We start from the raw sequence: 57,671 nt of genomic DNA, 5'->3' as shown, positions 1-57,671 counted from the left end.
GAAAATATCCTACAGGACCGTGATAAACACCAAAACAGCCGCACTGAAAAAGCTGAAAAAACAACTTCAGAAATAATACAAAAAATCTTGGAAGATTTTATACAGCCATAAAATCTTCCAAGCTACATATAAACAAATAACTCATTATTGTATCAGCTTACAAATAAATAAAACTTAATATGGACGAGTGAAGCGTCCATTTTCAAACTCTGGAATCCTCTCATCCACGTCTCAATCTTCCTGATATTCACTCATAGCATCCGTATCAATGTCTTTGATTTCAAATGTTTTGCGAACAGAAACGCAAAAATTATATTCAATCATAAGATTTACCAGCCTTTCTCCATCAATTAAAATAATGTGGTGCATTTGTGCGTAGTCTTTTGCCTTTTGCGAAAATTTCGCTGTAGTGACAAATAAACCATCTCCATGTTTACCCGCAATTGCTCCCACAAAGTTCTGAATTTCCGGCTGTCCGACAACTCTATCCTGTGCCCATTTCTTTGCCTGCATATATATAAGTGAAAAACCGAGCTTGTCTTCCATAATCACTCCGTCGATTCCATTATCTCCCGAAACAGTAGTAGCATGACTGCCATAAGCTACTGTGCCGTAACCCATTTTTGAGAGAAGATCAACGACTAGTTTTTCAAAAGTATAAGGAGATATTTTCATAACCTCGCTTAATAAATCCGAAGCAAGACTTGAATTGATTTGCTTATAAGCTTCTTCCAACTGGTCATCCGGTGTAAGATCCGTAACTTTGTCAGTGCTTAATTTCTTAATAATGGTTTCATCCGATGAAGATGCAGACTCGAAATCTCTAAATGACGAAAACTTTTCTAAATACTTTGAATCAATCTTTTCAGGATTCTCTTGAAGAACTTTCTTGCCAGTTTCAGTAATCTCAATAGATGCTCTTACTGGACTATCAATTAATCCAGCCTTCTTCAAATATGTTTTAGCCCATCCAATTCGATTGCGAAAAACAGTTTGTCTGCCACTTGGTAACATTTCAAAAAGATCATCCGGACCCAATTTCAGCTGCCGTGCCAAAATATCACAAACATCTTTGATTTTATATATTTTCCCATCTTTCACTGTTTCCAGCAGTGGTTTCATTAACTCATCATATTTTGGTACAGCCATTTTCCATCCTCCTGTTTCATTGAAATATTTTATCACTTCCGAGAAAATATATCCTATTTACCTCAAACAATCTTATTTATTCCATATATCCTGTTTTAAATGTTATATACAAACTCAATAGAAATTTCTTTTGAATATAATTGGCTATTGCCATTTCATTTCCTTCAGATTTACAATTTAGAAATGTATAAAAATTCTCATTTATAATCTTCCAACATCAATTTTCATAAATTATCTAATATCTTATTATAAATTCTACACTGTTCCGGATATTCCTCCTTTATTTTCATAAATACTATAAATTCTTCTCTAAAAGTCGCAATAGTAAAATCTCCTTTTATCTTCTATATATAAGAAGTAGAAGAAGATGAAAAAATGAGTTTAAAATAATATAAGTATAAATCTAAGATGAAACCTGAGTTTGCAGGACTTCAGTCTCTTCCCCTGCTTAAAGTGAAAAAATCGAAGAAATCGAATTGGAGGAAGAATAGTAATTAAAATATATATAATACAAGGATCCGTCTGCTTATTCTCTTATCTCCTTTAGAATATTCTAATTCTGCCTCTAACATCTCTTGAAGAGCATCTTTAAACATATCTTTTAGATATGAATGAAGATCCCTCGCTGTTTTTAGATTTCCCTCTGCTATCATTTCCCTTAATATTTCTTTTGATAGTGTTGACATAAAAATGCTCCTTTCTGGCTTTCGTATTATTTTATTCTTGCCAGAAAAGAGCATTTATTTTCACAAAAGCACAGATTATTTTACATTACCAAGTAAATAGCCCATTAGTATATCAAACTTCAATAAATAAAAACTCCCCACATCTTACGTTTTATAGCAAACGAAACATCTAATTATCATATTCTAATAAATGCATCCAGTAGAACCGTTCGAGACCACTGAAAAAGTACCCCTAAAAAACTTTTTTATGGTAAAATTATCGTTTCCCTATAAATTTTCAATTTTAATATGAGATTATCTAAAATATAATAATTTAAAGAGGATAGTATCTTTGCTATCCTCTTTAAATTAACTGCTATTACTGTTAATTTTGCTTGTATTGACATGCTTCTTAATCCGTACCCTCGGGCTCGGCTTAACCCATGATGATTTTTCATTTCTCCATTTTCCCATTCTTGACATGCTCTCTCTTTATATTTCTCTTTAAATTCTTCTGTCTTTTGTTCTTGACTATACAAATAAAATTCTGGGGTATTTATTCCTACTGAGAGTATTTTCCTTACCTGTTTCCCTGCATTACATTCTTTCCTCTTTGAACAATTCCTGCACTTCTCTTTCTCAAAATAATATTTATATGATTGTTTACCGCTTTTTTCTATCTTGTGTTTTTTATCTATTGTCATATTCCCTTCACTACAGAACCATTCGTCTGAATCCTTGTTGTAACTAAATATCGTTTCATCTATTTTATATGCCATTTCACTTACTGGTATATATGCTTTTGCTTCTATTTCCTTTATTTTATCTAAAATTGGTTTCCTAAAATATGCTTTATCTCTATATACTTCTTTTATCTTTAATCCACTTCTCTTTGTCAATTCTATTAGTTCTTCAAATTTTGTTCCATCTACATACGCTCCATTATCTACTCTTACAGCTATTATTATCCTGTTTTTTGTCGTTATTACATATTCTGTTTTATATCCAAAGAATTTATCTGCTTTACTTTTATGCCCTACTCTTGCATCTTGGTCTACTATTGAACGTACTCCCCTTTATTCTATAAATTTTGGATCTTTTAAAATTTCCTTCGCATTTTCTACAACCTTATACGTCTTTGGATTTTCTTCTTTGTTTATTATATTTTCTACTTTATTTATTTCCTCTTGAAGATATGTCTTCATAACTTCCTTTGCCTCTTTATGGTCTGTTATTTCTTTATAATCAGGTATGCTTTGATCTATTTGCTCCGGAAGTTTGCCTGATTCTTGTTCGTAAGTTTTAAAAATTTTCTTTGCTAGACGTTTCATTACCCGTTCAGGTGTAGCTTTAAAGGTATTAGCTTCTGTATGAGTGGTATCTATACTTATTCCTGCATCTTTTATTATTCCTCTTTGTAAACATTGTCTTACTATTTCACTTATTATTTCATCTAAAGTTATATCTTTTAATTTATGTACTCTGAATTTTGCCAATAGACTGGAATCAGGTAAATTCTCATCAGGGTTAATTCCAAGGAAATACATATATGCTAAGTTTAATGAAGCTTCTTCAATAACTTTTTCATCTGATAAATTATATAGATGCTGTAAAATGAGAAGTTTTATGATAAGTTCAGGATCTTTAGCCGGTCTTCCGTAATACTTATTGTAGGATTTTTCAAGTAATTTTGTTACAAAACTTAAGTCTATGGAATTATTTATTAATTTTAGTATATGATTTTGAGGTATTTTATTATATAATATTGAGTAGATGCTTAACTGATTATTTTTGTCTTTAAGCATAACAAATCCTCCTTTTTGGTGTGGTTTCTTATCAATTCCATTATACCAAATTAAGGAGGATTTTGCTTTTCATATTTAATTGATTTTAACTATCTTACATATTATTACATCGTTTTTCAGTGGTCTCGGACCGTCCCCTTGGTTTTCTTTATACTTTGAAAACCTCAATGTTAGTATCATCTATATCCATTACTGATGAAAATTCTATTATTTTTTTCAAGCCATCTATACTATGCCAGCTAATGTGCCATTTCATCTTACTTCTATCTTCATTACGATTTATTATTTTTTTAAAATAATGATAATCTACTTCTGATAGTGAATGGCCAATTACCACTATATCTTTAATATTCCCAAGCGATTTAAAATACTCCTGATTCCTGGCTAAAACCTCTTCAGTTTTCTTAGCAGAGTCATCATAATAACCTTCAATTATGCCTACTGTGTTATCAATTGCATCATATCTCATTTGACTCTTCCAATTTCCCTTACTTTCATCTTCTAAAAAATAACCCAAGTAGACTGGATTATCATTTCTATAAAATCGTCCTTTTCTACCTCGTAGCATTGGTTGAAATTCCTTCCGCTTTTTATTGGATTGATACCATTCTTCAAATACCTCTTCAGTATTATGCCCATGTCCTAGTACAAGTTGTGCTTTTTTATCTCTTCTATCTCCATGGATATATAATATATTGTTCATAGATATACTATAGATTGTTTCTAAAAACTCTGTATAATTAAAGTTAATGTACCTCGAATCCATTCTCAACAAATCTTTCAGCGGTTTTAACTGACTATTAGGTTTTAAAGTGTTTACCCATCTCCTAAACTTTTTGGGAAGTTTTTGGGTTAAAATATATACAGGAGATGTCGATATATCTTAAGCAGCAAAAAAATCAGTAGCTGAAAAATCATCTTCTTTTTCATCAAGAACATCAAAATTATCTAACCAATCATCTATTGTAATAAGCATCATTTCACGATCTAAATATGCTAAACTACTTTCAAAATTTCCCCATATGTCATCTTTCCTAATATAAGTTTCTAATGTAAACCTTAATATATTATTTTCGCCTATGAAATTCCGAAAATTATAATAACTTGATGGAACACCATGCATTAAATCAAATCCGTTACCAATAATAAAAAGCGTAGAACTAGGATCTGTCAAATTTACTTGAGATTTCTTTATCTGTCCAAAAGGAAAGGTTATTAAAAATACCTCTAATTCTTTTTGTTTCTCCAATTTTTCTTCTGTTCTTCGTTTTTGTTCATACCTATCTTTCTTTTTAATACGGCATGCTTTACATCGTTTAGGCATATTAAGATCTTTACTCTTGTAAAAATTTCTTTCCCCTTCTGTAAAAAAATCTGCTCCACATTCAATACATTTTAATAAATAAATCTTTTTCTTAGACATGACTACCCCTCTATCCAATATTTATATATACTTGCAAATATTACTTTACTAAACCCATTCATCTTACCTGATTCCAATATATCTTTTCTTTTTGTTATGCTTATGTTGCTATGATTCAATAATTACATTACATATACCACTGATTCAAACTTCTTTTCTTTATTCAATTTATTAAAGAATCCAAATTCTTATTACATTTTAAAATATAATCATCTATTAGATATTCACCTGCAATACTAAGAACTTCTAGTAACCATTCATAGACTAAACCTTATTACCACCAATAATTTCTAGATTTCCTCAAAGCCTTCTCATCCTCACTCTTTTCATGTTCTCGCCTTCCAAACAGTTCATCTTCTCTTCCTATTATCGGATCAAACCAATCAGCCTTTCTTTTTGCCCAATCAATCCATTCAGCAGTTTTTTCATCACTTAAATCTGTTTTTAGTTCTAATGCATCTATATAATTTCTAATTTTACAAGCCATATCATAATCCTGTGCAATATTTGTCAATGCAATAGTCTTATCAACTTCTTCACTGTACCGCATCTCACGTTCCTCACGCAGTCTTTTCTCTTCATCTCTTTTTCTTTGAGTTTCTTCATCAGCCTCACGTTTTTTTCTAACAACTTCAGATTCTTCATATAGCTCTATCAGCATATCACCAAGCCGGGATTCTACTTTTGCCTTTTCAGAATCCCTAAAATATTTATTTTTAAGAATAGAAATTCTTAACTTTCCATTAAAAATATAATCATGTTTTCGAATATTAGGTTTACTGGCCCACTCGCTATGTCGTAGTGCATCCTCATAGACAACTAATTCTTGTGCTTCTTGTCTGGTTAGTTCATGCTTAACTTCATCTTGTACCTCAAATATTTTAAGAGTTACTCTTTCATTTCTAATTATAAGTGAAAGATCATCATTAACAGAGCCACCTAGCATCTCAATTTGGCGATATAGTGCATCAAGAATACGATAAACACGCGGAAGTGCCTCATTTGAAATAACACCTGCTAGGAATGGAGGAACATTTGTATAGTTTCTAAAGCTTCTTTGAGCACCTTTATCTTTTCTATCATTTTTATTCCACTCTCTTACTATAGGATGATATTTCCTAATCTTTTTGTGCAATTTTTCTTTTTCACCTGATAGCCGAATTTGTTTAGATGCAAGAAGAACCTCTTGACGCTCATATTCTGATAAAAAAGCAAGTGTTTGCTGCGAAACTTCACTAACCTCTTCAATAGTTTTATACCCAATTATTTCATTAACACCTTCCCTTATGGGAAGAAGCGGTTTTTCTATTTTTTCTCCTGCACGGAGCCTTGTCCAGTATCCTCTCGGCGGAACAGGTATATCAAGTGATTTGCAAATTTTATGTATCATAACATCAGACACTCCATATTTAACTGCAACTTGAATTACTGGTTTCGCCCACACCTCTTCATATAGTTTTTCTCTATTATATACATTCGACTTATCTGATAAAGTACGATAAGTAAGAGGAGTGTTTTCATTTTCATCAGAAAATTCACTTGCTGATTTTTCCTCATTACTGTCTGATTGAATTATATTTCCAGCTTTCTTGTCTTTTATATCTGTTTTATTATGCTTTTCGTTACTAGAAGCAATATATTCTGACTTAGCTAAACCATCAGAACATTTTAAAATATCGTTAATAGGAAGTATAACTTCACTTTCCGGATATCCTGGCAGCTGGATTTTTTCAACCGGTTTTCCAAAGCTTAATTTTGTCCAATATCCAGAAGGTGGAATAGGAATTTCTACCTCTTTGCACAGCCTAAGAAGTTCAGCATAGGGAATATTATATTTTCTCGCAGTACCAGCTACTGAAATTTTCCATATTTCATTATATAAAAATTCTCTGCTTACTTTAATGAATTGTCCGTCAGCCATAGTATCACTCCTTTCATTAATTTCTTAGCTCCGACATAGAACGTTATAAATTCAGATACCTTTGTCTTTAGAATCAAGCGAAAACGCATACTCAAATAATTCTAAATCTCTTGTTCCTCGTTTCCGCTTAATATAAAAGCAAGTCTTTTTTCATTTCTTCAAATTGAGATATAATCGTGTTAAGACTTTTTTCTATATTTTGAACTTGAACTCCCGATATTCTTCCATATTTATAGGCAATCAGTCTCTCCGCAATAATATGGTAACTCCAGCTATCAGAATACCTCTCTTCATTATGAACAGCAAATCCAATTGGAAGTAGATTATTTCTCATTCCTATACTAACTGCCATTGGTGATATTTCAAGATAGTCAGCAACTATCTTACAAGTTATCTTAGAAAATTTTCTTATTTCTTCATCTGTATATTTTCCCATATGTTTTACCTCCTATCTATTAAGTTTATAATTCAATTACATTATATAAAAACTACCCTCTTATATTTTAGTAAATTAATATTTAAACAATGTAATTACATTTTTTTATAAAAAGCCTTTCTTAAATAACTTTTTTATGACTAACTCTCTTTCTATTATGTTTGTTTTTAAATATTAAACACATTATAGTTACTTACTTGTTTTAAGTCGTTGTCCTTCTTTTTACCCTTCAACAACTTTATAATTTTCAATATCTAAATTACAAATTCTATTTTCATATACCAATATTACCTTTTCTTTTTTTATAACACTTTTTAATCGTTAGTAATTTAAACGATCTTAGTATAGATATTATCAAGTCTTCAACTACCAGACATTAATTTCTATAAATTATCCAACATTTTACTATATAAATTCTACAATATTTTGGATATTCCTTCTTATATTCCACAAATATTACATATATTTTTTTAAAATCGCAATAATAAAATCTTTTTTATTTTCTATATAAGAAGTAGAAGGAGGTGAAAAAAATGGTTATAAAAGAATATAAATATGAGTCAAAGATGAAACTTGAGCTTGACGGAGGAATGGACGGAAACAAACAAATAACCAAATCTAAGACTTATGGCAATATAAAGCTGGATGCTGATAACGAAAAGTTCTATCAAGTTGCCAATTCTATATCAGGGCTTCAGTCTCTTTCGGTGCTTAAGGTGAAAAGAATCTAAGAAATTGAATTAGAGGAAGAATAACAATTCAAATATAAAAAATCAAGAAAAGAAATATCCTGTATATTGAATATATCCTACAGAATAGTGCTAAACACCAAAACAACAGCATTGAAAAAACTGAGAAAACAATTGCAAAAATGATACAAATAAGCCGGAAAGATTTTATGCCTGCATAAAACCTTTTCGGCTACATCAAGCAAATAACTCATTAGTGTGTCAAACTACAAATAAGTAAGAACGCAAAAAAGACGAATAAAAACGTCCCCACATCTTATGTCCTATGGCAAATGAAATATCTTATTGCCATATTCTATAAAGGTGACCGTGAGAACTGTCCCCGCAGTTTATGAGTCTCCCAATCCGAGACTAAGTGGGACTTTAACCCACCTGATAAGTACGCTGCCACGCGCACGCTATGATATCTGCTGAATTCTCATCATAAATCTTGTTTCAGCCAATAAATCAATTAATAACACCAACAATTTTTACTTTTAGCATCAAAAAATTTTATATCAATATTTTCTCTTTCTTTTTTCAAACAATTTATTATTCGATCTTGTTCTTCATGGCAATTATTTCTATTTTTGATATATATAGAAATATATACTTCCTTTATATTGCCTTCATTAAATATTTTTTTAACAAGATGTTGATCCTGCTTTGCCATTTTCCATCCATAAATAATAACTTTTTCTCCCAAGTTAGGTAAAATATTTTCATAAACAAATTTCAAATATGTACTTCCTCTTATAGATTTTAACTTTTGCTCCGAATCTCCTGCGCTCACAAACCGAGGAACATAATTTTGCTCCCATTTACTATTTATTTCGTAGAGTAGATTGTTATGTTTATTCACTTTTATTTTAACATCGTTATTATTTTCATTGCTGGCTAAAATTAAATTCCCATGGGGATAAAAAACCAACGTTGGTTTTATTCCTTCATTATTTGGTTTACTAAGCTCATTAATATCATATCTAAATTCTAAATCCCCATTATCAGCAGTATCATTACAAAAACAATCTTTCATTTTACAATGCTTCTCCTTGTTACTTTCAATTATAGCCCAATAAACCAGTAAATCATAGTTCAAACTTATTACAGTACTAAATTTTCCCAAAAAATTAGATATGTTTTTTATTTGTTCCTTAACATCATTGTAATTTACATGAGTCTCTTCTACTGCTTCGATTAGTGAACTTCTTATATTATCATAAGTTTTCATAGCAACTTTTTCACTGTCCAAGTTCAAGACTTTGTTTACAATGCAAGCTTGCCTTAGTTTGTTCATTACCAGTTCAAAATCGTTTGTTTTAAGTGCCTTAAATAAACTTTTTGAAGTTTGGTTTAAAATGGAATCCTTGCATGCCTGTTCGAACAAATTGTTGTATTTAAAGCAATCATCGACAGCAATACTAGCTCCATTTCCCAAAATAACTGAAGCATCTCTTAAATTATTTTGATCTTTAAAAAGATCATCGAAATTAAAAATTTGATACATAGTATCACTCCCTAGAATTTAGAATAATACACTTTATTTTTAAAAACTTTTGTTGCCTTATTCCTTTCATTCACAAGAAAAACATTCAAAACATCTACCATATACACTTATTAGCAACATTCCCCCAGCTATCTTATTCCCACACATAAAAAAATCACATTTCGAACAGACAACTTGGAAATCCAAAAATCACAGAAATGGTTTAAATACTAAATTTATTTACCAATCTATGTCTCCAAATATCTTTAATCTATTAACATCAATCTTCATAAATTATCCAACGATCTATTATAATAATTCTACAATATTCTTAATACTCCTTCTTATTTCCCATAAATATTACAATATATTTTTTAAAAATCACAATAGTAAAATCCTCATTTATCTTCTATATAAGAAGTAGAAGGGGGTGAAAAAATTGAGTTTAAAAGAATATAAGTACGAATCCAAGATGAAACTTGAGCTTGACGGCGGAATGGACGGAGATAAACAAATAACCAAATCCAAGACTTACGGCAATATAAAACCGGCAACCTGATAACGAAAAATTTTATCAGGTTGCCGGTTCTATATCTGGGCTTCAGTCTCTTCCTCTGCTTAAAGTAAAAAGAATTGAAGAAATTGAATTAGAGGAAGAATAACAATTAAAAAATATATAAATTCAAGAAAGGAGGAGTAAATTCAAATGGCAGAATCAAAAATTCAGATGAATTTTAAAACGAGCGGAAACAAAAAAGTCAGCATATCCGTCGATAACCCGAAAGAAAGCCTTACTTCTACAGATATCAAAAACGTGATGGACGGAATAGTCACAGCGAATATATTCGACTATAAGGGAGAAAGCTTAGCGGAAGTGGTTAACGCAAAGACAATAACTACGGAAACAGAAGAAATAACATTCTAAAAAAAATAAAATAATTTCTATGCCGGCAGTTGTGATAACTGCCGGTGTAGAAATATACTTAAAGGAAAAATATACCGTCCGGAGCCTATTCCTTCATTTCTCATCATCATGTATTCCGGAACGGATACCTATATCATTTAATATATAAATAAGGGAATATTCCTTACTCCTATTTTAAAATGGAGGATAGATATATGACAAAATCATTTAAAAAAATCCTCACAAAAGAGAAGAACTTCTGAGAAAGCTAAAGCCCTTAATCATAAAAAGTATCAGAAAATATTACAATGACTTTTCTCAATATGAAGATCTGCTTCAACAAGGATATGAAGTAATCCTCAACGGAATAGACGAATTTGACGAAGAAAAAGATGTTAACTTTTTATGGTTTATAAAAATGAAACTTAAATTTTATTATCTTGATAAACATAAATACAAAAAAGAAAAACCTTCCTCATTAAACAACCCCATCGGAGAAGACGGAGATGAAATTTTGGATTTGATTCCCGACAATGACAAATCTCCTTTGGATAAAGTTTTGGAAAAAGAAAGAAATGCACGTCTAAGAAAAGCGATGAAAGTATTAACCCAAAGACAAAGGAAAGTAGTCATTTACTACTATATGAAAAACAAAAGCATAAAAGAAATATCCCATATATTGAAGATATCGTACAGAACCGTTATAAACACCAAAACAACCGCATTGAAAAAACTGAGAAAACAAATGGAAAATTAATATAAATAAGCCGGGAAGATTTTATGCTCACACATAAAACCCTTCCGGCTGTATATACATATAAGCTAAAAAAGCATTAGTATATCAACTTACAAATAAATAAAACTTATGGACAATAAAGCATCCATTTTCGCACTCTAATATCATTTCACCACATCAAAATCTGGCAAACAAAACGTCCCTGTGCCTGTGGGGATTTGTTAAGCACTGTATCTTTTAAATCCTCCAGCATTTCATCGGTAAATGTGCTTATAGAACCGCCGCGATTATCGACCAAGGCATCTAAGCCGTATTTATTCCACTTGTTTATATATTCAGTAATGGTCGGTCGAGATTTACCAAGTATATGTTGTATTTCTTCTGTATGAATGCCTTGATATCTCATTATTACAGTTCGAATCAAGGATTTTATAGACTTCTTTTGATGACTTTCTTCAAGTTTAATAAGGTCATCTATCGTGAATCCATGTAAAGTAGTTACTTCTAATAGTTTTCTTCCCATTTTGATATCTCCTTTTCTAATTTTAATTCATTATTAGTCTTTGAAAATATCAAAATGAAATACATTTAATTTTTTTAATTATTCACATTGTTTATCTATAGTAAAATTTCATTCCATTTTCTATATAAAAAGTGAAAGACGGCAAATAAAACGTCACCTTGCCCTTCTCTTGCCATATTCTACTCAAGATGACCGTGAGAATCGCCCCTATGGTTTCTCACATCCTGGCATTCCCATGTCTTTTGAAACCTAGTGGTCCATTGGTGGACAATTCTATTTTAACCAAATAGATATTTCTAAATTTTTAAATACTCAGATTGCATATTGAATACTTTACTGCGATTATTACTCTGCTCATATTTTTTACTAATTAGTTTTAGCTTATCATCTTCATGTGTTGAAAGCAATATTTGTGTATCATTAAAATTCTCTGATAGCAAATCAATAAATGATATTGCACTAATATCATCAATTGATTGTAAAGGATCATCAATTAATAATATTTTAATGCTTTCTTCTGAAGTAAATACTTCATTAATAGATAGTAACAACGATATTATTACACCATTGAGTTGTCCAGTACTCAAACTGTTAAAAATATCAGTTTTTTTTCCGCCTGATTTAAACACTACGGCATTGTTTTGTACATCCATTGATACGCCAAGTCCCAGCGGATAATTTTGAATGATTTTTCCACTAAAAATAAACATAGGAATGGCTATGTTTTGAACAATACTCGATTGGTATTCTTTATAAGCATCACTATATTTATCAATTAATTTTGAAAGAACTCTAATCTTATTATTATATAAATCTTTTTGTTGTCTATAAGCTTTATCTAGATTGCCAAATAACCCAGTTATAGATTGTAATTCAGCATTCAAACTATTTGAAAAAATCGAAGCAATGTAAAACTTTTTTGCTAGTAGATCTTTTTCATTATAAGGGGTTCTTTGATTATAATACTCCAAGGAAATTTGCTGAAATTTTATATACATTTCATCAGAAATAACTGCTTTTTCAGGCTTGATAAAATTTTTAAATATTTCAATTAAATCGATGTATTTTTGTTCAAAAACTGTGAAATCAACTGGTTCAGAACTATTACAAAATTTTATATTATTTTTAGTCAAATATTCATTAAGCTCATTACTATCTATACTAAGATATGCATTTAGCAGAGTATACTTTTCAAGCAAATCTTTATTTTGGAATACTAACTCCTCTATTTTATTTATAATATGGCTCTTAAAAATGTTACTCAATTCGTTCAAGACTTCTTTCAACCTATCTACTACTAATCCAAGATTAGATTTTAAACTTTCTTCAGTTGAAACAAAAAGACTCTCTAAATCTTCATAAATCCTTCCACATAATGGACAGCTATTGCTTGCTATTGCTCCTTTTTCTACTGATGAATCAAATAACTTTATTAATTCATTACGTTTGTTTAAAAGATTAGTAATAAGGGTTTGTGTATCACTCATGTTTTTTTCAATATTACTTTTATTTAATAGTAGTTCCTTGATTTTATTAATAATCGTAGTATCCAAACCTAAAATGTTAGCTATTTCATCACTAAAACTAAATTTTTTTTGATCATATTCTTGTTTAGTTTTTTGTACAATTTTTATTTGCTTTATTAAGTCTAAATTGTCATTGCATGATTGGATTTCATTAGAATAATATTCGGTTAAATATATTTTCTTATCTAAATCTAGATATTTTCCTATCTCTAAGTTTCTCTGCTTAACCAAAAAATCTTCATAATACTTAGTATACTCAATTAGTTCATTCAGCGGAGAAATTACTACATCAAAACTATCTTCTTTATCAAAAACCTCTTTATCAAAGATAAATTTCTTATTAGGAAAAAGTCTTACATATGGAATTTTTTCCTCTGATAGTTGAATTCCTTTTATTTTTTCCCTTAGCACTTTTTCCGTTTCTTTGAGAGAATTTAGGTTTGATATCACTTCTTCTTCATATGCTTTGAATTTACTCTCTAAACCGACTTTTATCTCTTTATATTGTTCAAGTGTTTTTTCAATTTGTTGATTATCTAAAATATCAGTAATAAACTCTTTTCTTGTTTTGTACTTCTGCTGCAAAAAATTTAGCGAATCCATTTGTGAAACATAAATGCCTAAATCAAAAAAACTTTTATTTATCCCTAAAAATAAGTACAATTCGTCATTTGTAATGATATCATCATTTTTATATATCAATGACTCAAAATTATTTTTACTTTCAAATACACGTTGTATCACAAAAACATTATCTAACACCGAAAATTGGCCGATTATTGTTATATCCTGTTTTGGATTATTTGCTAAAACTGAAATATTTTCTTTCCCTCTATTAGGCAAATCAGAATTAAAATGCTTTATATTTCCCGTTATAAGTAATTCAATCGCATCAAAAATTGTTGTTTTTCCATATCCGTTTGGACCTCCCATTATTATTAAGTTGAAATCATCAAAACTCATATCAATTTGTTTATTATTAGGGACATACTTAAAATTATTAAAGCTTATGGATTTTAGTTTCATCTTGTCCCTCCTCAATTATTTTTTTTAGAAGACTATCACTGATTTCTTCAGAATTAAAATGTTCAAGGCTTTTCAATAGATATTTATAGATTTCGTTAACTTCAAATTTATCTGATGTAAGACGTTGCAATTTTTTGTCTAAAAGATCGTCAAAGTTTGCCATTTTTGCCTTTGGAAATTCTAAATGAATAAAAGGAGTCTTAATAAGTAACCGAAATAAAAAATGAATATGATTGTCAGGAATATTAGGATCTAAATCTTCATCCATCAAAAGCTCAAGCAATGCTTTTTTGTCAATTTGATTCCACCAATTCATAAAGTCAGTAAATTCATTATCTGTATAGTACAAGACATATTTTTTATAAAAAAATTCATTTTCTTCTAGCTTTATAACCTTTTTATAAACATCGTTGGATATGGATTTGACATTATAGAGAAGTATTAGGTATGAGTTGTTTGGTTGACGACTAGAAAATGTTTTTACAATTTCATTTTCAAAAATTTCTTTTTCTATCTCAGCTAAACTTTCTTTAAGCTCTGAAATGAAATAGTATTTGTTATTCGCAAAATATAGCCTCAAATTATCTAGACCTAGTTTAATTTCACTTTTATTTTCCTTATCATCAAAAACAACACTTCCACCATTTAATATACTAACTATATCTAAATATTGGGCTAATCTCATTTAGTCACCTTCCTTAATTTCTCAATAAATTCTCGACTATCAACAATTCTAATAGAATCTTTGAGGTTTCGAATATCATTTTCCTTTGAATCTTCTGAATCCCTAAAAAATAAAATACTATCGCTTTCGGTATTATATGTAAGTCCACAAGTGTCCGCGGTAATAATATTACCTGACACGCCTGAAAAAACAAAGCTATTATATTTTATTTTTTTCAATTTGTCTTGAGCAGCAGTTTCAGAAGGTATTAAGCCAGAATAAAATGTTAGTAGGGTAGGTATCACTTTTGAGTCTTCTGAATCATAAATATTTGTATTACAATAGATAATATTATTATTGCTGTCCACATTTTCTGCCATTATAGTGTTAAACACAGGTATTAATAGCTTGCTAAAAGAATCTTCACTCATATTGCTTATATAATTTAAAGGTTTATCCCACCCATCATCTACATGAGGATTGATGTATCTACAGTACTCCCAAATATTTATATTGGCAATAAATTCGTAGCTCTTATATAGAGAACAAATTCCGTATATATCATTATAACATACACCCATTTTCTTATGTATGCAGTGGTTGTTGCAATACCTATCTACAGCATTTTTAAATTCAACAATTATATGCTCATAAACTTTTTCCTTTTGCTTTGCTTCATCACTCGCTTGAATATTCAAGTGTTTATCTAAAATAAAGTTAAAAACATCATTCATAAAAATCTTATAGTCTCTCTTTTCTTTACCTTGAATATGCATATTACTAATTTTGTTATCAAGGTAATTACATAACTCCAAATATATGTCCTCTTTGTTAGTAGCTGGTAACCCTTGTGAGAATAATACTTTTTCGATTTCCTGCTTAATTAAATTTGGGGCTTCTTCTAGCTCTACACATGTACCATAAGGTTTATATATTTTGATAATGTTAGAATAAGTATTGATACTATTCCCCCAGTCTTCTACATCAAGAGGAATACAGAGAAAACAAGTAGCCCCTATAGCGCTAATATCATTCCTATGGTTAATTAATTTTTCCATAGCAGAATTATAGCTAGAAATCTTTGTTGTAGCCAAATATGCTTTTACTTGATATAAAGATTTAGCTACATCATCTTCATAGATAATAAAGTCCTCATTTTTTTCAATTTCTATATACATGCCCTGATTCAAATCCTTGTTTTTAGCTAATAGTTCATTGATTTTAATTAGAGTTGCTAATAAAGTGATTTTACCTTGATAGTTATATCCACTCCATGAAGGAATCGCATCATTTCCTCTTGACATTTTTTCCTCCTTATATGTTGTTAATTAATACTTTCATACTCTATATATGATTCAATTTAGGCAATACTGCTTCTAAATACTCTTACCAATAATTATCCTCATCTCCGACCATGTCTTGTAACCAATAATACATAAATAGAATCTCAAATTTTTGCTTTCTACCCTTAATAAATGATTTTTTAGACATTTTCCTGTAAAGTGAGTCGAAATTGAAAAGATTACTTTTCCGTTTATAATCGTAATCATACTTTTCCCAACTATTAGTAGCATTCTTCCTATTCTTCTACTATTTCAATTTCTACAATCATTTTAACTGAAGAAGGCATAATAATAAAAATAGTTTCTGCTCCGCGATACAAGTCAAATATTGTCTTATCTCTTAAATCTCCTACAAATTTTCTTGCTGTTGTATAAAGCCCTTTTGCTCCAAAAGTATTGGCCTGGAAGAAGAAATCAGAAACATTGTTATTAGCCGTATGAAAAATCTCGCTATAAGGTCATCTAAAATTGTGATTTCCTTTGTTTCATTATTGCAACAATAACATTTACATTTTTATTTAAACCTAAATCAATCATTTCAAAATTTTATAATTCTCAATATGTAGATTACAAATTCTGTTTTCACATATTAATATCAATTCTTTATTTTAGTTGATTTCAATTTTCATAAATTACCCAATAATACATTATATTAATTCTACACCATTCCAAATATTCCTTTTTATTTTCCATAAATATTACAAAATATTTTCTAAAAACCACAATAGTAAAATCCCCCTATAATCTTCTATATAAGAAATAGAAGAAGGTTAAAAAAATGGCAGTAAAAGAATATAAATATGAATCAAAGATGAAACTTGAACTTGACGGCGGAATGGACGGAAACAAACAAATAACAAAATCCAAGACTTACGGCAATGTAAAGCCTAACACTGACAACGAAAAGTTTTATCAGGTTGCCAGCTCTATATCAAGACTTTAGTCTCTTCCACTGCTTAAGGTGAAAAGAATCGAAGAAATTGAATTAGAGGAAGAATAGTAATTAAAATATAAAAAATCAAGAAAGAAGGAGTGAATTCAAATAGAGGAATCGAAAATTTAGATGAATTTCAAAACGAGTGGAAATAAAAAAATCAGCATATCCGTGGATAACCCGAGAGAAAACTTGACTTCTACAGATATCAAAAATGTAATGGACGGAATAGTCGCAGCCGATATATTCGACTATAAGGGAGAAAGTTTAGCAGAAGTGGTTAATGCAAAAATAATAACTACGGAAACAGAAGAAATAACATTCTAAAAAAATAAAATAAATTCTACACCGGCGGTTGTGATAACTGCCGGTGTAGAAATATACTTAAAGGAAAAATATACCGTACGGAGCCTATTCCAGAACGGATGCCAATACCGATTAATGTATAATAATATAAAGCCTACCAAAATTTATTTAGGAGTCTAAAATGGCCTTAACCAAAAATTTATACAAAGAAATCAAAGATGGCAATGTACACAAAAGAGAAGAACTTCTGAGAAAGCTAAAGCCCTTAATCATAAAAAGCATCAGAAAATATTACAATGACTTTTCTCAATATGAAGATCTGCTTCAGCAGGGATATGAAGTAATCCTCAACGGAATAGACGAATTTGACGAAGAAAAAGATGTTAATTTTTTATGGTTTATAAAAATGAAACTTAAATTTTATTATCTTGATAAACATAAATACAAAAAAGAAAAACCTTCCTCATTAAATAAACCTATCGGAGAAGACGGAGATGAAATTTTGGATTTGATTCCCGACAATGACAAATCTCCTTTGGATAAAGTTTTGGAAAAAGAAAGAAATGCACGTCTAAGAAAAGCGATGAGAGTATTAACCCAAAGACAAAGGAAAGTAGTCATTTACTACTGTATGAAAAACAAAAGCATAAAAGAAATATCCCATATATTGAAGATATCGTACAGAACCGTTATAAACACCAAAACAACCGCATTGAAAAAACTGAGAAAACAAATGGAAAATTAATATAAATAAGCCGGGAAGATTTTATGCTCACACATAAAACCCTTCCGGCTGTATATACATATAAGCTAAAAAAGCATTAGTATATCAACTTACAAATAAATAAAACTTATGGACAATAAAGCATCCATTTTCGCACTCTGATATCATTTCACCACATCAAAATCTGGCAAACAAAACGTCCCTGTGCCTGCGAATGAAACGGCAAGATGCGTAAAAAGTCATTAATGAAAAATTTAATATACAACGTATGGTAGCAATTATAATATTTTATGCAGTATATAGAATATATAATTTATCATACAATAGTTTTTACGCAGTCTGACGTCTCCACGTTCTTATTTATTTATTTTATCCATTTTCTCTATTAAAAAAATAACTAAAATGCTTAATAAATTATACTTTATTAATGGCGATATAATACTAGCAAAATCCGCTCTAATCGAATAAATAAATATAGGAATAGATAATATATAAAATACGAAAAAATATAAATTTTTATTACTTTTTTGATAAATTAACCTAAGCAACAATCCAATAATTAAAAAAATCAAAACAATACCTATATATCCAAAATTAACATATCCTTCTCCGACCATTGTAAAGCCTTGTCCACTTCTTCCAAAATTAAAATATGTAGTATTAAACCATTCTAATGAAGAAAATTTTTTTAAATTAAATATTTCATCAAGCCCAAAGGCTCTAGCAATATCATAAACAAAAGTCATTCCCTTAAATTTTGAACATGAACTGCTATCTAATAATACTATTTGCAAATTTTTTGATGCAGATGCAAATTCACTTTTTAATAAACTTATAATTATATTATCATTACTAGTTGTTATCTGTTTTGTTACCCCATAATATTTATATTTAGCCAAAAGTGGAACTAATAATAATGCTATTATTGCAATTAGTATGGTTCTTTTATTATTTTTTTTATTCTTTACAAGAATATAATCAATATAGAATGTAATTAAAATTACTCTTAAAGGCAAATCTCTTTCTCCAGAGAATAAAAACATTAGAAAAACAACAAAAAAAGTGTATATTGTTAATTTTATATCAAGCTTAAAATTTTTAACAGCAAAGTTAGATAATTCAATAGAATAAATAACTAAAAATACAAGAACTACTTTAAACCCAATATTAATTATTAAATCATTTGAAGAAAATAACTCATTTTTATTGGAATAAGGGAATCTTGTTAATCTAAAAATTGTAATAAATAAAATTAATGAAATTAATATATATATAATTTTATTTGTTAATATTGAGATATTTAATTCTTTTAAATTGCCATAATTTATTTTTTTAGGTGAAATTGTAATTAAAAATATAGATAAAGCTAACCATTGTGAAAACATTAAATTTTTAGTATAAATATTTATATCATATGTATCATTAAGTAAATATAATATAGGATATGATATTGAATACAAAGTAAAAAATACTGAATACCATACATAAGGATGAGATAAATCATATTTTACAATTTTTGCTGCACCAAAAGCTAACAATATTATCGAAAATATATCTACAAATGGGTTATCAGAAATTAGCAAAACTATTCCTGATACAATTATATATAATAATAATATAATATAATTATTAAATAATGTTCTTTTTATTTTAAATTTCATAATATCTCCTTCTATATATTCAAATATCAATATCTTCGTTTCTTTTTAAAAATCATAAAGTAATTCTATGATTGTATTATCACAGAAAAATTACATTTATATAAAATTTGGCTATATGAGTATTTATATAGGTTGTACTACTTTGTTGTTTTAGATATTTTATATTTACACTAATTAAGTCCACTATATATTTTCTCCAATAAAATTATTAAATCTCTCTAGTAAATCATCATGTATACCTTCATAAAAATTATTTCTCTTTTTATCTAAAATTATAGAATTGAATTGACTTGCAACTATAAAATTTTTATTCCCCTGTTCAAACATCTTTACTTTATCTTTACTTAAACTATTTATTTTATTTGCAAGTTCAATATAATCCCCTGATTTAATTCTAAATTCCTTATCAATTATATTCTTTAATCCTCCAGCATTTGATGACACAATTGGACATCCTCTTGACATTGCCTCAATTGTTGCTCTAGGCATACCTTCTGTTAAACTAGGCTGAATGTAAATATCAATTGAATCTAGCCATTTAAAGATAACTTCTCTACCAGACAAAATACCTAAAAATTTTACTTGATTTTCAACATTAAGTCTCTTAGCTAAATTATCTAGCCATGAATGATCCCCACGACCTACAACTTCTAATTTAAATTTATCTCCTAGTAACTTTAAAGACCTAATTGCTGTATCAATACCCTTAATTTTATTATTTGCATAACCGATTAATCCTATTTTAGTTATTTTACTTTTTTGGACAATACTTTTTTTACGAAAAATTATTGCATTTTGATCTATAGAAATTCTCACACTTGGACAAATTAAATAATTACCTTTTGTTGGATATCTATCTACCAAATATTGATCAACATAATGTACATAATTTGCATTTTTTATCATTATCTTTACAAAAAATTTTACTATTGGAGCCGACATCTTTTTCAAATAAGAATTCATATTAATTAAAGTATCATAAACACATCCTCCCACATATATCAATACAGGCTTTTTATATCTTTGCGCTTTTCTATATGCAAAATATCCGTTAATTCCAAAACACATAACAATATCAGATTCTATAATAACTCTTTCCAAAATTTTATCTAATTTTTTATAATTATTTAATATATCCTTACCTGAAACAATTGAATCTACAAGGTACACTTGATATTTATTTGAAATTACATTACTTGAAGGTTCATAAGAATTATTACGAGCAACAAAAACAATATCTTCAAAATGTTTAGTTACAGTATAATAATGTTGGACATTTGCTCCACTATAAAAAAACATTCCATTTTTTCTACTAAAACCATTATCTGTAACAAATGCTAACTTCACATTCTCACCATCCTCAATAAATTATTATAGTAATTTTATACTATCATCAAATTAACAGATTAACCCTCTAATATAATACAAATTCACAAATATTTTTCACTTATATTATTATATATAAACAATTCCAAGATTAAAAATTATTTATAATAACATTTGGCATTAACAAGAGATTTGGTTCAACTATATTGGTATTCATATAAATAAAATAATCTTCGATTGCATCAATAGAAGACCTGGCTTTATATTCATAATAATGTGACTTAAGTTTATTCCATACATTTTCCTGTGGATTTAACATAAACGGTTCATCATCATGTTTGTTAACAAATTCTTCTACAGCCTTAGAAGTATGAATCCTTACATTATCCTAAATTATAAATACTCTTTTATTCTTGTTATGTTTCAACACTTCTTCCAAAAATTTAATAATTTCAGCAGAAGTAATTTTCTTATCAGAAGAATATACATTTACAATTGAATCAAATTTTTTGCTGATTTCGGTAGCTCCAATTATATTTACTCCTTTACGGCTACCATTTCTTTCTATTACAGGGAGTTTCCCTATAGGGCTCCAGCTACGATAATTATTAGATTCTATCCTGATTTTAGTTTCATCTTAAACATACAATACTGTATCGGAAATATTTTCAATAATATTTAATTTTTCTTTCATTTTAGCAAGTTCTTCAATTGTATATCCATATAAATTTTTTACTCTTATTAATTTTCTTGACATTTGAAATACTCTCTTAAATTTTACTTATACCTAGTTTTTAGAGTTTTCAAAATATCATTCAATTAATTTATTTTTAGTGATAATATTGTTTATCTATACATCTATTTTAAAATATTTTTTACCTTATTTATTATATATTAAATATAAAAGTTATACTTCGCTGTTACAAGTCATTAATTTAAAATAAATATTCATTTCATCATTTTTTAAACAAAAACATTAAAGTTCTCTTAAAGATTCAGCCTTTTCTTGTAATTTTTTTATAAATTTATACCAGTAAAATATGACTTAATAAATTGTAAATCCTAACTTCCATTAATTTACTTAGATTAAATATTTGATATTTAATGTTTATCTATTTCCTAAGCATACTTAATTTATCTTATATCCTCTAGTTTATTAGATTCTTAAGAATAGTTATTATCAAACTTTTTTTACCTAATAATTTTTTTCTATAGAGAAATTAATGTTGCAATCGATATTAAATGAACTATTAATATTATTCACCGCTTTAACTTTCCTAAACCATCTTGTTACAGTACATAAAAGTATATCTTTCTTCTATCTACTAAAGTTATATTACCAACCTTTTCTAACTCCTTAACTATTTATCTTCTAAATTCTTTGGAATATCTTGTATTTTTGCTTCTCATTTGGTTGGCTCCCATTAATTATACTTTAGATTATCTAAAATAATTAGGAGACTAAATAAATATTCTCTTTAAAACAAATTTAAGTATTAAATAATTTGTTGTTTATACAAATTAATATAATCACCAACCATTATTGATATATCATGTGAGTTTGCCTTAAATAAACTTTTTCTCATTCTATAAGTCTTTTCCTCAGTATCTTTTATTAAATTTTCAATTTTATTAGCTAATTCCAAATCATTTCCTTTTTCAAACAATATACCCTCTTGCCCAACAATTTCTCTTAATCCATCAATATTACTCGCAATAACAGGCTTCCCAGCTGCCATGCCTTCTACTGCAGCCAGTCCAAATCCCTCCCAATTGGAAGATAATACCATTATGTCTATTGTTTTCAATATTCTTTCTACATCATCTCTGTATCCAAGAAAATGAACCCTCTTATTTACACCAATATTCTTTGCTAATTTTCCATTTTTTTCTTTTAAATGTCCTTCTCCGACTAACAGCAAATGTATATTTTTCGGTAAATTTTTCATCGCTTTTATTAAAGTAAGTTGATCTTTAGCTTTTGAAAATCTTCCAACCATACAAACCAACTTTGTATTCTGTGTAAATTCAGAACAAATTTCTGACTTTTTATATGGAATTGCATTTTTAAATTTATCAATATTAACACCATTTTCAATAACAATAAATTTATTTAACCTATTCGGTTTAACTTTAAGCCATGATATAAGATTATTTTGTGTCGGTTTACTTATCGATATTATTTTATCGTAACCAGAATATATAAACTTCTCTAAATACCTTAGATATTCCCTTTCTCTCCTTCTATTATGAGTACTATGTTCTGTCATTACAAATTTAGGTTTATGACTAAATATTAATCTTGAAGCTATAGAAACCCAATAAATTGTAGGAAATAAATGTGCATGAATAATATCATAATTACCTTTAACTATATAATTTCTTATATATAAAATATTTTTAAAACTATAAGGATTTCTAAATGGAATAATATCAACCTTAACTCCACTATTAACCAATCCTTTATCAAAAACATTATTTCTATCCGTTAATAAAAGAACGTCCACTTTTACGCGAGTCCTTTTATTCATAAGTGGAACTGCTTCCTGAATTAACTTTTCCGCTCCTCCACTTCCGAGATTATTAATAATATATAAAACTTTCATTATCTATCACGCCTCATAATATTCTCTATACCAACTAACAAACTTTCCTATCCCTTCATCTATACTGGTATTAGGTTTGAAGCCTACATCTCTTATTAAATCATCTACATCAGCATATGTTTTTGGGACATCTCCCGCTTGCAGGGGTAAATATTCTTTCTTTGCTTCCTTGCCTAAATGTTTCTCTAAAGTTTCTATGAATTTCATTAACGGTACCGGATTATTATTTCCTATGTTATATACCTTATATGGTGCAAAACTTGTACTTGGGTCCGAATTTATCCTGTCATAATCCGGATTAGGTTTTGGAGGATTGCTTATTACTCTCACTACCCCTTCTATTATATCATCTATATATGTAAAATCCCTCTCCATATTTCCGTAATTAAATACCTTAATCGGTTCATCATTAAGTATAGCTTTAGTAAATAAAAACAATGCCATATCCGGCCTTCCCCATGGGCCATATACTGTAAAAAACCTCAATCCGGTTGTAGGTAAACCATATAAATGGCTATAAGTATGAGCCATCAGCTCATCGGATTTTTTCGTTGCAGCATATAAACTGACAGGGTGATCTACGCTGTCACTTGTTGAAAATGGCATTTTCTTGTTAGAACCGTATATACTGCTGGACGAAGCATATACCAAATGTTCCACTTTATTGTGTCTGCAGGCTTCCAATATATTCATAAATCCCATTATATTTGATTCTATATACGAATAAGGATTTATCAAGCTATATCTTACTCCCGCTTGAGCTGCCAGGTTAACTACTATATCTATTTTGTTTTCTTTAAAAACTTTATGTATAGCTTCTTTATCCTGAAGATTCACATATACAAATTTAAAATTATCTTCTTTTTCTAATATGCCTAACCTTGCCTTTTTTAAATTCACATCATAATAATCATTTAAATTATCTAATCCTATAACACTGCAGCCTTCCTTGAGCAACCTTTTAGAAAGATGAAACCCTATAAAACCCGCCGCACCTGTAACTAAGTATTTTTTTTTTCTATCTAATTCCCTGTAATCGCTCCTCATATTATTACAGCCTCCAATATATGAAATTCATATCCTCTGCCTCTTTTTTATCAAACATTCCCTTTACGTCAATCAATACATAATTATTCTTATACATCTGTCCATCATCAGTTGTTACTGCAACTTCATCCATGTATCTTGAAAAGCCATTTGCCATTTTATACATTTCTTTTATACTTTTAAGTTTTATAGATTTAAATTCATTATGAGGAACCGCAAATATAACAGCATCCATATCTTTTATTTCTTTAATATCACATAATTCAATTCCATAGCTATCCCACAAATTCTTTTTATCAGCCACAGGATCTACTACTTTCACTGATACCCCATATTCTTCTAATTCCTTAATAATATCTACTACTTTCGTATTTCTGACATCAGGGCAATTTTCTTTAAATGTAACCCCAAATACAGCTACTTTCGAACCATTTATCTGTTTGTTTGCTTTAATCATTAATTTCACTGTATTTTCTGCCACATATTTACCCATGTCATCATTTATTTTTCTTCCTGCTAAGATTATCTGAGAACGATAGCCTATTTCTTCTGCCTTATATGTCAAATAATAAGGATCTACACCTATACAATGCCCTCCTACTAATCCCGGAGTAAAGTTTAAAAAATTCCATTTGGTCCCTGCTACTTTTAATACCGATTTCGTATCTATTCCCATTTTATTAAATATAATTGACAATTCATTCATAAAAGCTATATTGATATCCCTCTGGGAATTTTCTATTACCTTGGCAGCTTCAGCAACTTTAATACTTTCTGCCTTATAAACGCCAGCTTGTACAACAAGTGAATATATTTTAGCAATATTATCAAGAGATTCTTCATCCATACCGGACACCACTTTTACAATATTTTTTAGTCTATGAGTTTTATCTCCAGGATTTATCCTTTCAGGAGAATATCCTACTTTAAAATCAATCCCACATTTTAATCCTGATTCTTTCTCCAATATCGGAATACATATATCTTCCGTAACTCCCGGATATACAGTAGATTCGTATACTACTATAGAGCCTTTTGTAAGATTTCTTCCAACGATTTCACTTGCTCCTATTATAGGTCTCAAGTCTGGAGTTTTATCAGAATTTATCGGTGTCGGTACTGCAACTATATGGAATTTACATTCTCTTAAATATTTTTCTTCATATGTAAAAAATGCATTGGTTTCTTTTAAGGCATTATCTCCCACCTCTTTTGTAACATCTATTCCTTTTAAATACTTTTTTATCTTTTTGCCTGATATATCAAAACCCACCACATCTGATACTTTTGCAAATTCTACGGCTAAAGGTAAGCCAACATAGCCCAAACCCACAACCGACATCTTTTCCTCCCTATCCTTTATCGATTCATACAGACTCACTTACTCTACCTTCCTTCAAAATATTATTTATTACCTCCATATATTTTTCTATAACAATATTTCTGTCAAACTCATTCTCTATCTTTTCTCTGGATTTTTCTTCCATGATTTTTTTCATATTACTGCCTAATTTTATAAAATCAATAATCTTTTCTTCCAGAGATTCAACTGATTTAACTTTAAATAAATATCCATTAATCCTGTCATCTATTATTTCTCTGCACCCGTGTATATTTGATGCTATAAGGGGCTTCCCCATAGCCGCACCTTCCAATAAAACATTGGACATGCCTTCATGATATGAAGGATGTACTATACAATCAACTTCCCTTATTTCATTTCTGACATCATCAGATACACCAAGATATTTTAATTTTTCATTTTTATTATTTAAAATTAAATTTTTATATTTTTCTTCTTCAAATGATCCTAATATCTGAAATTCTACATTCGGATACTGAGTTGCTACGCTTTCAGCTACATGCAAATATTCCTCTATCCCTTTTTCTTTCATTATCCTGCCTATAAATAAAAATCTTGTAATGTCATCTTTCTTTGTTTTCCCAACAGGTTTAAATTTATTAATATTTACACCGGAACCGGGAATTAATATAGTTCTCGTCTTATTTTCATTTATAATTTTATTTCTTATGAAAAAGTCTCTATTACTTTGATTCTGAAAAAATACGGTATTAGCTTTATTGCAGGCATATTTATACATATGCTCAATTATACCTTTAAACTTCCCTGTTGCAAGGGATGAACCAATGCCTGTAACATTCATAATTACAGGTATGTTAAATTTATTTGCAACATAACTACCATAAATATTAGGTTTTATTGTATAAGTCAAAATTAAATCTGGATTTAATCTTTTAAATATCTTTTTATAATTTTTAATAATCCTTAAATCTTCAAAAGGATTTTTTCCTCTTCTATCGATATAAGTTTGTATGTAATTAGCTCCAGTATTAATAATTAATTTTACTTCTTTATTGTCTTCCAATTCGGGAACTGAAAAATATACTTCAAAGTTATTTTCTATTAGTTTTTCAATTAATTCAAATCTAAATTGATATAACCCACCAGCATTATTGGCTAATATTAATATTCTTTTCATTTTTCATCACTCTGCCTAATTTCTAAAATTTTGTAACGCTTTTACTACTGTCTTAACTTCCTCTTCCCCCAAATTAGTACTGCATGGTACATTTATCAAATTCTTTTCATAGAACAGTGCTTTTTCAATCTTATACGACTGACTATCAAAATATGGCTTTTGTTTATGTATCAATCCCCAGAGGGGCCTTGTCTGAATATTTTCGCTGTTTAGCTTTCTCAGAAGTTCGTCTCTGTCCATGCTGTATTTTTCTTTGTCTACTATTATGGAATAAAACCAGTGGTTTGAGCGAGCATTTTTTGCAAAGGGAAGGATAGTCAATCCGTCTATATTTTCTACGGCTTCTTTATACAGATTATAATTTCTGATTTTTGTTTCTATAAAAGTTTCCAGTTTATCTATCTGGCTTGTCCCGAAGGCTGCCTGTATATTTGTCATGCGGTAGTTATAGCCTATTTCGTCATGTATGAAATACAAGGGATCGGTCTTTGCCTGAACGGACAGGAAAGCTGCTTTGTCCAACAATTCGTGGTCGTCGGATACAACCATTCCTCCTCCGCCTGTAGTTATTATTTTATTTGCGTTGAAGGAGTAAACTCCTACATCTCCTATCGTACCACAGTATTTTCCGGCATATCTGCCTTTTGTATAATAGGAACCCAAGGCTTCAGTGGAATCCTCTATTACTTTTAAATTATATTTTTCTTTTATCTTCATCAATCTTTCCATATCGGCGGGATTTCCGAATACATGAACGATGATTACAGCTTTTACGGTTTTTCCCGTTTCTTTATTAACTATTTTTCCGTCTTTAAAAATACATTGAGTTTGCAAAAACTCTTCCAGTTTGTCCATATCCATATTCAGGGTATCATCGCAATCCATGAATACGGGCTCGGCTCCTACATATTTAACAGGGTTTACCGCAGCTATGAATGTAACGGTAGGGACTATTACTTCATCACCATGGCCTATACCAAACACTTTCAAAGCAAGATGAAGCCCTGCAGTACCGCTTTGGCATGAAACCGCTCTTTTTACGCCTACATATTTGGCTATTTTTTCTTCAAATTCCGTTATAAATCTTCCTCCGGTTGATACCCAGCCTGTTTCTATGGTCTCTTTTATGTTGTCTAAGATGTCTAAGGAAAGGTTGGGGACTGAAAGAGGTATTTGTTTTTGATTAACCATTATTATCACTCCAAACATTTTTTAATTAATGCCGGTACTCCTGCAATCATCACATTGTCAGGAACATTTTTAGTAACGGTTGATCCTGATGCAACGACTACGTTATTACCAACTGTAATATTATTTATAATACTTGAACCGATACAAATCCATGAAAACTTACCTATATGTACCGTCCCTCCTATGTGGACTCCAGGAGATACATGAACTCCATCTTCTAATATACAATCATGGTCTATACTGCTTGATGTATTAATAATACATCCTTTACCTATAATAGAATTTGTGTTTATAATCGAACCCGCCATAATTACAGTTCCCTGTCCAATTTTACAATTATCACTGATAGATGTAAAAGGGTGTCTTAAAATAGGAATACTAATTCCATTCTTCATCATATTTTTAATTAATTTTAATCTAAGTTTGTTATCTCCAATGGCAACAAATGCATATTGGTATCTATCTTTATAAATTAAATAATCAGATAATGTTCCAATAACTTTATAACTATTAACCTCATGAAGACTTTTATTGTCATCAAGAAAAACTATTTCATCCCATTTATTCATTAATTTTGCTATTTCAGCAACTACTTTTCCATGCCCGCCAGCACCTAAAATCATTATTTTTGACATGTTATCACCTACTGACATTAAGTAAGCCTATTTGTATCACCAAAAATAGGCATCGTATCATCTTCCGAATTGTTTATCCCTTTCCTGCTCAAAATATTATATATGGTCATAAAAAAAATCCTAAAATCAAGCTTAAAACTTACATTATCCACGTACCATACATCATTTTTAAATCTTTCTTCCCAAGTAGTATTATTCCTCCCGTTGACTTGGGCCCATCCTGATATTCCGGGAATCACTTCATGCCTCCTCATTTGCTCACATGAATAATGCTTTAAATACTCAACCAACAGCGGTCTCGGCCCTATAAAGCTCATTTCCCCCTTAATTATATTAAACAGCTGAGGCAGTTCGTCTGTGCTTGTCTTTCTTAAAACCGAGCCTACTTTCGTCATTCTTTCCATATCCGAAAGCTTTCTTCCGTCACGTTCCGTTTCGGCTTTCATAGTTCTGAATTTATAGATTTCAAATATCTTTGCATCTTTGCCGGGACGCTTCTGCCTGAATAAAACGGGACCTTTGGGATCTTCCGCTTTTATTGTCATAGCCGCAATCAACATGATAGGCGACAAAATTATCAATAATATAATTGCAAATATAAAATCCAACAATCTTTTTATATATTTTCTATACAATCACTTTCAACTCCATCTTATCTTTTTCTCCTACACCCCAAAAAATCTTTCCACCCTATCCATAGGATACCCTATTTCCCTCAATCTCCCCATTATCTCATCTTCAAAGGTATAGGACGTAACCACTATCCCGTCATGCTTATATTCTTTTATTTCCTCACGGGAAATAATCTTATATCCTGCCAACTCATTGCCCTGCTTATCTTTGTCGTCGTCCACCAGTGCCAATACTTTCAGGGGTTTGTCCGTTCTTCCCTTTATTATTGCCAGTATGATTCCCGCCACTTCTCCGGCTCCATAGAAAAGTATATTCCTGTAGCCCTTATTTTCAATCCTCAATAAAAAATTCTCCACATTTTCTTCCGCCAGGCGGTACAGCTTTAAGAGTTCGTCCAAATATGTAATGGCAAGGTAGTTTTTCCTCTTCACCCCTTTGGGAGTGATTATATAGTTAACCGTCTTTGCCGATATATATTCTCTCTTCAGATAACTCTTCTCTTCCAGGCCGTTTATATATATGTTGACCATAGAGGGAGCCGCACCTATGAGATCCCCCAGTTCTTTCTGGGTTATATTCTGATTTTTTTCCGTTTCCTGCAGCAGTAAGAGTTCTTTGTACAGGGCTGTGGGATTAAAAAAATTCATGTCCATGTCGTTCTACGCTCCATATCCGAATTTTATTCATTCATTATACGAACGATTATAATATAACACTAATCTGGTTTCCTGTAAAGGAAAATTTGTGTAAAGATTTATTAAAATTTATCGGATTTTATTTAAATATGAAAATCAGAGAATAAAATAGTACAAACCTGTTGTATTATCGGATTTGTACTATCACGATTAACCGTCCTGCTTCTCTCCGACTATTCCCTTCAGATATTTTCTGAACTCCGTGCCCAATTTTTTTCTCTTCAGGGCAAATTCCACCGTTGCCTGGAGAAATCCCAATTTATCTCCTACGTCGTATACCTTTCCTTCAAAGTTGTAGGCATACATGGCTTCTTTTTTCGCCAGTTCCCTTAGGGCATCCGTCAGCTGGATTTCCCCTCCGGCTCCCGGGGCTGTATGTTCCAATACTTTGAATATCTCCGGAGTTATTATATATCTTCCCAATATGGCTACGTTGGAAGGAGCTTCTTCCGGGGTAGGCTTTTCTATAAGATCCTTTACCTTGTATACTCCGTCTTCTATATACATGCCCGAAACTATGCCGTATTTGTTTACCTCTCCTTTTGGTACTTCCTTGATTCCCAGTATGGTTGTCTTGTATTCGTCGTATACATCCATGAGCTGTTTCAGACACGGTTTTGTCTGCGAATCGACGATATCGTCACCCAAAAGCACCGCAAAGGGTTCGTCGGCTATGAAGTTTTTTCCGCAGTATATGGCATCTCCCAATCCTTTAGGTTCTTTCTGCCTTATATAAGTAATATTGGCCATGTTTGATACTTTCCGAACAAGGTTCAGGAGTTCCGTCTTGTTTCTCTGTTCAAGCTCCATCTCCAGTTCCACGGATTTGTCAAAATGGTCTTCTATGGCTCTTTTGTTTCTTCCCGTGATTATCAATATATCTTCTATTCCCGATTCTATGGCTTCTTCAACTATATACTGTATTGTAGGCTTATCAACTATGGGAAGCATTTCTTTGGGCTGTGCTTTCGTGGCGGGAAGAAATCTCGTTCCCAGTCCTGCCGCGGGTATTATCGCTTTTTTGATCGTCATATTTTTCCCTCCTATACTCTCTTAACTTTGACTTTATTCAAAACAATCATGACTTCGTCTGTTTTAAGGATATAACACATCATAAAATATATCAATACTCCTGCTGCCACTGATATCGGCAGCCTTCCCTGAATATTAATACCACAACAATAATTATATCAATCCGATATTTAAAATTCAACAAAAACTGCCAATATGAATTTATTTTAAAAATATTTATACATTATATCAAATATTTCATTAAGAAATATCCATAAGGAAGAATCCTGTCTATTTCCCGGATAATAAACAGGATATGGATTTGGTATACGGATTAATAAATGATATAATATGTTTCATACAATAAATTTGGGAGGAAATATATGAAAAAACACAAAAAAGGCAAATATATCTTTTGGGGAATTGTTGTAATTTTGATCCTGGCTGTATCAATTAACTGGAGAAAAATCAAATTCACCTTTGAAATGATTTCCGCTTACAAAAATGCGGAAGAAAATAAACCGGATGATTCTTCTTCCGAAGGCGAAAACAAAAATCCCGATGATATTGAAAACCCCATACTCAAGGTAATCGAATCGGAAACCGGGAAGAAGGATTCCCAAAACCCGGATAGTACAACCGACAATACGGGAGAAAACACAAATACCGATGATTCCGGTAAGTCACAAGGTAATGGCAAAGATGATGCTGCTTATATCGGAATTTTGGAAGAATACAACGGCAAATTCGAAAAACTTCAAAGCGAATACGAGGGAAACCTCGATTCCGTAATAAGCGGAGCATATCAAGAATATAAGTCGGGAAATATATCAAATGCAAAATTGGCAGCTAAATATATATCTGAAGGTTCCCAGTTGGAAAAGGAATGTGATGCAAAATTCAATTCTCTTATAAAGGAAATCGAGGGAGAATTAAAGAACAAGAATTATGATACAAGCATTATCAATGATTTAAAAGACTATTATAATTCCTATAAAAGCTCCAGAAGAGAAGAATTGATGAGTAAGGCAAGAAGTTACATGAAATAATATAAAGCAGGGGAAATTTCCTCTGCTTTATATTTTATACTGATATTTATTTGTTATATGCTCTGTATATAACTGTTGCCGCTTCCGCTCTTGTAGCCGGATTTTCGGGATTGAAGGAACCATTGTCACCATTCATCAGTCCCGCTTTAACAACTTCTGCTACGGCTTCTCTTGCCCATGATGGGATAGAATCCGCATCCGCAAATACGGTCAATTCTTTTGCCACATCTTCTTCCGTCAGTTCTTCGTCTGTTAAGCTGCTCAGCATTACAGCCATTTCTGTTCTTGATATTTCTTTATTCGGCTTAAAGCTTCCGTCAGCATATCCCGAAGCAATTCCTAATTTCTTAGCCGTTGCAACATATAGTGCAAACCAGTCTCCTTCTGCCACATCGGTAAATGAGCCGTCATAGGCTTCAAGCTTTTCTTCAAGAGATGAAACGAGCATCTTGACGAATTGTGCTCTTGTAACTTTTTCTTCAGGTTTAAATGTTCCGTCTTCATATCCGTTTACTGCGTTTTTAGCTGCCATTGACTCTATATAATCCTTAGCCCAATGTCCTTCCAAATCGGTAAAGGATTTTGTTGATTCCAGGAATGCATATTTGCTGTAGTGTGAAAGTACAAGAACGGCTTTGTCATCCTTTATCTTTCCTGTTACAAATTCAAGTTTTCCTTCTGCTTCATTGAAATAGTAAACAGCCAATTTATCCTTGTCTCCAAGGCCTTTGACATTTACGGTTACGGTAACAGGTGAAGCAAATTCCGAAACCTTTGCGGTATCTTTGCCGGATGTAATTTCCAGGGAAAGTTCTACAACTTTCTTTGCATTTCCCAATTCTCCCGCAGCAGCCGCAACCGATTCTACATCTCCTTCGGCGGATTTAAACTGTATCTTTGCGCCTGAAGGTATTTCTATACCCTTTAAAGCATCGGACGGTATTAAATATTGAATATCCCCTGCATTTATTTCCAGAGAAATATTGTTATCTGAAATAGCTTCCGCAATCTTTGAGGAAAGTACAAAGGAAACATTAACTCCCTCTACATTTTCAATATCTACAACCGCTTTTCCTTCCTTGTCACTGCCTATGGATTTTCTCAGGTTCTTTATTCCCGCAACCAAATCATATTCTTTCAATGTAACCGTAGCTGTTCCGTCTTTTGTCTGTACGGAAACATTGTCCTTTCCGAATTCTACTGCTGATTCTTCTTTATCAACTTTGCCCGTTTGTGTTACAGGTACGTCGGCATCAGAGTTAGATGACCTTCCGCTGCTGCCTGATGAGCCTTCGTCGGACGGAGCTGTATATGAAATATAATTAGCGCCTAATTCTAAGAAAAATGATTTAATGACTTCATTAGTTCCACCCGGAATTATCTTTGTATTAAAATCATTTTCCAAATCATCGGTGGTTTTAACAACAACATCTTTTACCGAAACTGAACTAACTTTAGCTTCTTCTTTCAAATAAGTATTTTGTATTTCTTCAACATCACTGGTTAATCCGCTGCCTATGCTGAATTCCAATTTTTTTGATGACGTTTCTTTTACTGTTAGGTTATCAATTACAGCCTTATACAAATCTAATGCAAAATCTATTTTTTTATTTTTATTTAGTAATACTGTTGTATTCCACTTATCTATTAATTCTCCATATTCAGTAGTTATTGTAGTTCTTAAACCGTTAATATAAGCTAAAGAATCGTTATGATTTGCAGTTAATTTTCCACCTAAATCATCAATCAAATTAGATATTTCGCTCTCATTGCTTAACCACGCTTGCACATCTTCTGTTATATCTTTTACATTTCCGTCTACTTCTAATCCGAACTTATCTTTTAAAGTTTCTTTTTGAGTTTCGCTAAGATTGGATTTAAACTTATTCAGTGCCGAATTACAAAAATCTTCGTCAACTCTCTTAACTGCATTCTTTAAATTTTCAGGATACTTTCCTGCAACTCCTCCAAACTTATCTTTAAGTTCGTCAAATATCGCCTGATTATCATTTCCTTCCGCAAATGCTCCCATGGGTATTACCATCGATAAGATCATGGTCAATGCCAACAAAATCGATAAGTACTTCTTCATATTCCTTTAAACCTCCTTAAAATATGTTATTAAAACAACAAACTTCCTTTAAACTCACCTCCAATATAATAATCGTCACATAACGCTATTGCTTTTATTTATTTAATATATCAAACAGCCTTTTAATTGTAACAGCTGCTTCTTCCCTCGTTGCAAAATCCTTAGGATTAAGCGTATCCTCTGTTTTCCCTTCAACGATGCCGTATTTCACCGCATACACCATATGAAGTGCGGCCCAAGGAGAAACTTCTCCTTTGTCTTTAAAATCATCCAGGCTCTTTCCCGTGTCCTTTAGTGTAAAGGTAAGGCCTTTATCGTTTAATATCCTCATAACTATTGTTATCATCTGTTCCCTTGTTACCCTATTCTTGGGCGAGAAGGAATCGGGACCCGTACCTGTGATTATTCCGTTATCATAAGCACTCTTTACTGCATTGTAGAACCAGTCTCCTTCTTTTATGTCCTTAAAGGGCATGGCGTTCTTGGCTTTGGGTTCAAGTTTTAAAAGTCTCTGTATGAGCGTAACGAATTCGGCTCTCGTCAGCTCTCCCGACGGATCGAAGGTTTCCTTTGTCCTCCCGGTGATTATCCCTCTTTGAGCTAAGAATACAATTGCATCCTTTCCCTTTGAATTGCCTATATCCTTGAAATAAACTTCTAAAAGTTTTTCTTCATCCTTTTTACCTTCGGCCAACGGTACAACCGGAGCCGTGCTCCCTCCGTTTCCTTCGGAAGGATTGCCTTCATTATTTGAAATATCGGATTTATCCCCTTCTTCATAGCTGTATATAAGAGATTTAATAGCTGAAGTATTTCCCTCTCCGATGTAGTCGGCCAATTTGACACGGTCTTCTTTGCTCCATTTGTTCAGTCTGTCCAGCTCCGACTTTACATCATTCAAACTGTATCCGTGATCTTTCAGCTGTTCTTCCTGACTGTCGCTGATAAATGTACTTAAATCCCTCTTAAGTTTGCTTACACCTTCATCGTCTTCCATATAAATCTTTAAGGCTTCTCCTGCCGCTTGTCTGTCACCGTCTTCCATATCCGAAAGTTTGCTTAGAAAAAGTTCCAAAGCGCCTTCATTCAGATCCTCGGCAAAAGCCTCCCCGCCCGGGAGTACATATGTAAACAGAAGCCCAAATATCAACATAAACAATAATATATTCTTTTTCATATTCATCCTCCTTTAAAATAAACTTACTTTTGATTTCAGTCTGAACAATATGCCTTTCTTTCTGCCTTCATATTTTTTCGGCTCTTCAAAGATTATGTCCTTATTTTCAAGAAGAGCTTTACTGTTCGTAAAGGTAATTTTTTCAAATTCCTTCTCGGAAACAATCCCTTTCAATATCTCCAGGCTCTTTCCCACTTCCGGAGAACGCCCTTCGTCAGAATGGGCATCCGTCCCCACAAACTGATACATACCGCAAGCCGCCAATATCTCGGCTGTATTCATTGCCTTATCCCCATACATTCCCTCCAAACTTCTTATGTTCATCTGAGCTAATGCTCCGAGTCTTATGTATTCATATAAAACATTGGGGTCATCCTGAATCTTTTTATATCTTTCGGGATGGGCGATTACGGGAATGTATCCCTTCATCAGGAATTCATATATTACATTTTCCATATGAACATAATCGTTAGCCATGGCCAGTTCTATAAGAACATATTTGGAACCGTTCAGAGAGCCGACTCTGCCCTCTTCAAGATATTTCATGATATCGGGGGATAAAAATATTTCCTGTCCCAGATATACTTTCAAATCTATATTTTCTCTTTGGAGAACATCTTTAAATTTTTCGCAAACAACCTTGTTTTCTTCAAAGGTACTGAACTGATCCCCCTCAATATAATGGGGAGTAGCTATGATTTCTTTTATGCCGTTTTTCAAATAAATCTTTGCCATCTCAACGGACATTGCCATGTTCTTTGAACCGTCATCCACATCGGGAAGTATATGGCAATGCAAATCAATCATTGTTCTTCCTCCTCTTCTTCACTCTTTTTCCTTTTCTGCCGGAATCATCATTATAGTACGAATATCTGTAATATTGATATCTGTAATATCCTCCCCTCTCCTTTATGGGAACTTTGTTTAAGACCACTCCCAATATGTTGGCGTTAACCTTGTTAAGGAGTGCCTTAGTGGATTTTGCTCCTTCCACATCCGTTTCCCCCACGGCGCAGACGAAAATCGTTCCGTCTACGATAGACGAAAGAATAGCCGCATCCGTTACCATTCCTACGGGGGAAGCATCCACCAATACTATATCGTAATCTTCCTTTACCCGGTTCAAAAAATTCTTCATCTTCTGGGAACCGATAAGTTCGGCGGGATTCGGCGGGATAGGACCGGAAGTAATGATATCCAACCCTGAAACAATTTCGGTTGTTTTAATTGCTTCATTATAATCCAAGTTTCCTGCAATAATATTTGTAAGCCCCTCCCCGTTGTGTATCCTGAAAAAAGTATGTACCTTGGGCTTTCTTAGATCACAATCTATGAGAAGAACTTTCTTTTCCGCCTGAGCCATAGTAACCGCAGTATTTACCGTAACGGTACTTTTCCCTTCTCCCGGCCCAAAAGAAGTTACAACTATGCTCTTTATAGTCTTATCAATACTTGAAAACTGAATATTTGTCCTCAAGGTCCTGTAGGCTTCCGCCGTAGGAGATTTCGGATTTTCATAGGTAATTATTTTAGATCTTGCCATATCTTCACCTCAATAAAACTAATTGTTTTCATCAAATTTGGGAATAGTCCCTATGACGGATAAACCTAAATATTTTTGAACATCTTCCTGGGTTTTTATGGTATTGTCAAAATATTCAAGGATAAACGCCAGAAATATCCCTGCCATCAATCCCAGGACTCCGGCTATGGCCATATTTAAAAGGGGCCTCGGCTTGACGGGTTTGTCCGTGACCTGTGCTCTGTCTATGATCTGAACATTTTCTATATTCATTATATCTTTGACTTTGTCCATAAAAACTTCCGCCGTCTTGTTGGCAATAGCCGCAGCAAGCTCAGGGTCTCCGTCCGTGACTTCTATTTTAATAATTTCGGTATCCTTAACAAGGTTTACATTGACCTTATCCTTAAACTCGTCAAAGGGTATATCAAGCTTTAAATCCCTTATTACATCGTCTGCAACAACTCTGCTCTTTACCAGTTCTCCATAGGTGGTAACAAGCTGCTGGTTAACCATTATTTCGTTGTAATCCAACTGCTGGTTTGTATTCTGATAATCCTTGGGCCTGCCTACCATCAACGTAGTAAATGTTTGGTATTCCGGCTTAAGGACATAAAAACTGATTATACCGCTTGCACCTATGCACATAACTGTAAGCAATAAAATAAGCCATAATCTTTTTATGAGAACAAAAAAATATTCCCTTAAGCTTATTTCCTCTTCCAATTCATGTTTCCCCCTTTACCTATTAATATTAATCGAACAAAAACCGATATATATTATGATTATATTACAACTTTCGATAAATTTATATATAAAACTTTAGGCCTATTTGACTTAAACAAAATTATGTGTATAATTTAATTGTCGATAAATGTATTTTCTTGATGTATTAAGGAGGCCATAGCATTGACATTTTTCAAAGCTGTTAAAAAAATTTCAACAAGAAAAAAGATAAACGGATACTATGAATCAAGCTATTTACTGACTCGAAAGGAAAAGGAAAGCATAATAATAAGTCTCTTTCTAATTATGGTCCCTTTCCTCATCTCGTTAATAATTATCGGTGTGAACTGATCTGATTTAAGGTCACAGCTGTTTCATCTTTAATTGGCATATATTTGTCATTACTGTACATATTTGTTTTGTAAGCAGGAACCATGACTTTCAGCAAGGATATCACCTGGTCATTGGTTCCCGCTTCTATAGCTGTCCTTAATCTTTGAATATTCATCTCCAGTCCGTCGAATCCGTCGGCCAGAGGCTTTTCAATATATATCTTGTCATGTTCCGTCTTGCTCACTCTTTCCTTATTCAAAAGAAACTCTTCAAAAAGTTTTTCGCCCGGCCTCAACCCTATTATTTTAATGGGAATATCCGTTTCCGGCTCAAAACCCGACAGCCTGATCAGATCTCTTGCCAAATCAACGATCTTTATTGGCTCTCCCATATCCAGTACAAATATCTCTCCTCCTTTTGCCATGGAACCTGCCTGAAGCACCAACTGGCAAGCCTCCGGTATCGTCATGAAATACCTCGTGATATTTTTATGAGTTACGGTAACCGGACCGCCCTCGGCGATTTGCTTTTTAAAAAGAGGTATTACGCTTCCGTTGCTTCCCAAAACATTTCCGAATCTTACCGCTACAAATTCTGTATTGCTTGTCTTATCCATAGACTGAATTATTTTTTCGCATACCCTCTTTGTGGCACCCATCACACTTGTGGGATTGACAGCTTTATCGGTGGATATAAGGACAAACTTTTTTACATCGTATTTGTCTGCCGCCTGAACCACGTTCAGAGTCCCGAATATATTATTCTTTACGGCCTCAATAGGATTTTCTTCCATCAGGGGAACATGCTTATAGGCTGCCGCATGAAATATAACATCAGGTCTCTCATTTCTGATTACTTCTTCAGTTTTCTTTTTGTCCCTGACAGACGAAATAATAATTTTTAAATTTAAGTTTTTATAATCTTTTTTAAGCTCGTTTTGAATATCATAGGCGTTATTCTCATACATATCAAGGATTATAAGTTTTCCGGGCAAAAATCTGGCAATTTGCCTGCAGAGCTCGGAGCCGATAGATCCCCCTCCTCCTGTGACAAGAATTTTCTTTCCTTTTATATATCCGCATATATCCTCCATATTCAGTTTGGTTTCCTCCCTGCCGAGCAAATCATCGATATCCACATCTCTGATCTTTGAAACGCTTACCTTTCCGTCAATCAATTCGTATACTCCCGGAAGAATCCTTATCCTGCATTTGGTCTTTCTGCATTCGTCCACTATATCCCTTATCTGTTTTCTCTTTGCGGAGGGAATCGATATGATTATCTCATCGACTTTCATCTTATTACATATGTACCCTATATCTGACCTGTTCCCCACAACCGGCACTCCGTTAATGCTCTGTCCGATCTTTTTCTGTTATCGTCTATTATTGCCACGGGTTTACTTTTAAGAGCATCGTGGTTTCTCAGTTCTTTTATAACCATGGCCCCAGCGGAACCCGCACCTACGATCAACACCCTTTTGCTGCCGGACTCTGAAAAAATATTGTTTTTAAATCTTCTGAAAGCTCTGTAAATAAATCTGTGCCCTCCTATAAGCATCATGTCTGAAAGGGTTACCATAATATATACACTTATAGGCAAATAAGACGACATCAACGTTAAATATCCGATAACTATAATATTGGATGTAAGCGATGCCGCCACCACTTCAAAAAGCTCATCAACACTGGCATATTCCCATAAGCTCTTGTATAATTTGAAAAAATAAAAAACGGTTAATTTAATAATAGTAATTATAATAGCATTGTTTAGATAAACCTTAAAGATTTGAGGATCTATATTGCCCTCAAATCTAAGAGCCATTGCAATGATGTAGGACGCGTTTAAGAGCAAAATATCGCAAACAATCATTGCGATTTTTCTTCTTGTCATTAATAATCCTCCCCTTGGAATTCCCTGTATAATTTTTTTTAAACTCCAAATATCATTATATCAATATTTTAGACGGCATTCAATATAAAAATAGATAAATCTACAGTTTTAGGCAAATTAATACAAAAATAAAAATCGCCTTATTCCTGATAAACCAAGGACAAGGCGCATTAAAATTTTATATGTTTTTTATACATTTTCCTTTAAGTGAGAGATGTCTCCGTAGAGAATTATCTTTGAATTCTTTCCGTCAGTCTCGATTAAAGTCATGCTTGTATTTCTTATGGGAGGAATGTCCCAGATTTTATCTATGGGAAGATTCTCAAAATACAGCATAATAGACCTTAAAGCCACAGCATGGCTGACAATCAAAACATTTCCGGATTTATAATCCGATATTATTCTGTTTATAGCGGATACTGTCCTTTTTTGAAGCTGGAGAAAAGTTTCTCCCCCGTTTTCGGCTTTATATAGAGCCGGATTTCTTTTATATTCAATAAATTCTTCCGAATCCCTGATATTCTTCAAAAATTCTCCGTCCCAACTTCCGTAACCCAATTCCCTCAAATCGGGTTCCTCTTTTATTTCTACATTTCTGTCCCGAAGTATGAGTCTGGTTGTGTCTATGGCCCTTTTTGTAGGGCTTGAAAATGCTATATCAAAATCCGTATTCCTTAATCTTTCCCCCAAGAGAACAGCACTGTCTATACCTTCCTGTGTAAGATCCGAATTCCCCCAGCCCTGAATTCTGCCGATGATATTCCATTCCGTTTGTCCGTGTCTTACCAAATATAATTTAGTCATATAAATTCTCCTCACCATATATTATTTCAATAATTAATCCCTAAAAAACAACAAAATGAAACTCCGGTTAAAACCGTTATAACCGGAATTTCAGATTTTTTATATATCTTCTATTTTCCCTCTGCATTCAAAATTTCATTCCATATGTTAAGATTTATCCCTTCATCTTCATAATCGGGAATGGTACCTAACCTCCATAAGGATATTCCGTTAACTCCAAAAAGCTTTGCCATATTTATTTTATCCGTTACGCTGTTTTCATTTTCATACCATACTATATTATCCGTTTCATCTTCGGAATTATGGTACTTCAGATAAGCATTCCCGAAAACGTACTGTTTTTCTACAGAACTGTCTTCCGCCATTCTTTTTCTGATCAATTCATAGCCGGGGTGATATGGAATGTCATTCATAATCTTCCCGTCCTTAATCTTCCACTGAACCGAGTCAAATGATATTTGCAGAAGTATTTTATTCTTATCACGAACTCCCGTATTTTCATCTGTGATTTCTTTTAATCCGTAATATATATCATCCATAGGTGTCAAAGGTGTATTGGAATAAAAACTGTCCCTTTCATTTTCCTTTAAGCTTTTCGGATAATAATCATGAGCCATGAGAATTACCTTATCCGCCACTTCTCCTATATATCTATAGTCATAAGCATCATAATACGCTAAAGGAGGCTTCATTTTAGGAGGTACCGTTACATAAAGGCTCTTGTTGTATTTATTCAGCTCTGCCTTTAGCTCCGATAAGAAGGTATTGAATCCGGATTTCAATTCTTCTCCTTTCATATTTTCAAAATCTATTACCACTCCGCTAAAGGAAGTTTCTATCTTCTTTACGATTTGATCTACGGCTTTTTTTCTCCCCTCATCCTTTGTCAGCACATACTTCAATGTATTCTGATCATTTGAAAACACCGTAAGTTGGTCTGAAACCTTATTATCCTTTGCGATACTTAGAGGTTCCGAAAATCCTTCAGGAAATCCGAAGGAATTATTTTCATCTCTGGTTGTATTTAACACAACTTTATTTTGCGATTCGTCCCCTTCCAATCTGCTCCATCCAAATCCCACGGAATTCAAATCTTTTATCATATCCTTCTGGGAATAAGAATCTATAGCATAAAAACCGTTTAAATAACTTACAGGCTTGGAAATTTTCTCATATATTCTGCCTAATACTGTGGCTCCCTCTTCTCTTGATACTGCCCTGTCCGGATTAAATTTATTGTTGCTTCCGGTCATCAGATTCAAATCTTTTACAACGGATATGTATCCAAAATCATCTTTTACGTCATCATAGGGAAGAAGTTTTTCATTTGATTTAATATCAACTTTAAAAGCTAAGCTATCTAATTGTAATGACTTTACAATTAGTTCAGCCATTTCCTTTCTTGTAAGTAAAGATTGGTTTTCATCGGAATTTAACACTGCAGCCAGATTTATATTAATGACTTTTTCAAGCCATGTGATAAATTCTCCCTTTGTTAAAGACTTCCCCATCCCGAAATTTTCTTCATCTATTCCCTTGATTATATTCAGATTCTTAAGCTCATAGATATATTTTTCCGCCCAGTGGCCTTTAGGCACATCTTTAAAATAATTTTCTTCCGTATCCGCGAAGGTTGTCCCTCCTGCCGATAAAAGAGCAAAGATAAGTACTGCGGATATTACTTTTAATAATGCTTTTCTCATAGATTCTCCCCCTTGTAGATTTAATTTTACTTTTATTATATCATATTATTCTATTTAAAATAAAGACCATAATATAGTATAATATTTATAAAGGGACTTATGTTGAAGCATTAACACGTTAAAAAGCCTTTTGAAAAATATCATTTAACGAAAAATTTACATTAAGATAAATCAGAATTTTTCTATGGGGTATAATAAATTTTAGGAGGCATTCGATGAAAAAATTCATAAAAAAAACTATCTCTTTCTTTTTGATAGGAATTATGGCATTATCCTTATCCGCATGTGGCCAAGAGGAAATGGAGATATCGGATTCTGAAGCGGAAGAAGGGTATGTAGGGTTTAAGGATTTGGGATTTAAATTTAAAATGGGCGATACCTGGAAAGAAAAAGAGGATAACATAGTGCTATTCGGTTTGGGAAATCCTGATGATGAGAATGAACCCATGCTCGGGGGAATAGTATACGGATATATATCAAACGATTTAATAGACCAATATTACGATGCTGTTGAAAATATAAAAGATGAAGACAAATTAAACGATAAAAAGGGAGAAATCTTTTCTCATGTCAGAAACATATTTGCAATATCCGTATTCAAAAAAAATGTGACCCCTAAAAATGATGAAGTGGCGGAATTAACAACCCTTAAAAACAACGTTAAAATCAATGAAAAATCCGGGTATACTTTTTATTTTTCTTACGAGGATTTTGACGACTCCGGCCTATCTGAAGAAGACAAAAAAGAATATAAGGCATTATATGATGACATAAAAAATATTCAAAAATCCATTACTACCTATAAACCGGTAGCTACCGAAAAAGCTGCTAATTCCATTGAAAATTCTGACTTTGCAGGCGGTGGAGAAAGGAAATATTATGAAAATTGATTTTACTTATACAAAGAAAGATATCGACTATGTTTCGGGATATATATTTAAAGGAAAAAGCTATAGATGCAGCTATATAAGATACAAATCCCTCTACAGAAATCCCGCGCCGGGAACCGAAAATGTTGAAATCTATAATTTTGAACCGAAGAAAGACCCGAGAGCATCTACTGTTATTCTCCATGGTCTTGGAAGCAGGAATATCAAATTTTTATTATGGATTGGTCCTCACCTTGCATCTGCGGGAGTTAATACCTCTATAATCATTCTTCCGGGAAATTATACCCGAGTGGAAAACAATTCTGTAAGCGGAAGGAGCTATCTGTATCCTGACATAGACATCATGTACCAATTTTGGGAACACGGAGTTGTCGATGTCTTAAGTACTATAGATCTTCTTTCCCAAAAAAATTTATGGAAGGAAAACAATGTTGTAATGGGATACTGTTTGGGCGGAATGATAGGAACGATTGCGGGTGCTTTAGACGAAAGAATTAATCACAAACTGTTCATAACGACAGGAGGTTATCTTCCGAAAATAATCCATAAATCCCCGGCTACTGCTTTTGCAAGAGCTTTATTAAATAATGGATATAAGGATCCTTATTATTTAAATGACGAGGAAAGATTATACAAAATATATAAGGATGAATTTCCCTCAGTGAAAAAAATGTCCTTTTCGGAAATAGTGAAAGATGAAAATATTCATCCTTTATTTAAAATAGATCCAATATCCTATGCTCACTTATTGGATATGTCAACGGTCACTTTCATTGATGCGCTGTTTGATACTACCTTGCCGTTAAAATCACGGAGGGTTCTTTATAATGAAATGGAAGGAGCAAAACGAAAAATGCTTCCCATCAACCATAATATTTGGCTTCCCTTCGAATTTGTATTGGCAAGATATATTCTCCACAAATTAAACGTTTATGACAGAAACGCGAGAAAAGCACTCTTCAGACCGGAAAGAGTGGAAAATCCCCTAACCGGAATGCATATAAAATAATTTTTAATACGGGAGAATAAAATGGAAAAATTTAAAAAAAGTATCAAAAAATCTTATTTCTATGTCAATAAGCTCTATATCTTTATAACGTTTGTTCTCTTAGTTTCTATCGATTTTTCTTTGGGCTTTTATTATTTCCTTCTATCCGTCTTCATGTTTTGTTTAAGGATTTTAAATGCTCATATTCCCATAATGCCTAAAAAACCTATTTATTATGTCACTTATACTTATAAGCAAACCGGGAGACGTCATTTAAAAATGGATATATGGTATCCCCAAAATTTTGGAGAAACAAAATACCCCTTGGTTTTTTTCTGTCACGGCGGCGGGTGGATATCGGGATTCAGAAATCAAAAAAATAATGTTTCATGGTGTAAGTACCTTGCGTCAAATGGCCTATGCGTATCGTCAATCGACTACCGATACGGGCTTAAAAGCAGCATGAATGATATATTGTTTGACTATACGGATGCTTTGGACTTTATAAAATATAACAGCGAAAAATTAAAGGTAGACAAAGAAAAAATTGTTTTGATGGGATTATCCGCTGGAGGGCATCTCTCATTATTATATTCAGCTTATAATTCCTATAGGAAAGATAAAGAAAAAATGGAAGGAATAAAGGGAGTCGTTGCATATTATTCTCCCTCTGATCTAAAGGATATATTTACTCCTGAAAATAAGTCATTATTTGCCAGATTTTCAACTAAGAAAACCTTAAAAGTAGACCCTAAGAGCAAAAATGAAATACTTGATTCTTATTCTCCTATCAATTGGGTAAGTTCAAATATGATTCCCTGTTTTTTAGCTCATGGAAAGGAAGATGATACGGTACCATATTCATCTTCCCAAAAATTTTACGATAAATTAAAGGAAAACGGCATAAATTGCTATTTCCTTACTCACGACAAAGGAGGGCACTCCTTTGATTCAACGTTTAAAGACGACCAAACCGTTTATATCCTTAATGAAACCTTAAATTTCATAAAATCTCTCTTCTTATAACCCATAGGGAAATCAAGATTTCATTAATATAAATTTCCCGTTAAATGGGTTTCAAGAAAAGCTTCCTTAATATAATATTTCAATAGAAGCTTTTCTTATAATCCATAGGGAAATCAAGCTTTTCTTATAAGTCTTATTCTTCGTTTATTTCTTGCCCTCCGTTTTTTAAAAACTCTTCTTCCCAGGTATAAACATATTTTCCCGTTGCCCATTCTGCCATCACTACCTGCTCTTCGGATTTTAATTTTACCTTTTTTAAGGGTTCTCCGAACAGCTCTCCGTCTCTTATCTCATATACCAAAAGATTGCCGGGAACTACTATTACAGCAATATCTTTATTAGGGGAAGTATAACCGTCTACAGCTTCCGGAACTTTTAACTTTATTCCGCTCCAAGGCACCGAAAGCTCATCATATGTTATAAGCTCCTGAGGAGTAACCGTTTTTATGTTAAAGTCTCCGTAATGATCCTGATTATTCTCGGAAATATTTATCCTGCCCTTCATTATCCAATGCCCGCTTCTCCTGGATAGCCCAAAACTTTCCTCATTAGGAACGATACCGATAAAATTATTTTTATGTTCAAAATTTTGGGCCGAGTACTTGGATGCGGCTTCCAAGAAGGCATTCTTCCCCGTTTCTCCGGCAATATCCGAAATTTTTATCGGATTGCTGTTTTCAATATTATCTATCGGGAGAACCTGGAGCAGATGTTTCCCATTAATGATTTTCTCAATGGATATATAGTTATTTCCGACGGCCAAAATATTTTTTAATGATTTTTCCTTTGCCGGTTCTTCAAGCTTTTTTCTCATGATGATATTTATTGTCGCATTTTTTTCATCATAATCCTCTTTGTTCTTAGAAGAATTTTTACTTATCTCCTTATTATAAGGCTTTGCATATAATTCATCAAAAGTTACATTGTCTTCGGTTCTTCTGTTTACTCCTACCTCCCAGAATCCGGTTTTTCTCGGAACAAACAAGTTGCTTCCCCGACAGGCATAGACCATAGATTTATTATAACTTCTTATCCATACCGTTTTATATGCCCAATGTTCCGATCCGTTATCATCATATTCTGGATACTTAAGCCCTATTAAAACTCCTGATTGGGGCGATTCTGTACCCTCGTCATTCATAATCTTCGCGCTTTGACTTTTTTCCGACAGGTATTCTTTTACATTCTGAGTATTTACATCCTCATCAAGCTTTTTTAAATAATAAAAAACTCCATCTATATTAACTACTATTTCATTATCATTGATTTTAATAAATTCATAAAAAAATTGTTCTTTGCTTATTATACTTACTATTTGTATTTTTTTACTGCTTATACCTAAATATTCCGGACTCACCTTATACTGATATAAAAGATAATCCGTACTGTTCACATTTTTTATTTTATAGGAAGGCTCCAAGGATAAATTATTTCCGATGCCTGCAACACTGCTATGAAAAATTGCTTTCTCTCCTATCATTGACTTCGCCTGTGCTTCCCATCCCCCCTTAGCATTCCCGTTTTTATAGCTTTCAATTTCCCATTTTCCCATGAGAGGTACGGTATTGTTTCTGGGTGCACTGATTTTTTCACTTGTTTCAATATTGTTTAGATTACATGAAGTAGTTTCTATTGTCAAAAGGAGCAATATCAAAATAATAATTACTTTTTTCATCGAGTCGATTCCTCCTTTAAAGGCAACCTGACAGATACTTTTGTTCCCACACCCTGCACGCTTTCAATACTCATAGTTCCCCCATGAAGCTTAACGATTTCATCACATATTGATAATCCCAGTCCGCTGTTAGATTTACTGTTTTTACCTTTATAAAATTTTTCTTTGACGTAAGGCATATCTTCCTCTGAAATTCCGCAACCCGTATCTTCAACGGAAAAATTTATAAAGGAACCTTCACTTTTGGCACTTAATTTTATTGTTCCTCCATCCGGAGTAAATTTGAAGGAATTATCTAACAGATTAATAAGGACTTGTTTAATCCTATCTTCATCGGCTATTATTCTCGGCATTTCCTCTTCACAATCAAGTTCAAATTTGATTAATCTCCCTTTGGACCTAGGCATTATCTGCTTCCCTATCTGTTTAATAGTATATCCCAAATCCATTTCTTCTTTGCTTAATGTAATTCTTCCCGAGGCAAACCTCGAAAAATCCAATAATTCTTCCACCATAGAAGATAATCTTTCGCTCTCCCTTTCAATAATCTCCAACCCGTCCTTAATCATATCGGCGTTTTTAATGTCTTCGGATTTTAATGTAATTGCCCATCCCTTAATAGAAGTCAGCGGAGTTCTCAGCTCATGAGATATTGATGATATAAAATCATTTTTGAGCTGTTCCTTTTTAACTAATTCTTCAGCCATATAATTTAAAGTATCTGAAAGTTTGCCTATTTCATCATCGTATCTTTTTTTACTTCTTATATTTAATTGGCTGTTAGCCATCTTTTCGGCTACCTTAGTCACTTCCCTTAAAGGCCTGACTATAGTGTTTGACAAAAACACACTTACAAGTCCCGATATAGATACTACGATAAGCCCAATCCATATAAGAATTATTGATATCTTGTTAATCGTCTTGTCTGTCTCTCTTAATGAAGATACAAATCTGATAACTCCAATTACTTTATTATCCATTCTAAGAGGGTAAGAAACAGACATGATAGGCTCATCATCATAGGAAACTTCTCCTGTCCATACTCCTTTCTCCCCTTTTAATGCTTCTACTACATCCTGAGTATTAATTTTATTTAAATCCGATACCCCTATAGAATCCATCAATATATTTCTATTCATATCTATTACCTGAACCTGTGCAGTAGTCTGCTGCCAAAAAACATCTACATCATCCATGATTATATCTTCCAATGAATAAGAAGAAAAATATTTGGAATAGAATTCAGCGGAAAACTGTATTTGGTTAGACAATATGTCCTCTATACTTTTATAATAATACTGCTTGACAGCATTTATCAAAAAAAATTCCAATATAAATACTGAAATAATAATTACAAGCATAAAATTTCCTACCAGCCTAGCTTTTATACTCCTCATTTTCTACAGCCTTTCACTTTTTATTTATAGCCCATCTATATCCTACGCCCCAAACCGTATCTATAATTTGGGGGTCACTAGGATTATCCTCCAACTTTGCCCTGAGTCTTCTTATATTTACATCTACGATTTTAGTATCTCCTACAAAGTCATAACCCCAAACTATATTCAATATTTCGTCTCTGCTAAATGCCTTGCCGGAATTTTCCATAAATAATTTAATGATGGAATATTCCGTCGGAGTAAGTTCTATCTCCCGGCCGTCTTTATAGAACTTCCTGGCATAAGAATCTATTTTAAAGGGACCATCAGATTCCACACCTGATTTATCATGTAAATGAAATTCCATTCTCCTAACTAAGGATTTAACTCTGAGAACCAATTCAATCGGATTAAAGGGTTTAGCCATATAATCATCCGTGCCATACTCAAGACCCGTAATTTTATCAATATCTTGACTTTTAGCAGTAAGCATTATTATTCCAATTTGGGCACATTCTTTCCTTAATATTTTACAAACTTCATATCCGTCAATTCCCGGAAGCATGATATCCAGAATCACCACATTAACATTTTCTTTCCTGACAATTTCTATTCCCTCTTCTCCGGAGCTTGCTTCAAAAACAGTAAAATTATTTCTTTCCAAATTAATTCTTATAAACTTTCTAATGGAATCTTCATCTTCAATTATTAAAATATTATTTTTTCTTTCTTTATTCACATTCCCACCTCTTAATCCTCCATTTATCTTTCTCTTTTATAATACCCCTATTTAATCTGTTCAAATTTATAACCTTGTTCAGTCAAATAATCTAAAATTGAAGGCAATGCTTCTAAAGTGGTCTTTTTCGTACCTAAATCATGCATAAGAACTATTATTTTCTTTTTATTTTTTGAAGTTTTTTTCAAATTTTCAAGAAGTTTTTCAACAGGAACATCATTCCCTGAGGCATCACCTATACTTACATTCCAATCATAGTATTTATAGCCTTCCTTTTCAGCAACTTCTCTGAAGAATTTTTTCTTCTCTCCGAAAGAACCTCCCGGGAATCTAATAATATTAGTATTAAAATTTTCTCCCAGTATGCCTTTAAGGACATCCTCGTTTTGTTTTAACTCTCCTAAAAATCCATCTCTGTCTTTATATATTTTATCATATTTATGAGAATAAGTGTGATTTCCTATAGTATGTCCTTCTTCATAAATTCTTTTAACAATATCGGGATGTTTCTCTGCATTATATCCGACTAAAAAGAAAGTGGCTTTTATATCCCTCTCTTTAAGCAGATCAAGAACCTTTGGGGTAATATTGGAAGAAGGTCCGTCATCAAAGGTCAGATATGCTATTTTATTTTCTTCCGATGGGTCTGAGATGGAACATTTTTCATCATCTTTAGTATCTTCCCCTGTATTTGTATTAGTATTTGTATTAGTATTTTTATTTGTATTGGTATTTACACTTGTATTTACTTTATCAGAAGGTTTTTCCTCTGGTTTTGTTGTTTCTTTGGATACCGGTACATTTTTTTCCGGAACAGTCTCTTTTTCATTACTTTTATCAATGACCCTTTTTTCTGGAACCGGCATATCCTTTTCCGGATGATCTTCCTTTACTGTTGTATCCGTACTATTCAAATTATTTGCTTCCGCCGACAATATCTTTTTATTTTCCATTCCGTATTTACTAAAAGAACCAGCGAAAATCAATGCTAAAATTATAATGATACCTAAACAAATCTTTCTCTTACGTCTCGCTAACACTCTGGAATTACCTATTGTCCCCCTCATTTTTTTGTCACCTCATGTTTTATTTTGTATCTAAAACTATAATATTACTTTTATACCCTATTAGAGGTTACAATTAAGTAAACTTAAGGTTACAATTAGGTTACAAAATACAACAGGTTAAATCTTAACGGTCAGTTATCCGAAAACAATTATTTTTTATTGTAATACTGGCAAAGAAGTTTGTCAAGAACTTGACTTAATCTTACAATCTCTTCGTCACTTAAGTCATATCCTTTTTCGTTTATTAAATCATAAAGTTTAAGTCTGACATTTTCTATTTTTCTCAAAAGGGACATTGCTTCACCTCTCTTGTCCAAAATTTATACCTCTCTTACCCAAAATTCATCCCTCTCTTTTCTACGAAATTTGATTTAACCTGTTGTATTATTGAAATTTTATAACATAAATTGAATAATTGGGATAAATAAATAAAAATTTGTTATAAAAAAGTTTTTATTAAGATATTAATATATTAAGGAAATTTTTTTGTAATAAATTCAACAGAAGATATAAACCCAGGTTATAAAAAAAATGCCCTTATAATATTGGGCATGTCTTATCTTTTATGAAAAAAAGGTATCTCCAGCTGCTAAAAAGTAGTTTTTGAACATCGCCTTTCTAATCAATGCAACCATCACCGTTTAATGATTTATTTAATTTTTTTATAGCTCGTTTTTCAATTCTTGATACATACGATCGTGAAATCCCCAGCATATCGGCAATTTCTCTCTGTGTCTTACATTCTCCATCGACAAGTCCGTACCTTAGCTCAACAATAACTTTCTCCCTATCTTTCAATACTTTATTTATTTTGGAATACAATTTCTTTACTTGTAATTTCAAATCCACTTGATCTATTATGTCATCTACGTCCGTTCCCAATATATCCATAAGTGAAATTTCATTGCCTTCAATATGATGGATATATAGATTATTTGTGGAGATTTCAATATGTTAGGGATGTTTTGTGAGATAAATGGGATGGGAAGAATAAAAATACCTATGTTTATTTTATTTAGCATAGGTGTTTTTTTAGTACATATGGGGTTCCTTATAGGTATTCTGATACGAGTTGTTCATATTCTTCTCTCACTCCCTTCAAATTGTTTCAATTCCTTATAGGTATTCTGATACGAGTGTAATCAACTTATTGCTTAGACATATGTCGATGTTTCAATTCCTTATAGGTATTCTGATACCCCGTCGCCAGCGGCATTGTATAGTCGTATTTTTTAGTTTCAATTCCTTATAGGTATTCTGATACTGTATATGAACGGGGGTTCGTATTCTTCCACTTCTTAGTTTCAATTCCTTATAGGTATTCTGATACTCATTTATGTATTGATATTACTATATTTCTCTTTTTTTGTCAAATCAGCAAATAGTATATGTTTATCACCTAATTTTGGTATACATATTGGATTTGCTTATCTTTATAAAAAAATAAATTATCGTCGAACCCCAGTAGTTTTTACATTATTAGAGGTCGACAATAAAAATTTCAACAAAAGGGCCCAAGTTAATGGACCCTTTCTAGAATTGGAACAAGAATAATCAAAATAGGAATTTTCATTCCCATATATAATATAAAGTTGGGAGAAGATTGGTTACTATGAGTTTGTCAAATTATTAATTTAAGATTTTTCTATTGTTATAGATTCACCACTTGCATGGTAAGCAAGCGGTGAATAAGAAAAAAACAGAGATTAGTCTATCTTATGAGATTATATAACACGTTATCACACATTAGACAATTCTGTAATATTTTTAATTAGTATTGAAATAGTCCCATCCGTATTATTAATAAATTCTATCTTACTATTGTCTCCATAATATTGTGCTGGAAGATCTATCTCTATTCCTGTATTTGTTTTTATCTTCTGCTTAATGAATTTCTTTTTTGCCACTTTCTCACTAACAGGAATAGTCTTCTCTTTAATTCCAATATCGCCAATCTGCTTTATGTACTCTTCTTTTAATTCTGAGTTTTGCTTAAAAGCATTGTTAGCAATTCTTTCAATATCTATTGATTCTGTTTTTTCAATACTGTCAGCAACTGCTTTATTAACTTCTCCGTATTTTAGGTAATCTTCTTTAAAATATTTGTTGTTAAATTCTCTATTAGCTTTAGTAAATAATTTAATCTTTTCGTTGGAAGATATTTGACTTGTGCACTTCAAAAAAAGGTTGGAAAAATAATACACACTTTCTCCATTTAGTTCATATTTTTTTTCTAATAATTTTATGTCCATATTATTTAAATTTATGATAGCACATTCCTCAATCTTTTGGTTTACTGATGGTAAAGTTGTTTTTTGTTTAATAATAGAGTTAACATTAATATTTCCATCTATCTGAACATGATGGATATAAGAACTTCTATAATTAAACTTCAAAATTGATAGATATAAAATATTATCCAAATCAAATAAACAGAAAATTAAATCGGCAGCAGGAATACTTTCGTATTTTATCATAATATCAAACAAAATCGTTGCAATTTGAGAGCTATTACGTTTAAAGTTTTCGTTATCATCATATATACTTTGGCACAATTTTTTTACATCATTTTCATCGTCTACAAACCGGGCACTTCTTAGTCTACTGTCATTAAGAATCTTTATAATATGTTTTTCAATAAAATCAATAATATCTTCATTCAACAAATGCTCTTTATCAGATAATATAGGAATTGTCAAATTACGATCAAGAATATGTAATATAATCTTTTTGATGTCAAAATTCATTTGTATCTTCATATTTACCTCCCCATAAATATTAAATTATCAATATATACATACATTATAAAAGTTTATATGTTTTAAATAAAATTAAGATATTCGGTTATTTGTTTTTTGAATCCGAATTAAATTTTTCCCTTAATTTATTTATTTTCTCCTCAGGAATCTTCTCGTCTATTCCTTTTATTGAATCTACTATAAATTTTAAATCTATAACAGATAATACAAAACTCCATAATCCTAATATTAAAAACAATATTTCTGCATGTACTAACCATATTTTAAAATCTTGATCTTGCCTTATGCTTATATTTAAAATAAGCAAAACCGAACAAAATATTGACAATATATTGAAAAGTATTCCAGCAAATACATTGGAATAAATCGATTCAATGATATCAGTTTTCATATAATCTTTAATTATTTTCTTATCACTAACACTTATTAATATACTTAGCCCCGTAAATAAAAATCCACCTATAATTGAGCAAATCGTTATTATGTTAAAATGTATATCATTAGTTTTTGAATTTATAATTTGAGATAAGCCAATACAATGAAATTTATTGGCAATCAAATATAATATTATAATAATTATAGTACTATCAACAACTTTTTTATATTTTCTATACATTTTAACTACATTCCTTTCTTAATTATATCTATTCGTCAATATTAACAAATCATCTTTATTATTCTCATATGATTCCTTAAGTACTTCTTTATAAATTTTCCCTTTTCTCTCAATATCCAAGGCAATTTTCTGATGATTTTCCGTATCATAATCTTTAACGTCTATGTTGTAATAAAAAACCTGTTCTTTTAAATCAAAATCTCGTGAGTTGAAATCATTGCCAGATCCTGTGATTTTAATATCCTTATATTCTTTTTCTTTTCTTAAAAAACTCTTGATTATATTAATTATATCTTCTTTAACGTTTGTTAAAAATCTGCGATTTTCATTTTTTACTATCAAAGTAATATATTTAGTATTAGTTTGCTCAAGTATTCTGATTTGTTCTCTATCCAATCCAAGCATTTCTTTATCTCTTAAAACCTGAGTATCAGGAACTGGAACAGTAAATGTAATCCTACTTAATATTGAACCATCCTTAAACAGTTTCTTATACGCACTTGGATTAGGTATAGGATTAATTTCTGTATAATATTTCTTACTATACTTAGTAATATTATTAAATATATATGCATCGGGCACAGATTGGCTTTTAACATATCCTAAAATTCCATCTTCATAATTGTATATGAAATAAGAACATAATTCTACACCTTTTTTCATAGTATCTTTACGAGATAAAACTTCATCAGAGCTTAATGTCCCATATTCTCTAATTTGCATAGAAGAATTATCTTTTACTTTTCCGATACGGCCAAATAAGTAATTTTCATTATTTTCTAAAATATCCATAGTAATTGATATTTCACTCTGATTTAATGATAACGATCTTATATTTTTGTTTTGCTTACTATAAGAGTCAAATATTTTATTAAATATTACTTTAATTTTTTTATACGATATTTCTTTTTTGGTTACATCTGAATATAATTTAACACAATAATAATATATTTTTTTCTTAGACATTAAATCACCCCTCTATAGAAATATTGATATTAAGTTATATACTTCTACAATAAGAGTGTTTTTCCTTCACTAGCAAAAAATATATCTTAAAATTCCAAATATTCGAACTGATGTTCGCATTATATAATAATATTATATCATAATTTTAAACATTTGATATATCCTTTAATATTTATTATTCAAAAAATAAACAAAGATCAAACGTTAATTCTGATCTTCTTTATCCTGCTCTCTGTATTATTTGCAGGATGCCTATAACATGATCTCTTATAAGCATCCCGCATAAAATCCGCCAATGGTAAAGGTGACCAAAACCACTGGCATTTCAATTCCTTATAGGTAAAATATTATAGTCACATAAATTTATATTAATGTATTTTTAGTATTAACAAAAACAAAATAATATATGCATTCTTATAGTATTAATCTATGCAAATCCTTTTCGCTTGAATTTCACAAGCTCATCAGTAGGTTAACCCCAGAAGGGGAGATGGCACCGACAATAGAAATTATATTATTTAAAATATTCAACACTTCATTCATACGCATCGCTCCCTTTAAATCATTAAGGAAAATGAACAAAAATAATATAAAGCCTGTCATCATCAGAATTGGTAAGCCATCTCCAATTAACAATTATTTGTTTCAACCTATATATTATAATATTATCTAGATAATAAATAAATTAATTTTAAATAGAAATTTATTATCTAAGACAATAGATTAGTTTAAAGTCAGCTAATCTTCTTACACGTCTTTAATAAACACTCCATGACTCAACTTCCTACTCGAATGTATCCCTTTCCCGCCAGCATAATTCATCTGAGTAGATCCGCCACCATCAAGGAATATTGCTCCGTCAAGATTGAGTTTTTCTACACAATTTCTGAATTCATACATAGAGCATTTTGGATGAACGAACAGATATGCCCTATCGCCTTTATATCCCATCCCTGTATGAGATGTTGTTCTGAGGATATCGTCCGGTATCTTTTCTAATGTTGGATTATAATCCGGAATCAGCATCCCTCCACCTATGCACCACTTGAAAGATTTATCTATTTCTTTGATATTATTTATTCTTTTTACCTCGATAGATCCGTCTTCATAGTAAATTATAGTTCCTCTTTTATATCCCTTTGGACTGTTTTGATATGAATTCGGACCTATAGCTTTATTTCCGTTACCAGCCAGTCCCCAAATAGATCTGGGCATATGTGCTTCCGAATTGTTTTGCCATGTACCATTGATACCATAGATACCGAATTGTCGAAGAGTTTTGCCTGGAAGTTTGGCTACATATACATTGTCAGGAGCAGTCTCTATAATCTTAAGGCCGTATTTCTCATAATACTCGCTCGAAGACTTAGCGATAGACTTTTCAACCTCGAATGTTTTTGCTATAGATTTAGCATACTTCTCAGGAGTTAATTTTTTCATATCATCAACATTATCTATAAAACAACCTTCTATAATCATTGCAGGGCATTTAGATAATTTTAAAGTATAGAAATCCTTGCTTACTTTAATGCCTCTATTTTTTAAACCAATATTTGTAGATATGCTATTACAAATCTTTTCTGCATATGTGTAAGACTTACTGGCTTTATCATAAATCCAACATTCAACTCCTGACCCGCCACCGGCATTAATATGAATATCTAAATATAAATCAGCATTGAATTCATCTGCTCTTTTACATCTTAAAATATGATGATCCTTTTTACATTTAAACTTTTCGTTATAAGGTGTAACGTTAATAACCGTATGGCCTTGAGACTTTAATATAGGAATCAATAAGGCAACAGTTTCATTTGTTATATCGGCTTCTCTTTTCCCGTTTCCTATAGCTCCACAATCAAATATACCATTATTATAAACATTATGGCCTGCTGATAGTGCTATCCTCATCTTTGCCATCTCCTTTGTCTTTTAGCTGAACCAAAGCATCTTTAAGCTTGCCTGGTATGGACACATCCAATTTTGCAGCATTCTCAAGTATGCTCAAGCCCTCCATAGCAACATAAAAATATATCACAATGGTTCTAAATATCCACTGCTGTCCAATCAATCTATCTAATAATACTGCTAATATAAGTATAATTAATATAGTAAACTTTTTCTTAAGCCCATTAAATCCTATTTTACTTGATAAATTTTTACCTTTGTAACCACACATAAGACCCATAATGTAATCTAAGGCCATACATGTAATTAATATTTTTAAACCAATTTCCCATCCTCCAAATAACCAAGTTAATAATGTTCCTATTCCTGCACCTGCAAAACCTATTTTTTCTGTTAAATCGTTCATTTTATCGCCTCCAAAATTAATTTAAATAATTTATAAATTCTTCTTTACATACGTGTTAATACGTGCTATAATATTTATAGAGAGTGAGGGAAGATAATGAAAACAAGTGAATTGTTAAAACTACTTAAAAGTAATGGAATTCGTCTTTACCGTCACGGGAAGAAACATGATATTTATTATAGTCCCATAACTGATAAGACCTTCCCGGTGCCAAGGCATAACACTGAAGTTGCCGGCGGCACTCTCAAAAGCATTTTAAAAGATGCAGGGTTGAAATAATCCTGCATCTAAATGAAAATAATATACTTAAGGAGGTGTATCATATGTCTAAATATTTATTTCCGGCAA

Annotated in this window: 52 protein-coding genes and 4 pseudogenes; 13 read left to right on the top strand and 43 right to left on the bottom strand. The window is 31.7% G+C overall.

The window, feature by feature from the left end:
- Nucleotides 1–231 precede the first annotated feature (231 nt).
- The 6 genes and pseudogenes from PP176A_RS04265 to PP176A_RS04240 all read right to left on the bottom strand — a co-directional run bounded on the left by PP176A_RS04265 (nt 232) and on the right by PP176A_RS04240 (nt 7,399).
- Complete coding sequence (locus tag PP176A_RS04265; protein ID WP_071139223.1) at nt 232–1,149, bottom strand: restriction endonuclease; 918 nt, start codon at nt 1,147–1,149, stop codon at nt 232–234.
- 530 nt (nt 1,150–1,679) lie between these two features.
- Nucleotides 1,680–1,835: pseudogene (locus PP176A_RS04260) on the bottom strand (IS256 family transposase); the annotation flags it as partial.
- A 245-nt stretch (nt 1,836–2,080) separates the two neighbouring features.
- Nucleotides 2,081–3,619: pseudogene (locus tag PP176A_RS04255) on the bottom strand (IS1182 family transposase).
- A gap of 148 nt (nt 3,620–3,767) precedes the next feature.
- A pseudogene (locus tag PP176A_RS16495) lies at nt 3,768–5,042 on the bottom strand (AbiH family protein).
- A gap of 274 nt (nt 5,043–5,316) precedes the next feature.
- Entirely contained in the window at nt 5,317–6,963 is a 1,647-nt protein-coding gene (locus tag PP176A_RS04245) for a hypothetical protein (RefSeq protein ID WP_071139221.1), read from the bottom strand.
- A 127-nt stretch (nt 6,964–7,090) separates the two neighbouring features.
- On the bottom strand, nt 7,091–7,399 hold the full coding sequence (locus PP176A_RS04240; protein WP_071139220.1) for a hypothetical protein: 309 nt from the start codon (nt 7,397–7,399) through the stop codon (nt 7,091–7,093).
- Nucleotides 7,400–7,932: 533 nt separating this feature from the next.
- Between PP176A_RS04240 and PP176A_RS04235 the strand changes: the two genes are divergently transcribed.
- A complete protein-coding gene (locus PP176A_RS04235; protein WP_071139219.1) occupies nt 7,933–8,130 on the top strand; it encodes a DUF1659 domain-containing protein in 198 nt (65 codons plus the stop codon).
- Between the two features lie 469 nt (nt 8,131–8,599).
- Here PP176A_RS04235 and PP176A_RS04230 read toward each other — a convergent pair whose 3' ends face one another.
- Nucleotides 8,600–9,634, bottom strand: a complete 1,035-nt coding sequence (locus PP176A_RS04230) for a DUF4917 family protein (RefSeq protein WP_071139218.1) — start codon at nt 9,632–9,634, stop codon at nt 8,600–8,602.
- A gap of 418 nt (nt 9,635–10,052) precedes the next feature.
- Here PP176A_RS04230 and PP176A_RS16015 point away from each other — a divergent pair, with 418 nt between their 5' ends.
- The 4 genes and pseudogenes from PP176A_RS16015 to PP176A_RS04220 all read left to right on the top strand — a co-directional run.
- Nucleotides 10,053–10,172, top strand: coding sequence for a DUF1659 domain-containing protein (locus PP176A_RS16015; protein WP_143037638.1), 120 nt, complete (start codon nt 10,053–10,055; stop codon nt 10,170–10,172).
- 31 nt (nt 10,173–10,203) lie between these two features.
- Nucleotides 10,204–10,275, top strand: coding sequence for a hypothetical protein (locus PP176A_RS16795; RefSeq protein ID WP_441296103.1), 72 nt, complete (start codon nt 10,204–10,206; stop codon nt 10,273–10,275).
- Nucleotides 10,276–10,319: 44 nt separating this feature from the next.
- Complete coding sequence (locus PP176A_RS04225) at nt 10,320–10,538, top strand: DUF2922 domain-containing protein (RefSeq protein WP_071139217.1); 219 nt, start codon at nt 10,320–10,322, stop codon at nt 10,536–10,538.
- Nucleotides 10,539–10,770: 232 nt separating this feature from the next.
- A pseudogene (locus tag PP176A_RS04220) lies at nt 10,771–11,274 on the top strand (RNA polymerase sigma factor); the annotation flags it as partial.
- Nucleotides 11,275–11,422: 148 nt separating this feature from the next.
- On the opposite strand, the gene PP176A_RS04215 reads toward PP176A_RS04220, so the two are convergent.
- The 4 genes from PP176A_RS04215 to PP176A_RS04200 form a co-directional block, all read right to left on the bottom strand.
- A complete protein-coding gene (locus PP176A_RS04215; RefSeq protein ID WP_071139215.1) occupies nt 11,423–11,776 on the bottom strand; it encodes a helix-turn-helix domain-containing protein in 354 nt (117 codons plus the stop codon).
- A 296-nt stretch (nt 11,777–12,072) separates the two neighbouring features.
- Nucleotides 12,073–14,328, bottom strand: a complete 2,256-nt coding sequence (locus PP176A_RS04210) for an AAA family ATPase (protein ID WP_071139214.1) — start codon at nt 14,326–14,328, stop codon at nt 12,073–12,075.
- Nucleotides 14,303–15,013 (bottom strand): ABC-three component system middle component 1, encoded by a 711-nt coding sequence (locus tag PP176A_RS04205; RefSeq protein WP_071139213.1) that lies wholly within the window; start codon nt 15,011–15,013, stop codon nt 14,303–14,305. Before PP176A_RS04205 ends, PP176A_RS04210 begins: the two co-directional genes overlap by 26 nt.
- A complete protein-coding gene (locus PP176A_RS04200; RefSeq protein ID WP_071139212.1) occupies nt 15,010–16,296 on the bottom strand; it encodes an ABC-three component system protein in 1,287 nt (428 codons plus the stop codon). Before PP176A_RS04200 ends, PP176A_RS04205 begins: the two co-directional genes overlap by 4 nt.
- A gap of 817 nt (nt 16,297–17,113) precedes the next feature.
- On the opposite strand from PP176A_RS04200, the gene PP176A_RS15800 reads away from it, so the two are divergent.
- From PP176A_RS15800 to PP176A_RS04190, 3 genes are all read left to right on the top strand, one after another.
- On the top strand, nt 17,114–17,278 hold the full coding sequence (locus tag PP176A_RS15800) for a DUF1659 domain-containing protein (protein ID WP_083381779.1): 165 nt from the start codon (nt 17,114–17,116) through the stop codon (nt 17,276–17,278).
- 120 nt (nt 17,279–17,398) lie between these two features.
- A complete protein-coding gene (locus PP176A_RS04195; RefSeq protein ID WP_071139211.1) occupies nt 17,399–17,596 on the top strand; it encodes a DUF2922 domain-containing protein in 198 nt (65 codons plus the stop codon).
- A 160-nt stretch (nt 17,597–17,756) separates the two neighbouring features.
- A complete protein-coding gene (locus PP176A_RS04190) occupies nt 17,757–18,320 on the top strand; it encodes an RNA polymerase sigma factor (protein ID WP_071139210.1) in 564 nt (187 codons plus the stop codon).
- A gap of 335 nt (nt 18,321–18,655) precedes the next feature.
- Here PP176A_RS04190 and wzy read toward each other — a convergent pair whose 3' ends face one another.
- The 12 genes from wzy to galU all read right to left on the bottom strand — a co-directional run bounded on the left by wzy (nt 18,656) and on the right by galU (nt 31,626).
- Complete coding sequence (gene wzy / locus PP176A_RS04185) at nt 18,656–19,960, bottom strand: O-antigen polysaccharide polymerase Wzy (RefSeq protein ID WP_071139209.1); 1,305 nt, start codon at nt 19,958–19,960, stop codon at nt 18,656–18,658.
- A gap of 183 nt (nt 19,961–20,143) precedes the next feature.
- A complete protein-coding gene (locus PP176A_RS04180; RefSeq protein ID WP_071139208.1) occupies nt 20,144–21,307 on the bottom strand; it encodes a glycosyltransferase family 4 protein in 1,164 nt (387 codons plus the stop codon).
- Between the two features lie 367 nt (nt 21,308–21,674).
- Nucleotides 21,675–21,911 (bottom strand): transposase, encoded by a 237-nt coding sequence (locus PP176A_RS16715; RefSeq protein WP_083381782.1) that lies wholly within the window; start codon nt 21,909–21,911, stop codon nt 21,675–21,677.
- An 871-nt stretch (nt 21,912–22,782) separates the two neighbouring features.
- On the bottom strand, nt 22,783–23,892 hold the full coding sequence (locus PP176A_RS04175; protein ID WP_071139207.1) for a glycosyltransferase: 1,110 nt from the start codon (nt 23,890–23,892) through the stop codon (nt 22,783–22,785).
- A 6-nt stretch (nt 23,893–23,898) separates the two neighbouring features.
- Entirely contained in the window at nt 23,899–24,939 is a 1,041-nt protein-coding gene (locus tag PP176A_RS04170) for an NAD-dependent epimerase (protein WP_071139206.1), read from the bottom strand.
- 4 nt (nt 24,940–24,943) lie between these two features.
- A complete protein-coding gene (locus tag PP176A_RS04165; protein ID WP_071139205.1) occupies nt 24,944–26,320 on the bottom strand; it encodes a nucleotide sugar dehydrogenase in 1,377 nt (458 codons plus the stop codon).
- Complete coding sequence (locus PP176A_RS04160; RefSeq protein ID WP_071139204.1) at nt 26,307–27,440, bottom strand: glycosyltransferase family 4 protein; 1,134 nt, start codon at nt 27,438–27,440, stop codon at nt 26,307–26,309. Before PP176A_RS04160 ends, PP176A_RS04165 begins: the two co-directional genes overlap by 14 nt.
- A gap of 15 nt (nt 27,441–27,455) precedes the next feature.
- Entirely contained in the window at nt 27,456–28,631 is a 1,176-nt protein-coding gene (locus tag PP176A_RS04155) for a LegC family aminotransferase (protein ID WP_071139203.1), read from the bottom strand.
- A gap of 5 nt (nt 28,632–28,636) precedes the next feature.
- On the bottom strand, nt 28,637–29,284 hold the full coding sequence (locus tag PP176A_RS04150; RefSeq protein ID WP_234958792.1) for an acetyltransferase: 648 nt from the start codon (nt 29,282–29,284) through the stop codon (nt 28,637–28,639).
- Nucleotides 29,284–29,901 (bottom strand): sugar transferase, encoded by a 618-nt coding sequence (locus PP176A_RS04145; protein WP_071139201.1) that lies wholly within the window; start codon nt 29,899–29,901, stop codon nt 29,284–29,286. The genes PP176A_RS04150 and PP176A_RS04145 overlap by 1 nt, the downstream gene beginning before the upstream one ends.
- A 30-nt stretch (nt 29,902–29,931) precedes the next feature.
- Nucleotides 29,932–30,552, bottom strand: coding sequence for a nucleoside-diphosphate sugar epimerase/dehydratase (locus PP176A_RS04140; protein ID WP_071139200.1), 621 nt, complete (start codon nt 30,550–30,552; stop codon nt 29,932–29,934).
- 192 nt (nt 30,553–30,744) lie between these two features.
- Entirely contained in the window at nt 30,745–31,626 is an 882-nt protein-coding gene (gene galU / locus PP176A_RS04135) for a UTP--glucose-1-phosphate uridylyltransferase GalU (protein ID WP_071139199.1), read from the bottom strand.
- Nucleotides 31,627–31,988: 362 nt separating this feature from the next.
- Between galU and PP176A_RS04130 the strand changes: the two genes are divergently transcribed.
- A complete protein-coding gene (locus PP176A_RS04130; protein WP_071139198.1) occupies nt 31,989–32,654 on the top strand; it encodes a hypothetical protein in 666 nt (221 codons plus the stop codon).
- A 46-nt stretch (nt 32,655–32,700) separates the two neighbouring features.
- On the opposite strand, the gene PP176A_RS04125 is transcribed toward PP176A_RS04130, so the two are convergent.
- The 9 genes from PP176A_RS04125 to PP176A_RS04085 form a co-directional block, all read right to left on the bottom strand.
- The gene (locus PP176A_RS04125; protein ID WP_071139197.1) at nt 32,701–34,746 is read right to left on the bottom strand and encodes an S-layer homology domain-containing protein; all 2,046 of its coding nucleotides are present in this window, start codon (nt 34,744–34,746) and stop codon (nt 32,701–32,703) included.
- 94 nt (nt 34,747–34,840) lie between these two features.
- Nucleotides 34,841–35,923 (bottom strand): S-layer homology domain-containing protein, encoded by a 1,083-nt coding sequence (locus PP176A_RS04120; RefSeq protein ID WP_071139196.1) that lies wholly within the window; start codon nt 35,921–35,923, stop codon nt 34,841–34,843.
- 12 nt (nt 35,924–35,935) lie between these two features.
- Nucleotides 35,936–36,730 (bottom strand): tyrosine-protein phosphatase, encoded by a 795-nt coding sequence (locus tag PP176A_RS04115; RefSeq protein ID WP_071139195.1) that lies wholly within the window; start codon nt 36,728–36,730, stop codon nt 35,936–35,938.
- A complete protein-coding gene (locus tag PP176A_RS04110) occupies nt 36,723–37,466 on the bottom strand; it encodes a CpsD/CapB family tyrosine-protein kinase (RefSeq protein WP_071139194.1) in 744 nt (247 codons plus the stop codon). Before PP176A_RS04110 ends, PP176A_RS04115 begins: the two co-directional genes overlap by 8 nt.
- 18 nt (nt 37,467–37,484) lie before the next feature.
- A complete protein-coding gene (locus tag PP176A_RS04105) occupies nt 37,485–38,171 on the bottom strand; it encodes a YveK family protein (protein WP_071139193.1) in 687 nt (228 codons plus the stop codon).
- Between the two features lie 334 nt (nt 38,172–38,505).
- Nucleotides 38,506–39,840 carry a polysaccharide biosynthesis protein gene (locus tag PP176A_RS04100; RefSeq protein WP_071139192.1) on the bottom strand — a complete coding sequence of 445 codons (1,335 nt, stop codon included), beginning with the start codon at nt 39,838–39,840 and terminating at the stop codon, nt 38,506–38,508.
- Nucleotides 39,819–40,397: a hypothetical protein gene (locus PP176A_RS16490; protein ID WP_071139191.1), complete on the bottom strand. Its 579-nt coding sequence runs from the start codon at nt 40,395–40,397 to the stop codon at nt 39,819–39,821. Before PP176A_RS16490 ends, PP176A_RS04100 begins: the two co-directional genes overlap by 22 nt.
- A 189-nt stretch (nt 40,398–40,586) precedes the next feature.
- Nucleotides 40,587–41,201 carry a histidine phosphatase family protein gene (locus tag PP176A_RS04090; RefSeq protein WP_071139190.1) on the bottom strand — a complete coding sequence of 205 codons (615 nt, stop codon included), beginning with the start codon at nt 41,199–41,201 and terminating at the stop codon, nt 40,587–40,589.
- A 110-nt stretch (nt 41,202–41,311) separates the two neighbouring features.
- Nucleotides 41,312–42,904 carry a glycosyl hydrolase family 18 protein gene (locus tag PP176A_RS04085; RefSeq protein ID WP_071139189.1) on the bottom strand — a complete coding sequence of 531 codons (1,593 nt, stop codon included), beginning with the start codon at nt 42,902–42,904 and terminating at the stop codon, nt 41,312–41,314.
- Nucleotides 42,905–43,119: 215 nt separating this feature from the next.
- On the opposite strand from PP176A_RS04085, the gene PP176A_RS04080 reads away from it, so the two are divergent.
- The 3 genes from PP176A_RS04080 to PP176A_RS04070 all read left to right on the top strand — a co-directional run bounded on the left by PP176A_RS04080 (nt 43,120) and on the right by PP176A_RS04070 (nt 45,808).
- Nucleotides 43,120–43,794, top strand: a complete 675-nt coding sequence (locus PP176A_RS04080) for a hypothetical protein (RefSeq protein WP_071139188.1) — start codon at nt 43,120–43,122, stop codon at nt 43,792–43,794.
- Nucleotides 43,784–44,803: an alpha/beta hydrolase gene (locus PP176A_RS04075; protein WP_071139187.1), complete on the top strand. Its 1,020-nt coding sequence runs from the start codon at nt 43,784–43,786 to the stop codon at nt 44,801–44,803. Before PP176A_RS04080 ends, PP176A_RS04075 begins: the two co-directional genes overlap by 11 nt.
- A 258-nt stretch (nt 44,804–45,061) precedes the next feature.
- Complete coding sequence (locus PP176A_RS04070; RefSeq protein WP_159429031.1) at nt 45,062–45,808, top strand: alpha/beta hydrolase fold domain-containing protein; 747 nt, start codon at nt 45,062–45,064, stop codon at nt 45,806–45,808.
- A gap of 133 nt (nt 45,809–45,941) precedes the next feature.
- Here PP176A_RS04070 and PP176A_RS04065 read toward each other — a convergent pair whose 3' ends face one another.
- From PP176A_RS04065 to PP176A_RS04020, 11 genes are all read right to left on the bottom strand, one after another.
- The gene (locus PP176A_RS04065; protein ID WP_071139185.1) at nt 45,942–47,483 is read right to left on the bottom strand and encodes a hypothetical protein; all 1,542 of its coding nucleotides are present in this window, start codon (nt 47,481–47,483) and stop codon (nt 45,942–45,944) included.
- A complete protein-coding gene (locus tag PP176A_RS04060; protein ID WP_234958791.1) occupies nt 47,480–48,844 on the bottom strand; it encodes a sensor histidine kinase in 1,365 nt (454 codons plus the stop codon). The genes PP176A_RS04065 and PP176A_RS04060 overlap by 4 nt, the downstream gene beginning before the upstream one ends.
- A 49-nt stretch (nt 48,845–48,893) precedes the next feature.
- Nucleotides 48,894–49,601: a response regulator transcription factor gene (locus tag PP176A_RS04055; protein ID WP_071139183.1), complete on the bottom strand. Its 708-nt coding sequence runs from the start codon at nt 49,599–49,601 to the stop codon at nt 48,894–48,896.
- A gap of 47 nt (nt 49,602–49,648) precedes the next feature.
- Nucleotides 49,649–50,668, bottom strand: coding sequence for a polysaccharide deacetylase family protein (locus tag PP176A_RS04050; RefSeq protein WP_071139182.1), 1,020 nt, complete (start codon nt 50,666–50,668; stop codon nt 49,649–49,651).
- Between the two features lie 149 nt (nt 50,669–50,817).
- The gene (locus PP176A_RS15790) at nt 50,818–50,985 is read right to left on the bottom strand and encodes an aspartyl-phosphate phosphatase Spo0E family protein (RefSeq protein ID WP_083381776.1); all 168 of its coding nucleotides are present in this window, start codon (nt 50,983–50,985) and stop codon (nt 50,818–50,820) included.
- Nucleotides 50,986–51,286: 301 nt separating this feature from the next.
- Nucleotides 51,287–51,559, bottom strand: coding sequence for a sigma-70 family RNA polymerase sigma factor (locus PP176A_RS04045; protein WP_083381775.1), 273 nt, complete (start codon nt 51,557–51,559; stop codon nt 51,287–51,289).
- Between the two features lie 848 nt (nt 51,560–52,407).
- Nucleotides 52,408–53,427 carry a nucleoid-associated protein gene (locus PP176A_RS04040; protein WP_083381774.1) on the bottom strand — a complete coding sequence of 340 codons (1,020 nt, stop codon included), beginning with the start codon at nt 53,425–53,427 and terminating at the stop codon, nt 52,408–52,410.
- A gap of 85 nt (nt 53,428–53,512) precedes the next feature.
- Nucleotides 53,513–54,043, bottom strand: a complete 531-nt coding sequence (locus tag PP176A_RS04035; protein WP_071139181.1) for a hypothetical protein — start codon at nt 54,041–54,043, stop codon at nt 53,513–53,515.
- Between the two features lie 18 nt (nt 54,044–54,061).
- Nucleotides 54,062–55,009, bottom strand: a complete 948-nt coding sequence (locus tag PP176A_RS04030) for a hypothetical protein (RefSeq protein ID WP_071139180.1) — start codon at nt 55,007–55,009, stop codon at nt 54,062–54,064.
- A 747-nt stretch (nt 55,010–55,756) separates the two neighbouring features.
- On the bottom strand, nt 55,757–56,920 hold the full coding sequence (locus PP176A_RS04025; protein WP_071139179.1) for an N-acetylmuramoyl-L-alanine amidase: 1,164 nt from the start codon (nt 56,918–56,920) through the stop codon (nt 55,757–55,759).
- The gene (locus tag PP176A_RS04020; RefSeq protein WP_071139178.1) at nt 56,892–57,323 is read right to left on the bottom strand and encodes a phage holin family protein; all 432 of its coding nucleotides are present in this window, start codon (nt 57,321–57,323) and stop codon (nt 56,892–56,894) included. The genes PP176A_RS04025 and PP176A_RS04020 overlap by 29 nt, the downstream gene beginning before the upstream one ends.
- A 96-nt stretch (nt 57,324–57,419) precedes the next feature.
- Here PP176A_RS04020 and PP176A_RS04015 point away from each other — a divergent pair, with 96 nt between their 5' ends.
- A complete protein-coding gene (locus tag PP176A_RS04015; RefSeq protein ID WP_071139177.1) occupies nt 57,420–57,602 on the top strand; it encodes a type II toxin-antitoxin system HicA family toxin in 183 nt (60 codons plus the stop codon).
- Nucleotides 57,603–57,671 lie beyond the last annotated feature (69 nt).

It is taken from the genome of Sporanaerobacter sp. PP17-6a (assembly GCF_900095615.1).
In the GTDB taxonomy this organism is placed as follows: domain Bacteria; phylum Bacillota; class Clostridia; order Tissierellales; family Acidilutibacteraceae; genus Acidilutibacter; species Acidilutibacter cellobiosedens.
Note: the sequence above shows the minus strand (reverse complement) of the source record. Positions and strands in the feature narration are given on the sequence as shown.

Bases quoted from the DNA above. Each gene is read 5' to 3' on its own strand.
- PP176A_RS04265 (WP_071139223.1), bottom strand. From the start codon at position 1,149: ATGGCTGTACCAAAATATGATGAGTTAATGAAACCACTGCTGGAAACA.
- PP176A_RS04245 (WP_071139221.1), bottom strand. From the start codon at position 6,963: ATGGCTGACGGACAATTCATTAAAGTAAGCAGAGAATTTTTATATAAT.
- PP176A_RS04240 (WP_071139220.1), bottom strand. From the start codon at position 7,399: ATGGGAAAATATACAGATGAAGAAATAAGAAAATTTTCTAAGATAACT.
- PP176A_RS04235 (WP_071139219.1), top strand. From the start codon at position 7,933: ATGGTTATAAAAGAATATAAATATGAGTCAAAGATGAAACTTGAGCTT.
- PP176A_RS04230 (WP_071139218.1), bottom strand. From the start codon at position 9,634: ATGTATCAAATTTTTAATTTCGATGATCTTTTTAAAGATCAAAATAAT.
- PP176A_RS04225 (WP_071139217.1), top strand. From the start codon at position 10,320: ATGGCAGAATCAAAAATTCAGATGAATTTTAAAACGAGCGGAAACAAA.
- PP176A_RS04215 (WP_071139215.1), bottom strand. From the start codon at position 11,776: ATGGGAAGAAAACTATTAGAAGTAACTACTTTACATGGATTCACGATA.
- PP176A_RS04210 (WP_071139214.1), bottom strand. From the start codon at position 14,328: ATGAAACTAAAATCCATAAGCTTTAATAATTTTAAGTATGTCCCTAAT.
- PP176A_RS04205 (WP_071139213.1), bottom strand. From the start codon at position 15,013: ATGAGATTAGCCCAATATTTAGATATAGTTAGTATATTAAATGGTGGA.
- PP176A_RS04200 (WP_071139212.1), bottom strand. From the start codon at position 16,296: ATGTCAAGAGGAAATGATGCGATTCCTTCATGGAGTGGATATAACTAT.
- PP176A_RS15800 (WP_083381779.1), top strand. From the start codon at position 17,114: ATGGCAGTAAAAGAATATAAATATGAATCAAAGATGAAACTTGAACTT.
- PP176A_RS04195 (WP_071139211.1), top strand. From the start codon at position 17,399: ATGAATTTCAAAACGAGTGGAAATAAAAAAATCAGCATATCCGTGGAT.
- PP176A_RS04190 (WP_071139210.1), top strand. From the start codon at position 17,757: ATGGCCTTAACCAAAAATTTATACAAAGAAATCAAAGATGGCAATGTA.
- wzy (WP_071139209.1), bottom strand. From the start codon at position 19,960: ATGAAATTTAAAATAAAAAGAACATTATTTAATAATTATATTATATTA.
- PP176A_RS04175 (WP_071139207.1), bottom strand. From the start codon at position 23,892: ATGAAAGTTTTATATATTATTAATAATCTCGGAAGTGGAGGAGCGGAA.
- PP176A_RS04170 (WP_071139206.1), bottom strand. From the start codon at position 24,939: ATGAGGAGCGATTACAGGGAATTAGATAGAAAAAAAAAATACTTAGTT.
- PP176A_RS04160 (WP_071139204.1), bottom strand. From the start codon at position 27,440: ATGAAAAGAATATTAATATTAGCCAATAATGCTGGTGGGTTATATCAA.
- PP176A_RS04155 (WP_071139203.1), bottom strand. From the start codon at position 28,631: ATGGTTAATCAAAAACAAATACCTCTTTCAGTCCCCAACCTTTCCTTA.
- PP176A_RS04150 (WP_234958792.1), bottom strand. From the start codon at position 29,284: ATGTCAGTAGGTGATAACATGTCAAAAATAATGATTTTAGGTGCTGGC.
- PP176A_RS04140 (WP_071139200.1), bottom strand. From the start codon at position 30,552: ATGGACATGAATTTTTTTAATCCCACAGCCCTGTACAAAGAACTCTTA.
- galU (WP_071139199.1), bottom strand. From the start codon at position 31,626: ATGACGATCAAAAAAGCGATAATACCCGCGGCAGGACTGGGAACGAGA.
- PP176A_RS04130 (WP_071139198.1), top strand. From the start codon at position 31,989: ATGAAAAAACACAAAAAAGGCAAATATATCTTTTGGGGAATTGTTGTA.
- PP176A_RS04125 (WP_071139197.1), bottom strand. From the start codon at position 34,746: ATGAAGAAGTACTTATCGATTTTGTTGGCATTGACCATGATCTTATCG.
- PP176A_RS04120 (WP_071139196.1), bottom strand. From the start codon at position 35,923: ATGAAAAAGAATATATTATTGTTTATGTTGATATTTGGGCTTCTGTTT.
- PP176A_RS04115 (WP_071139195.1), bottom strand. From the start codon at position 36,730: ATGATTGATTTGCATTGCCATATACTTCCCGATGTGGATGACGGTTCA.
- PP176A_RS04110 (WP_071139194.1), bottom strand. From the start codon at position 37,466: ATGGCAAGATCTAAAATAATTACCTATGAAAATCCGAAATCTCCTACG.
- PP176A_RS16490 (WP_071139191.1), bottom strand. From the start codon at position 40,397: ATGACAAGAAGAAAAATCGCAATGATTGTTTGCGATATTTTGCTCTTA.
- PP176A_RS04090 (WP_071139190.1), bottom strand. From the start codon at position 41,201: ATGACTAAATTATATTTGGTAAGACACGGACAAACGGAATGGAATATC.
- PP176A_RS04085 (WP_071139189.1), bottom strand. From the start codon at position 42,904: ATGAGAAAAGCATTATTAAAAGTAATATCCGCAGTACTTATCTTTGCT.
- PP176A_RS04080 (WP_071139188.1), top strand. From the start codon at position 43,120: ATGAAAAAATTCATAAAAAAAACTATCTCTTTCTTTTTGATAGGAATT.
- PP176A_RS04075 (WP_071139187.1), top strand. From the start codon at position 43,784: ATGAAAATTGATTTTACTTATACAAAGAAAGATATCGACTATGTTTCG.
- PP176A_RS04070 (WP_159429031.1), top strand. From the start codon at position 45,062: ATGGATATATGGTATCCCCAAAATTTTGGAGAAACAAAATACCCCTTG.
- PP176A_RS04065 (WP_071139185.1), bottom strand. From the start codon at position 47,483: ATGAAAAAAGTAATTATTATTTTGATATTGCTCCTTTTGACAATAGAA.
- PP176A_RS04060 (WP_234958791.1), bottom strand. From the start codon at position 48,844: ATGCTTGTAATTATTATTTCAGTATTTATATTGGAATTTTTTTTGATA.
- PP176A_RS04050 (WP_071139182.1), bottom strand. From the start codon at position 50,668: ATGAGGGGGACAATAGGTAATTCCAGAGTGTTAGCGAGACGTAAGAGA.
- PP176A_RS04045 (WP_083381775.1), bottom strand. From the start codon at position 51,559: ATGGATATATTGGGAACGGACGTAGATGACATAATAGATCAAGTGGAT.
- PP176A_RS04040 (WP_083381774.1), bottom strand. From the start codon at position 53,427: ATGAAGATACAAATGAATTTTGACATCAAAAAGATTATATTACATATT.
- PP176A_RS04035 (WP_071139181.1), bottom strand. From the start codon at position 54,043: ATGTATAGAAAATATAAAAAAGTTGTTGATAGTACTATAATTATTATA.
- PP176A_RS04030 (WP_071139180.1), bottom strand. From the start codon at position 55,009: ATGTCTAAGAAAAAAATATATTATTATTGTGTTAAATTATATTCAGAT.
- PP176A_RS04025 (WP_071139179.1), bottom strand. From the start codon at position 56,920: ATGAGGATAGCACTATCAGCAGGCCATAATGTTTATAATAATGGTATA.
- PP176A_RS04020 (WP_071139178.1), bottom strand. From the start codon at position 57,323: ATGAACGATTTAACAGAAAAAATAGGTTTTGCAGGTGCAGGAATAGGA.
- PP176A_RS04015 (WP_071139177.1), top strand. From the start codon at position 57,420: ATGAAAACAAGTGAATTGTTAAAACTACTTAAAAGTAATGGAATTCGT.